This is a genomic window from Butyrivibrio sp. INlla21 (genome assembly GCF_900116875.1).
Classification (GTDB): domain Bacteria; phylum Bacillota; class Clostridia; order Lachnospirales; family Lachnospiraceae; genus Butyrivibrio.
On record NZ_FPCC01000022.1, the window covers coordinates 1 to 47,424 of the forward strand.

The 47,424-nt window shown below is 43.8% G+C and carries 40 protein-coding genes, 1 pseudogene and 1 riboswitch; of the genes and pseudogenes, 35 read left to right on the top strand and 6 right to left on the bottom strand.

The window, feature by feature from the left end:
• The 5 genes and pseudogenes from BM377_RS11960 to BM377_RS11980 all read left to right on the top strand — a co-directional run.
• Positions 1 to 339: pseudogene (locus tag BM377_RS11960) on the top strand (transposase); the annotation flags it as partial.
• A 114-nt stretch (positions 340 to 453) separates the two neighbouring features.
• Positions 454 to 1,509, top strand: a complete 1,056-nt coding sequence (gene hisC / locus BM377_RS11965) for a histidinol-phosphate transaminase (RefSeq protein ID WP_092248629.1) — start codon at positions 454 to 456, stop codon at positions 1,507 to 1,509.
• A 21-nt stretch (positions 1,510 to 1,530) separates the two neighbouring features.
• Positions 1,531 to 2,001 carry a COG2426 family protein gene (locus BM377_RS11970; RefSeq protein WP_092248632.1) on the top strand — a complete coding sequence of 157 codons (471 nt, stop codon included), beginning with the start codon at positions 1,531 to 1,533 and terminating at the stop codon, positions 1,999 to 2,001.
• A gap of 38 nt (positions 2,002 to 2,039) precedes the next feature.
• A complete protein-coding gene (locus tag BM377_RS11975) occupies positions 2,040 to 2,906 on the top strand; it encodes a class I SAM-dependent DNA methyltransferase (RefSeq protein WP_092248635.1) in 867 nt (288 codons plus the stop codon).
• A 57-nt stretch (positions 2,907 to 2,963) separates the two neighbouring features.
• Positions 2,964 to 4,682, top strand: coding sequence for a DUF8201 family protein (locus BM377_RS11980; RefSeq protein ID WP_092248638.1), 1,719 nt, complete (start codon positions 2,964 to 2,966; stop codon positions 4,680 to 4,682).
• A 40-nt stretch (positions 4,683 to 4,722) separates the two neighbouring features.
• Here the strand turns inward: BM377_RS11980 and dapF are convergent, their stop codons facing one another.
• Positions 4,723 to 5,646 (bottom strand): diaminopimelate epimerase, encoded by a 924-nt coding sequence (gene dapF, locus BM377_RS11985; RefSeq protein ID WP_092248641.1) that lies wholly within the window; start codon positions 5,644 to 5,646, stop codon positions 4,723 to 4,725.
• A 183-nt stretch (positions 5,647 to 5,829) separates the two neighbouring features.
• On the opposite strand from dapF, the gene BM377_RS11990 reads away from it, so the two are divergent.
• The 5 genes from BM377_RS11990 to BM377_RS12010 all read left to right on the top strand — a co-directional run bounded on the left by BM377_RS11990 (position 5,830) and on the right by BM377_RS12010 (position 12,053).
• Positions 5,830 to 7,056 (top strand): LL-diaminopimelate aminotransferase, encoded by a 1,227-nt coding sequence (locus tag BM377_RS11990; RefSeq protein WP_092248644.1) that lies wholly within the window; start codon positions 5,830 to 5,832, stop codon positions 7,054 to 7,056.
• 193 nt (positions 7,057 to 7,249) lie between these two features.
• The gene (locus tag BM377_RS11995; RefSeq protein ID WP_092248647.1) at positions 7,250 to 7,756 is read left to right on the top strand and encodes an SEC-C metal-binding domain-containing protein; all 507 of its coding nucleotides are present in this window, start codon (positions 7,250 to 7,252) and stop codon (positions 7,754 to 7,756) included.
• A gap of 65 nt (positions 7,757 to 7,821) precedes the next feature.
• Positions 7,822 to 9,705: a threonine--tRNA ligase gene (locus BM377_RS12000; protein WP_092248650.1), complete on the top strand. Its 1,884-nt coding sequence runs from the start codon at positions 7,822 to 7,824 to the stop codon at positions 9,703 to 9,705.
• Between the two features lie 103 nt (positions 9,706 to 9,808).
• Positions 9,809 to 11,434: a hypothetical protein gene (locus BM377_RS12005; protein ID WP_143104506.1), complete on the top strand. Its 1,626-nt coding sequence runs from the start codon at positions 9,809 to 9,811 to the stop codon at positions 11,432 to 11,434.
• A 16-nt stretch (positions 11,435 to 11,450) separates the two neighbouring features.
• Positions 11,451 to 12,053: a hypothetical protein gene (locus tag BM377_RS12010; RefSeq protein WP_092248655.1), complete on the top strand. Its 603-nt coding sequence runs from the start codon at positions 11,451 to 11,453 to the stop codon at positions 12,051 to 12,053.
• A 178-nt stretch (positions 12,054 to 12,231) separates the two neighbouring features.
• On the opposite strand, the gene BM377_RS16705 is transcribed toward BM377_RS12010, so the two are convergent.
• Both BM377_RS16705 and bilS read right to left on the bottom strand, forming a co-directional pair.
• The gene (locus BM377_RS16705) at positions 12,232 to 15,036 is read right to left on the bottom strand and encodes a carboxylesterase family protein (RefSeq protein ID WP_092248658.1); all 2,805 of its coding nucleotides are present in this window, start codon (positions 15,034 to 15,036) and stop codon (positions 12,232 to 12,234) included.
• Between the two features lie 154 nt (positions 15,037 to 15,190).
• Positions 15,191 to 15,733 (bottom strand): flavodoxin family protein BilS, encoded by a 543-nt coding sequence (gene bilS / locus BM377_RS12020; RefSeq protein WP_092248662.1) that lies wholly within the window; start codon positions 15,731 to 15,733, stop codon positions 15,191 to 15,193.
• A gap of 737 nt (positions 15,734 to 16,470) precedes the next feature.
• Between bilS and trkA the strand changes: the two genes are divergently transcribed.
• The 3 genes from trkA to BM377_RS12040 all read left to right on the top strand — a co-directional run bounded on the left by trkA (position 16,471) and on the right by BM377_RS12040 (position 19,996).
• Complete coding sequence (gene trkA, locus BM377_RS12030) at positions 16,471 to 17,832, top strand: Trk system potassium transporter TrkA (protein ID WP_092248669.1); 1,362 nt, start codon at positions 16,471 to 16,473, stop codon at positions 17,830 to 17,832.
• 2 nt (positions 17,833 to 17,834) lie between these two features.
• Positions 17,835 to 19,280: a TrkH family potassium uptake protein gene (locus BM377_RS12035; RefSeq protein WP_092248672.1), complete on the top strand. Its 1,446-nt coding sequence runs from the start codon at positions 17,835 to 17,837 to the stop codon at positions 19,278 to 19,280.
• Positions 19,281 to 19,429: 149 nt separating this feature from the next.
• Positions 19,430 to 19,996, top strand: a complete 567-nt coding sequence (locus BM377_RS12040; RefSeq protein ID WP_143104507.1) for a hypothetical protein — start codon at positions 19,430 to 19,432, stop codon at positions 19,994 to 19,996.
• 26 nt (positions 19,997 to 20,022) lie between these two features.
• Here the strand turns inward: BM377_RS12040 and BM377_RS12045 are convergent, their stop codons facing one another.
• The 3 genes from BM377_RS12045 to BM377_RS12055 all read right to left on the bottom strand — a co-directional run bounded on the left by BM377_RS12045 (position 20,023) and on the right by BM377_RS12055 (position 23,455).
• Positions 20,023 to 20,790 (bottom strand): TraX family protein, encoded by a 768-nt coding sequence (locus BM377_RS12045; RefSeq protein WP_092248679.1) that lies wholly within the window; start codon positions 20,788 to 20,790, stop codon positions 20,023 to 20,025.
• Between the two features lie 18 nt (positions 20,791 to 20,808).
• A complete protein-coding gene (thyA, locus tag BM377_RS12050; protein ID WP_092248682.1) occupies positions 20,809 to 21,660 on the bottom strand; it encodes a thymidylate synthase in 852 nt (283 codons plus the stop codon).
• Between the two features lie 190 nt (positions 21,661 to 21,850).
• Positions 21,851 to 23,455: an MBL fold metallo-hydrolase RNA specificity domain-containing protein gene (locus BM377_RS12055; RefSeq protein WP_092248685.1), complete on the bottom strand. Its 1,605-nt coding sequence runs from the start codon at positions 23,453 to 23,455 to the stop codon at positions 21,851 to 21,853.
• 136 nt (positions 23,456 to 23,591) lie between these two features.
• On the opposite strand from BM377_RS12055, the gene BM377_RS12060 reads away from it, so the two are divergent.
• From BM377_RS12060 to BM377_RS12165, 22 genes are all read left to right on the top strand, one after another.
• Positions 23,592 to 24,728 carry a DUF3048 domain-containing protein gene (locus BM377_RS12060; RefSeq protein WP_242948166.1) on the top strand — a complete coding sequence of 379 codons (1,137 nt, stop codon included), beginning with the start codon at positions 23,592 to 23,594 and terminating at the stop codon, positions 24,726 to 24,728.
• Between the two features lie 47 nt (positions 24,729 to 24,775).
• Positions 24,776 to 25,909, top strand: a complete 1,134-nt coding sequence (locus BM377_RS12065) for a DUF3048 domain-containing protein (RefSeq protein WP_242948167.1) — start codon at positions 24,776 to 24,778, stop codon at positions 25,907 to 25,909.
• A gap of 149 nt (positions 25,910 to 26,058) precedes the next feature.
• The gene (locus BM377_RS12070; RefSeq protein WP_092248688.1) at positions 26,059 to 26,550 is read left to right on the top strand and encodes a dihydrofolate reductase; all 492 of its coding nucleotides are present in this window, start codon (positions 26,059 to 26,061) and stop codon (positions 26,548 to 26,550) included.
• A gap of 15 nt (positions 26,551 to 26,565) precedes the next feature.
• On the top strand, positions 26,566 to 27,474 hold the full coding sequence (locus BM377_RS12075; RefSeq protein WP_177223876.1) for a diacylglycerol/lipid kinase family protein: 909 nt from the start codon (positions 26,566 to 26,568) through the stop codon (positions 27,472 to 27,474).
• A gap of 13 nt (positions 27,475 to 27,487) precedes the next feature.
• The gene (locus BM377_RS12080) at positions 27,488 to 28,411 is read left to right on the top strand and encodes a leucine-rich repeat protein (RefSeq protein ID WP_092248694.1); all 924 of its coding nucleotides are present in this window, start codon (positions 27,488 to 27,490) and stop codon (positions 28,409 to 28,411) included.
• On the top strand, positions 28,408 to 29,772 hold the full coding sequence (locus BM377_RS12085; protein ID WP_092248697.1) for a vWA domain-containing protein: 1,365 nt from the start codon (positions 28,408 to 28,410) through the stop codon (positions 29,770 to 29,772). The genes BM377_RS12080 and BM377_RS12085 overlap by 4 nt, the downstream gene beginning before the upstream one ends.
• Before the next feature lie 9 nt (positions 29,773 to 29,781).
• Positions 29,782 to 31,353 carry an ATP-binding protein gene (locus BM377_RS12090; RefSeq protein ID WP_092248700.1) on the top strand — a complete coding sequence of 524 codons (1,572 nt, stop codon included), beginning with the start codon at positions 29,782 to 29,784 and terminating at the stop codon, positions 31,351 to 31,353.
• A gap of 162 nt (positions 31,354 to 31,515) precedes the next feature.
• Complete coding sequence (locus tag BM377_RS12095; RefSeq protein ID WP_092248703.1) at positions 31,516 to 32,736, top strand: zinc ribbon domain-containing protein; 1,221 nt, start codon at positions 31,516 to 31,518, stop codon at positions 32,734 to 32,736.
• Between the two features lie 52 nt (positions 32,737 to 32,788).
• Positions 32,789 to 32,891: riboswitch (TPP riboswitch) on the top strand.
• A 118-nt stretch (positions 32,892 to 33,009) separates the two neighbouring features.
• Complete coding sequence (thiW, locus tag BM377_RS12100) at positions 33,010 to 33,582, top strand: energy coupling factor transporter S component ThiW (protein WP_092248706.1); 573 nt, start codon at positions 33,010 to 33,012, stop codon at positions 33,580 to 33,582.
• Between the two features lie 19 nt (positions 33,583 to 33,601).
• Entirely contained in the window at positions 33,602 to 34,387 is a 786-nt protein-coding gene (thiM, locus tag BM377_RS12105) for a hydroxyethylthiazole kinase (protein WP_177223877.1), read from the top strand.
• Positions 34,378 to 35,010: a thiamine phosphate synthase gene (gene thiE / locus BM377_RS12110; RefSeq protein WP_092248711.1), complete on the top strand. Its 633-nt coding sequence runs from the start codon at positions 34,378 to 34,380 to the stop codon at positions 35,008 to 35,010. Before thiM ends, thiE begins: the two co-directional genes overlap by 10 nt.
• Positions 35,011 to 35,084: 74 nt before the next feature.
• Entirely contained in the window at positions 35,085 to 35,882 is a 798-nt protein-coding gene (gene thiD, locus BM377_RS12115) for a bifunctional hydroxymethylpyrimidine kinase/phosphomethylpyrimidine kinase (protein WP_092248714.1), read from the top strand.
• A complete protein-coding gene (gene thiS, locus BM377_RS12120) occupies positions 35,869 to 36,063 on the top strand; it encodes a sulfur carrier protein ThiS (RefSeq protein ID WP_092248717.1) in 195 nt (64 codons plus the stop codon). The genes thiD and thiS overlap by 14 nt, the downstream gene beginning before the upstream one ends.
• A 1-nt stretch (position 36,064) precedes the next feature.
• Positions 36,065 to 36,700 carry a thiamine biosynthesis protein ThiF gene (gene thiF / locus BM377_RS12125; protein ID WP_092248720.1) on the top strand — a complete coding sequence of 212 codons (636 nt, stop codon included), beginning with the start codon at positions 36,065 to 36,067 and terminating at the stop codon, positions 36,698 to 36,700.
• A 27-nt stretch (positions 36,701 to 36,727) separates the two neighbouring features.
• A complete protein-coding gene (locus tag BM377_RS12130) occupies positions 36,728 to 37,495 on the top strand; it encodes a thiazole synthase (RefSeq protein WP_092248722.1) in 768 nt (255 codons plus the stop codon).
• A gap of 10 nt (positions 37,496 to 37,505) precedes the next feature.
• Complete coding sequence (thiH, locus tag BM377_RS12135) at positions 37,506 to 38,759, top strand: 2-iminoacetate synthase ThiH (protein WP_092248725.1); 1,254 nt, start codon at positions 37,506 to 37,508, stop codon at positions 38,757 to 38,759.
• Positions 38,760 to 38,814: 55 nt separating this feature from the next.
• On the top strand, positions 38,815 to 40,122 hold the full coding sequence (thiC, locus tag BM377_RS12140; RefSeq protein WP_092248728.1) for a phosphomethylpyrimidine synthase ThiC: 1,308 nt from the start codon (positions 38,815 to 38,817) through the stop codon (positions 40,120 to 40,122).
• Positions 40,123 to 40,324: 202 nt separating this feature from the next.
• On the top strand, positions 40,325 to 42,316 hold the full coding sequence (locus BM377_RS12145; protein WP_092248730.1) for a 2-isopropylmalate synthase: 1,992 nt from the start codon (positions 40,325 to 40,327) through the stop codon (positions 42,314 to 42,316).
• A 75-nt stretch (positions 42,317 to 42,391) separates the two neighbouring features.
• Positions 42,392 to 43,435 carry a peptidylprolyl isomerase gene (locus BM377_RS12150; protein ID WP_092248733.1) on the top strand — a complete coding sequence of 348 codons (1,044 nt, stop codon included), beginning with the start codon at positions 42,392 to 42,394 and terminating at the stop codon, positions 43,433 to 43,435.
• Positions 43,436 to 43,576: 141 nt separating this feature from the next.
• Positions 43,577 to 45,646 (top strand): molecular chaperone HtpG, encoded by a 2,070-nt coding sequence (gene htpG / locus BM377_RS12155; protein ID WP_092248736.1) that lies wholly within the window; start codon positions 43,577 to 43,579, stop codon positions 45,644 to 45,646.
• Between the two features lie 62 nt (positions 45,647 to 45,708).
• A complete protein-coding gene (locus BM377_RS12160; protein WP_092248739.1) occupies positions 45,709 to 46,890 on the top strand; it encodes an esterase/lipase family protein in 1,182 nt (393 codons plus the stop codon).
• Positions 46,891 to 47,190: 300 nt separating this feature from the next.
• On the top strand, positions 47,191 to 47,424 hold a 234-nt coding region (locus BM377_RS12165), incomplete at its 3' end, for a hypothetical protein (protein ID WP_143104508.1).

The window sequence follows — 47,424 nt, forward strand, 5'->3', positions numbered from 1 at the left end:
GGAAGATTACATGGAAGAATGTGATGACATAAGATACACCGAGGGGATGAAAGATCTCTATTCTCACAGGAAAGAAACAATAGAGAGAATCTTTGGGACAGCCAAAGAGAATCATGGATTTAGATATACACAGATGTATGGAAAGGCGCGGATGGAAATGAAGGTCGCGCTTACCTTTGCGTGTATGAATCTAAAAAAGCTTGCAAGAATCAAGAATGAATGGCGGTTAGAAATGGCCTGATAAGGGCTGTTTTGACCATTTTTATTATGAAAATCCGGCTTAAGAAGAAAAATGGTCTTGAGAGCTATGCTCTCAAGACCACTTTGTCTACAGTCTGAAAGCCACGCTTTATGCGTGGCTTTTTCAATGCATACGCACAGTTTTGTGGTTTTATGATATAATAGCGTTGCTGTGTACATGAAAGAAGTGTACGAGGCAGCGAGGAGAATACAATGAGCTGGGAAGATAACGTCAGGAAGGTTGTTCCGTATACACCGGGAGAGCAGCCCAAAGTTAAGAATATAATCAAGATCAATACCAACGAGAATCCTTATCCGCCTGCGCCTGCAGTTCAGGAAGCGCTTAAAAATATGGATGTGGATCAGTTCAGAAAGTATCCCGATCCAACATGTGATTTGCTGGTTGAGGCACTTGCAGATTTCTACAAGGTTGATAAAGAGAAGATCTTCGTGGGAGTAGGCTCCGACGATGTATTATCAATGGCTTTTCTTACATTTTTTAATTCGGATAAGCCGATTCTTTTCCCTGACATCACCTATTCATTTTATGATGTGTGGGCGGACCTTTACAGGATACCTTACAAGCAGATCCCGCTTATGGATGACTTCTCTGTAAGGACTTCGGATTACTTCGTTCCAAACGGCGGAATAATTCTTGCCAATCCCAATGCGCCTACAGGAGCTCAGCTTCCTCTTGACGCAGTGGAAGAGGTTATCAAGAAGAATCCCGATGTTGTTGTTATCGTAGATGAAGCTTACACCGATTTCGGCGGACAGTCAGTGCTTCCTCTTATTGATAAATATGAGAACCTGCTCGTTGTTCAGACTTTCTCCAAGTCACGTTCCATGGCAGGTATGAGAATAGGCTATGCCTTTGGTTGTAAGAAGATCATCAAGTACCTTCTGGATGCCAAGTTCTCTTTTAACTCATACACAATGAATATGCCCGCACTTGAGCTCGGCGCTCTTGCGGTCAAGGATAAGGCTTATTTTGAAAAGACTGTCAACATGATCATTGACACGAGAGAAAGAGTTAAGGTGCAGCTGCGTGAGCTTGGCTTTGAGTTCGCGGATTCCAAGACCAACTTCATCTTTGCAAAGCACAAAGAGAAGTCAGGCAAAGAGATCTTTGATTTCCTCAGGGAGAACAACATTCTTGTAAGAAGGTGGGATGCGCCCAGGATCAATGACCATCTTAGAATCTCAATCGGTACGGACGAGGAGATGGATATTCTTATATCCAAGTTAAAAGAATTTTTGAATAAGTAAGATTAAGGAGTTTTAGTTTTTATGCTTAAGTATATTTTGGTTTTTTTCATTTCAATGGTTCCGCTTGTGGAGCTTAGAGGAGCTGTCCCTTATGCAATAACTAATGGACTTCCGGTACTTCCAAGTTACATAATTGCAATTATCGGAAATATGCTCCCAATGCCTTTTATTTTCTTCTTTGCAAGAAAAGTTCTTGAGTGGGGAAAAGATAAGCCGGTGATTGGCAGATTCTTTACGTTTTGTCTTGTTAAAGGACATAAGGGTGGAGAGAAGTTAAAAGAAAAAGCCGGAAAAGGTTTATATTGGGCGCTTTTCTTGTTTGTAGGAATTCCAATTCCCGGAACAGGCGCATGGACAGGTACACTTGCTGCTTCAATCCTCGATATGGATTTCAAAAAGAGCGTTAAATCAGTTGTTTGTGGAGTAGTTCTTGCCGGTTTGATAATGGGTCTTGGAACAAAGGTGGTACTTCTTATAGCAAACTTGTTCTGATCACTTATTTATAACAAATGGCTTAAAGGATTAGAAATATGGACGCATACACCGATTTTGCAAATGTATATGACACATTCATGGATGAAACCCCATACGAAGTATGGGGTGATTTTGTCGTGGAATTGATTAACAAGTACGGTGTGACAAAACCTACGAAAAGTGTTGGTAAGGACGCCGGTTCAGGTACTACAGGCGATGAAGCATATAATACTGAGGAGAACACCGAAGAGGCGCTCGAAGAAGAGAAGAATCTTATCGCGGAGCTCGGATGCGGAACAGGCTCTTTTACCATTAATATGGCGAAGCGCGGCTATGATATAATCGGTATAGATATGTCTTCCGATATGCTTGATATTGCAAGGAAGAAAACTCAGGCGGAAGGGCTTGATATCATGTACCTCGAACAGGACATGAGAGAGCTTGATCTTTACTGCACCGCGGGCACGATATTAAGCGTATGCGACAGCATCAATTATCTTCTTGCGGATGATGATGTTATAGAGACATTTAAACTCGTTAATAATTTTCTTTTTCCTAAAGGAGTTTTTATCTTTGATTTCAACACGCTCCACAAATACAGAGACGTTATCGGAGATGTGACGATAGCTGAGAACCGTGAGGATTGCAGTTTTATCTGGGAGAATTACTATAACGAAGATGAGCATATCAATGAATATGACCTTACGATATTTGCAAAGTGTGGTGAGGAAGATGTGTTCAAGCGTTCCGTTGAGACTCATTATCAGAGGGGGTATACGCTTGACGAGATGAAGGCTTTTGTGGAAAAAGCCGGACTTAAATTTCTTGCCTGTTATGATGCTGATACACACGAGACTCCAACAGAGGAAAGTGAAAGAATTTATATAGTTGCAGGTGAGTGTGGCAAAGAAGCGGTGCAGTAAATATGTTGATCGGCGTTTTTTCAGATATCTGCGCTAATTAAATATGAGGAATAGTGTATGGTTGTAGTATTACTCAGCTATGTTTATATATTTTTGATGTGTCTTGTTGCGGGGGTGACTGTCAGAGAAGTTCTTTCAAGATTTATTCCCGTTCCTAAGACGGAGAAGATCGGCACCACCGGTATTATTGTTTCGGGACTTGTCGCTCTCACCGTGTATGCTGAGTTTTTCAGTATCTTTTATAAGATCGGAGCAATTTGCCACATCATCATGCTCATGATATTGTCACTCGGTGCGTACAAGTATCGCAGACAGATTAGCAAGATTCTTATATCAATCAGAAAGAGATTCTATTCAAAAGAAGGTTTCGTGTGCCTTATTATTGTGCTTATATCCGCATACTTTGCATCGCGCGGACAGTTCCATAAGGACACACAGATTTATCACGCCCAGGCAATCCGTATACTTGAAGAGTACGGAGTCTTGAAAGGTCTTGGCAATTTCCAGTTACATTTTGCATACAACAGTTCATATCTTCCGCTCTGCGCACTGTTTACGCTGAGCTTTGTTTTGCCGTTTGCACTTCATACGATGACGGGCTTTTTCATGGCTCTTTTCACCTGCTATGCGGTATGCGGGCTTATGAAAAAGACATCGAAAGACAGTCACATCGGTGACATGGCAAGAATTTCTATTATTATTTACAGCATAACCTCGCTTGAATATTTACAATCGCCCGCGACTGATTACGGAACGATGTACATGGTGCTCTATATCATGTGTGCGTGGATAGCTCATGCGGTCGAGAAGGCGGACGATTCCGATGACATTTCCGTATACGGATACCTTTCGGTTCTTTCAATCTTTACCGTCAGCATGAAACTTTCGGCGGCAGCTATTGTAGTGCTAGCGGTTGTTCCTTTTATTCTTTTGGTAAAAAAGAAAGCGACAAAAGAAATATGGTCTTTTATAGCGATAGGTTTTTTTGCATTCCTTCCGTATCTTATCAGAAACGTGATAATCTCGGGATGGCTCTTTTACCCTGTTGAAGCTATCGATTTCTTTAAGGTTATTTGGAAAATTCCGGCTGAGTATATGAGACATGATTCCGCGCAGATCAAGGTTTGGGGAAGGTGTCTTCAGGATGAGCCCGGAGATATGTTTGAGAAGCTGAGCTACGGTCTTTCAACATGGGTACCCATATGGTGGGATAGGCAGCAGTTTTTTGAAAAGCTTCTTATTCTCTTTCAGGTCGTGGGAGCGGGCGCCGTATTTATCAATCTGATCGTTGTTTTATTTAAAAAGAAAAAGCTTCGCGTCGACGTTTCGATATTCTATATTACCGTACTTATAAATATAGCGATGTGGTTTTTTACCGCACCGTTTATCAGATACGGACTTGCATTTCTCATGCTGCTTCCGCTGTGTGCATGCATGAATCTTGCCGAGAATATTTTCAGAAGAAAAGCATTTCTTAGATTTATGTTTGCTTTGATAGCGATCATTTGCTTCGGAAATTGGACGGTGCACTATCTTAAAGTTGACGCCGCTCGATTTACGGATCATTTGAAAGATAATTACTACGTAGTGCCGATACCTTTTGAAGACGATGATACAGATGAAGTTGAGATGAACGGAGTGATAGTTTATAATTCCGCGCATGAAGATGACGGAGTAAACAGCTACTACCATTGTCCGAGTTCTTGCTACATGGATATGATAAACAGAACAGAACTCATAGGAGATACAATAGAAGAGGGCTTTAAGGCGAAGTGATTCGCTTTAAAGCCCTTTAGCTTACTTAATTATTTTATAATTAAAACTTACTGATATCGATCTCACCGTCAAATACTGTTGTTGCGGGACCTTCCATGATAACCGGTGAATCAGGACGTTTATCCCAAGAGCACTTGATCACGCCTCCGAGAACATGAACGTTTACAGTTGTTGCGGTATAAAGATTTAAGATACATGCAACTGTTGTTGCACAGCATCCTGTTCCGCAAGCAAGAGTTTCGCCTGTTCCTCTTTCCCATACACGCATGCGTACGTTGTTCATATCATCAATTGATACGAATTCAGTGTTTGTGCGGTTGGGGAACATAGGATGATTTTCAAACAAAGGACCTATCGTATTGATATCGAATGTTGAAAGATCGGCATCCTCGGGAAGGAACACTACGCAGTGCGGATTTCCCATTGATACACAGGTTACATTCCATGTCTTTCCGGCAACCTCAACAGGAACGTTTACAGCGAGTCTTCCGTATGTTCCGGAAAGGCTTTCGTATCTTATGTTGTTCTTGCTGAGCTGCTCATCTGTTAATGTTACGGGAACGCTTGCTGCATCGAGAATCGGAGCCCCCATATTGACCTTTACCGATTCAACAAGCTCGTCTTCACCGATCTTAAGATCGATATACTTGTTTTTGCCTGCGCTTACGATAGTAAGCTGCTGTTTGTCCGTGAGCTGTTTGTCATAGACATACTTGGCTACGCATCTGATACCGTTGCCGCACATCTCTGAGCGGGTACCGTCCGCGTTGAACATTTCCATCTCAAAGTCGATCTCTTCGTCATCTACCGGGTTAATGAAAATAACCCCGTCAGAACCTATTCCGAAATGTCTGTCGGAAAGGAAGCGAACGATTGATGGCTTCTTGTTCTGAGGAACAACCTCCTTTGAGCCGTCGACATAGACGTAATCATTGCCGCAGCCCTGCATTTTCGTGAATTTCATACCACTACCTCTTTTATATCTGATTATTATTTTTTTATTATATACGAAAGTTGTTGGATTATGGTGCTATAACTTGAGATAATTTTGTTATTTTTATAATAGCTTGCTTGAAGAAAAATGTATACAATTATACAAAAAAGTAGTAGAATTTTTTAAAAATGGCATGAAAGTGAGGACGATTCAATGTTTAGACCCAACAGTGACTACTTGAAACTTCCCGGAAGCTACCTGTTCAGCACTATTGCCAAGAAGGTTAACGCTTATCAGGCAGCCAATCCGGATAAAAAGATAATAAGACTCGGAATCGGAGATGTTACACAGCCCCTTTGCCCCGCAGTTATCGAGGCACTTCACAAGGCTGTTGACGAGCAGGCCGTTGCCGAGACTTTCAGAGGCTATGCGCCCGATCTCGGATATGATTTCCTTCGCCACGCAATGGCTGAGAATGATTTTAGAAGCAGAGGCTGCGACATCGCAGATGATGAGATTTTTATTTCAGACGGTGCCAAGAGTGATTCCGGAAACATTCAGGAGATCTTTTCAAAAGACGCTAAGATCGCTGTTTGCGATCCCGTATATCCCGTTTATGTTGATTCCAACGTAATGGCCGGAAGAACAGGCGATTATGATGAGAGCACAGGAATCTGGAGCAATGTTATCTACATGCCTTGCACGGCTGAGAACAATTTTGCACCCGAGCTTCCTACAGAGACACCCGATCTCATTTATCTTTGCTTCCCCAACAATCCTACGGGAAGTGCGATCACCAAGGATCAGCTTCAGGTTTGGGTTGACTATGCAAACAAAGTCGACGCGGTTATCATTTACGACGCAGCTTATGAAGCATACATTTCAGAGGACAACGTTCCTCATTCGATCTATGAGTGCGAAGGTGCCAAGACTTGTGCCATCGAGCTCAGATCTTTTTCAAAGAACGCAGGATTCACAGGACTTCGTCTCGGAGCAACAATTATTCCTCATGATCTTACTGTTGACCACGAGGGCAAAAAAGTTCAGATGCACAGCCTCTGGGCAAGAAGACACGGAACCAAGTACAACGGAGCTCCTTACATCGTACAGAGAGCCGGCGAGGCTTGCTACTCTGATGCAGGTAAGGCTCAGATCAAAGATATGGTCGCTCGCTACATGAAGAACGCAACATATATCCTTAACGGACTTAAGGACGCAGGCTATGACGTATCAGGCGGTGTCAACTCACCTTACGTATGGCTTCGCACTCCTAACAACATGACAAGCTGGGAGTTCTTTGATTACCTTCTTGAGAACGCCAACGTTGTCGGAACACCCGGATCCGGATTTGGACCAAGCGGAGAGCACTACTTCAGACTTACCGCTTTCGGAAGCTACGAGAACAGTGTAGAAGCTCTTGAGAGAATCAAGAAGCTCTGATATTATCCGAAATAATATAGAAAGTAAAAGTCGCCTTGAGAGATCGGGGCGACTTTTTTATAGGCATGTTCAAGTATTATCTTACTTTTGACACTCATATCATAATGTATTAGAATGTAATTTACGTATATCAAGAGTATAGGGCGTACTATGCCCTGACGAAGAGACTTTTTAGAAAATAGGAGTAACAGATATGGCATTATTAAAAAAATGGCGTGATATGGCTTATTCTGAGACTACAGACAAGGGTAGCCTTCAGAAATTATGGACTGAGTATTTTCAGAAGGAACGTGACATCTACGCAGAGCTTCTTAAGAATCCCGACGACGTTGTAAAGGGAACAGTTAAAGAGCTCGCTGACAAGTTCGGTGTAGATATCATGACTATGACCGGATTCCTTGACGGTATCAACGATTCCCTCAAGAAGCAGAATCCTATAGATGACATGGAAGAAGACACAGAAGTTAATCTCGGATTCGAGAAAGAGCTTCTTTACAAGAACATGGTAAATGCCGGAGCAGACTGGCTTTACAATCTTCCCGAGTGGGAGGCTATTTTTGATGAGGATAAGAGAAAAGCTCTTTACAAAGAGGAGAAGGCTTCTCATACAGTAGTAAAAGAGCAGAAGGTTTATCCCAACGATCCCTGCCCTTGCGGAAGCGGCAAGAAGTATAAGAAGTGCTGCGGTAAGAACGCGTAAGCAGAACATCATTATTATAAAAAATATGCATGGCTGTACCCGGTTGGTATAGCAGAAGGAGCGTTATGAACAAAGAAGAGTATTTGGAAGTTTATCGTCACTCACTGGCACACATTCTCGCTAAGGCTGTTATTGAGCTTTACGGAAAAGAAGTACAGTACGCTATAGGACCTCAGATCGATGACGGCTGCTATTACGATTTTGTACTTCCCAAGGCAGTAACACAGGATGATTTCAAGACCATCGAAGATAAGATGCGCGAGATCATCAAGAGAAGAGAAGATTTCACACGTAAAGAAGTTTCAAGAGCCGAGGCGCTTGAAATGTTCAAGGATCAGAAGTTCAAGACAGAACTTATTCAGGATCTTCCCGAAGATGAAATTTTGACAGTATATTATACAGGCGATGATTATGTAGATCTTTGCCGCGGACCTCACGTAGGTAACTCTCAGGAGCTTATGAATGCAGCTTATCAGATCAAGGCTGTATCCGGAGCATACTGGAGAGGTGATGAAAAGAGAGACCAGCTCTCAAGAATTTATCTCTATGCTTTTCCGAGTAAGGATGAGCTCAAGAAGCACATCAAGATGATCCAGGAAGCTATGGAGAGAGACCACAAAAAGATTGGTGCACAGCTTGATCTCTTCATGTTTGATGAGACAGCTCCCGGAATGCCTTACTGGCTTCCCAGAGGATGGAAGATGTATCAGGCGCTTCTTAAGTACTCCAGAGAAGTGCAGGAGAGACACGGCTACACAGAGATCGCCGCTCCTCTTGTAAACAACAAGAAGCTTTGGCTTATCAGCGGTCACTGGGCACACTATGTAAACAACATGTTCATGGTACCCGGTGTATCAGGATGGCTCAAGGCTGACGCTGAAGTTCCCGGAATCCTCGAGAACATCAACGAGCCCGCAGAAGAGCCCAAGAACATCAAGATTCAGGCAGGTTCTGTTCTCTATAATCGTGAACAGGATGACACCATGGCCGCTAAGCCCATGAACTGCCCCAATGCCATGATGACATATAAGAGAACCAATCACTCCTACAAGGAGCTTCCTATCCGTTACAGTGAGTACGATGTACTTCACCGTAAGGAGAAGTCCGGACAGATGAACGGTCTTTTCCGTGTACAGGAGTTCCGTCAGGATGATGACCATACATTCGTAATGGAGTCTCAGATAAAAGAGGAGATTGCAGACGTAATCGCTATTGCAGATGAGATCTACTCCACATTCGGTGTTACATACAGAGCAGAGTTCTCAACAAGACCCGAGGACTTCATGGGTGACATCGAAGTTTGGAACAGAGCCGAGGCTGCTCTTAAGGAAATCCTTGATGAGAAGTACGGCGAGGGCGGATACGAGATCAACGAAGGTGACGGTGCTTTCTACGGACCCAAGATTGACCTTCAGATCAAGGACGCGCTCGGAAGAGAGTGGCAGTGCGGAACTGTACAGCTCGACTTCCAGCTTCCTCATAACTTCGGACTTACATATCAGGCTCAGGACGGAACAATGCAGATGCCTGTCGTAATCCACAGAGCTATCTACGGATCACTTGAGAGATTCATCGGTATCATTATCGAGAACTTCAAGGGTGTATTCCCCTTCTGGCTCAGCCCTTATCAGGTAGGTATCGTACCTATCCGTGTGGAGCACAATGAGTATGCCAAGAAGGTAGAAGAAGCTCTTATGAATGCCGGAATCCGTGTTGAGGCTGATTACTCAGACAACAACATGAAAGAGAAGATCAAGAAGTTTAAGAACTACAAAGATCCGTACATCATCGTTGTTGGTGATAAGGAAGCACAGGAGAACACAGTATCCATCAACGTTCGCGGTTCCAACAAGCAGGTTCAGAACGTACCTCTTGAGGCACTTGTTGAGATGTGCAAAAAGATGAATGAGGAGCATACACTTGAACTTATCGACAGCTACGAAGCGTGATAAATTTATAGGCATAGCTTTTTTTGGCCTGACCATATATTTTTTGGTCAGGTCATTTATCTTGTCGTGGTCCATTGATATATGGTACGACGAGCTTTTTTCCATGGAGTTTTCTTCTTGTTCGGTAAAAGAGCTTGTGGCTTATACCGCGCGCGATGTGCACCCTCCGCTTTATTATATGATCGTAAGATTCGTGACTTTGTTATTTAAGGGCTTAGGTCTTACAAACTTCGGAGGCGGCGGTATCGTGCCTGTTGAGACGGTAGCCAAGATCGTATCAATCATACCGTTTATCTTACTTATTATCTATGCGCTTACCAATATAAGAAAAAACTTCGGATGGCTGACCGCAGGACTGTTTTCTTTTGCGGTTGTGACAATGCCGGGGCTTCCCGAGTACACGACCGAGATCAGAATGTACAGCTGGGCAATATTCTTCGTTACGGCTACGCTCCTTCACGGCTTTAATCTGGTAAGGAGTATGGCGCGCGGGATTGCCTCTGCGAAAGAGGATGGCAAGGCCGGAAACGGTGGCAGATTGTGGGATGTCGTAAACGGCGCCGCGATGTTTTTCTACGCGGTCTGTGCTTCATACACACATTACTATGCCGCGGTAGCTATCGGCGCGATCTACTTCATGATCTTTGTGTGGATGCTGAAGGCGTTTGTGATGAACATGAAGGCGCGTAGGAAAGATGCAAAAGAAGATTTGAAAGCCGATGGCACGAGCAGTGCAAAGCGAGGCGTATATAACTTCCGTCCGCTTGCGGTCGTTGTGATAACCGCGAATCTGGTGATCGCGGCATATATTCCGTGGGCGTCGGCTCTTTTGTCCCAGGTAAATGCGGTGAGCAACAACTACTGGATTCAGCCCGTCGGACTTCATACACTTGGAAGCTGTGCCAAGTACATGTTCAGCGGATACTTTGTAAATCCCAAGATTGCTGCTGCAAGTGCAGTGATACTTGTGTTACTTATCGCAATCATATTTGTGACAGTGGTACTTGAGCTTCTTAAGGTTAAGAAGGGACCCACAGCTTATTCATACGTTGCTTTCTGGGTGCTTCCGATGCTGGTATTTGTTGGATTACTTGCTTCAGTTATCATCAGACCCGTGTTCGTAAACAGATATATGGTTCCTGCGTTTGGAGCCTTTTGGCTCGCTGTTTCGATAGCAATCGGAAATATATTCGCCTCAATTTCTTTTAAGGGTGTAAAAGAGAAAATAACGGCAATTACGGCGATATTACTCTCATTAGCCATGCTCGTAGTCGGAATTGTTGATTTTAGGGCTTTCATTGGTAACGAAAAATATCGTATAGTAAATATGGTCAAGACCGCAGAACTTTTTGAAGGACTTGATGAGGATACGATCATAATCAGTAACTTTGATCATGTGCAGGCTCTTTTGTCCTACTATCTTAATGAGAACGGAATCGCCGGTGCATATAGGGGCGATACGCCTGCGCCTTATTCGATCTATCTTTACAAGGCGGAAGCGGAGCCGCTGATAAAAGAGAATGTTCCGGGCCTATATTCTATCGAGGATTCCGCGGACATCTACAATTATCTGGAAGCGGGTAAAAAAGTTCTTTTCCTCGGAAGCTTTAACAGCAGAGAAGTTCTGCTTGAAGAGTGGAAAAACGACTACGGTATAACCTACGAGAACAAGGGAAGTTACCTGATGGAACGCTATTGGTTCGATGTATTCGAACTGGCAATACAATGATGATTCGGAGAAAAATATGCTCAGAATAAAGAAAAGATTATTGGTATCGATTTTAACAATGACATTTATGACGGCGTTCTTAAGTGATGCGAGCGCTGTTTCGGCGCATGCCGAGGAGGAGCTTAAGCCTGCCAAGCAGTGCACTTTTGTGATTCCGTCGCGTTTTAAGCCGAGCAGTGAGAAGAATCTTTTTATCGATAATAGCTATCCCATGGAGTCGGGTTCGATCAAGTACAGCGTTTATTATAACGGCATGGACATCGTAATGACCAACAGGGAGAGAGAAGAGGCTGAGAAGAAGGCCGAAGAAAAGGTGATAGACAGTTCCGGAGAGCTGACCAAGAAGGAATACGAGGAGCTTCTTTCCGCGAATTACAACAAAGAGTACGGAACGGATGTCGGCTACAAGGTTTCTGCATTTGATACCATAGAGATCGACGGTTTCCCCGGTTACAAGATAGAAGCCAGTTACAAGGTCGGAGATGAGGAACCGATATATCAGACTGTTTACATGATACGTTCCAAATTCAGAACCTTTACTATAATTTATCAGCGCGCCGAGGACGATGAGTGCTCGGAAAGCTTTGAAAAGAGCGCTGAGACGATTCATGTTATGTAATAGAAAAAATGTAAAGCCCACGCTATGGATTAACAAAGCGTGGGCTTTTTATATGTCGAATGATCACAGTGGGGGTGGGGGTTAGTGATCATCCGATGTCAGATGGGGAATTATTTTCTTCAATTCTGCCATATTCTTTCATAAGTTTCAATGCTCCGCAGTAACCATCTTTAGTAAATCAGTGTAAAAATTCAATTGATTTAAGACTGCCTTCGCCGGTACCTTTAAATACGAGGTAGAGGGCGTGGGTTCCGCTAAGTTTACCGGCAAAGCGGCACTCGCCGGATGCCCAGATGTTGGTGAAGTCTACCGGGATCTTACCGAGAGGATCGCCTGTCAGAGATGTTCTTACTTCGAAATCACCTTTAAAGTAGCCTCTTGTCTTAATACGAAGTCCCGTTACATCTTTAAGGTCGAAATATTTAAAGCCGATCGTTGTTGTATCAACAATAGCCTTGATATGTCCCGGAGCGCAGTAGTCATCGCCACCTTCCTGGATAACTCTGGGACAGGATGCCTCGACGTACATCTTGTGTTCATCCGTAAAGATGTTGCAGGCAAGGTAAGCGGGATATTCGCCGATATCGGAGAGTGGTCCGCCGTTAAGTCCGCAGGATGTGATCTCAACCTGAGGGATTGATCCGTCTTCTTTTACAGTGAGCTTCTCGGCGCAGCCTTGTCTGCTGTACCATGTTCCGTTCGTATGTCTGTGATAGAAGATGTACCAATCGTCACCGATCTTCTCAATGCTTCCGTGATTGTTGGCACCGTAAGCACTCGGAAGCTCGGCCTCTTTATAAGTTCCGATATGCATGTCGCAGTTACTTACAATAACTCCGCCGTAGGAAAAAGGTCCTTCGGGAGATTTCGAAGTAGCATAACAAAGCTCGTGCATTACTTCGGAAGAGTAGATGAAGTAATAAGTATCTTTTATTTTCCTGATAGAAGGTGCTTCGAAGAAAGCGTGGCCTTCATAGGGAGTTCCCTCGCTGTAGCAGTTACCGGGGGCTACAAATACGGGAGGCTTAATTATCGTGAGCATGTCTCTTCCAAGAACGGTGAGCATGGCGCCGTGTCTTGATCTATCTCCCTGTCCGCAGAAACCTGTGAAAAGATAAGTCAGGTCACCCTCTGTCATTACGCCGGGATCGAACTGAGGCTCATCTGTTTCTTTGTCGCCGAGTTTGGTTCCGTCTTCGTAGTGTACGTAGCCGTAAAACTCATAGTGGCCTGCGGGAGTGTCACTGACTGCAACGGAGACAACGGATACTTTATCAAGCACATAATAAAGATAATATCTTCCGTCGGGACCAACCGTTACATCGGGAGCGTACAGGCACATGTGTCCGTCTTTATTAAGAGGGTCGCTTGTCTTTTCGTATATGACGCCCTCGTATTTCCAATTGCCGAGATCGTTAACGGGAGCGGACCAGCACACGTAATCGCCGAGGCAGAAAGTCTCTCCGCCGTAGAGATCGTGTGAACCGTAGATGTAGATCCTATCACCGAATACGTAAGGCTCTCCGTCGGGAATATATTCCCAAGAAGGAAGGTACGGATTGACCGCCTGCTTTCTTGAGTTTTGTCTGATACCGCCTTCTATGCAAGGAGTCGCACCGCAACCGAGGAACTCCATTTCTGCTTTATTTTCAAGTGTATAAGGTTCCCAAGTGGGAAGGAGTTCGTTGTCGCAGCCCTTGCCGTTGGGATTTCCTGTCTTTACAAAGTTTGCGAAATAGTCGCACATCTGCTTTGCAAGATCGTAGTGTCTTCCTTTGTAGAAGCGGCGGCACTTTGTGATCGAATTAAAGAAGAACCACAGGTCGCATGAATGGAATGTTCCGGGATAGGGCTCTTTTTTATCTCCGTCCGAAGGAATATCGGGATCGAAGCGATAGTAGTAGAAATCCTGCTTGCTGCCTTGCTTCTGAGCGCCGGCGATCACATTCTTTATCGAATGCTCAACCGCGTTGACGCCGCCTATGATAAATTCATCCGAAGTATTTCCGAGAAGAATGGGAACGTTAAGGCTCTTTCCTTCTTTAAGAGCCTGAGTGGGATTGCCCGTAACGAACTTGTCGTCTTTTACGGGGAAGCATCTTCCGATTCCCAGTAGATTATCTCCGTTTTCGGATGTGACATATTCATTATATTTAGACAAAAGATCTTTTGCGGAAAGCTTCTTTGCTTCTTCAAGCCCCGCGATACCTGCGATTTTAAAGAATGCTTCACCCTTCTTTTCCGCTTCCGAAAGAGAAAGAGGAGAGAAGATATCTGCGTCTTTGTCGGGAAGCTCGATAACACCGCTGAAGATCGCTGCTCTTTTTATAAAAGAATTATCTCCTGTGCAGGCAAGCTGATTGAGCACGCTTCCGCCACCTGCGGACTGGCCTGCGATCGTGATCATGTCGGGGTCTCCTCCGAATGCCGCTATATTATCATGAACCCAGTTGATCGCAAGTCTCTGATCAAGGAGACCGAAGTTACTTGGAGCATCAGGTGAATCCGCTGTTATCTCGGGATGAGAAAGGAAACCAAAAACAGCGAGTCTGTAATTAAGAGAAACAACGACGATACCTCTGCTTGCAAGCTGCTCGCCGTCAAATTCCATTTCTGATGAATAGCCCCACTGGAATGCTCCGCCGTGAATCCATACAAGTACGGGAAGCTTTTCGCCGGCTCTTTTGGCGGGTGTCCAGATATTGAGATATAAGCTGTCTTCGCTCATGGGAACATCGGGATCGACGAACCACTCGCGTGATGTTATGTCATCACCGACTCCGGGCTGATCCTGATATGAAATGGGAGCGAATTCAAAGGCTTTAAACACGCCGTCCCAGTTCTTGGCGGGCTGCGGTGCTCTGAATCTGTTCTCGCCTACAGGGGGCAGAGCATAAGGAATTCCTTTGTAAACCGTGATCCTTGGGTCTGTGCCCGGAAGACCCTGTATTTCCCCATTTTTTACCGTTGTATTTCTAAGCATAACCTTCTCCTTAGCTGCGTTTTATTTTAGTCGTAACCATGAGTATATTTTATATTGCAACAAACTTTTTTATCCAGTCATAAAGTGCGATTTGATGGTTAAAGATTGCGGACTTTTTGGAAAAACGGACATAAAAAAAGAAGCAGCTTATGCATTATGCGTACGCTGCTTCCAGTTCTTTTATTTTCTTTTGAACTTCTTCCGCAAAGATGCGGGCTTTTAACAGATCTTGTCTGTCGGGATGTGATGCGGCGTCATCGAACTGACTTAGCATGTAGTCGATCATGCTGTCCTCGCATTTTCCGCGGCAGGACTCATATTTGTTTCTGATCTGATATGGCATTTTTCCCTGGCAGAAAAACGATCCCATATAGTTGTTGTCACTTGGGAGCCAAACCAGGGCGTTCTGCTCAAGATTCTTGTAATAGCTGTCTGTGTTTCCGAGACCACACGTTCCAAAGATGGCAACGTTTTTGTTGTGAAGCGATGAGATGATATCTATTATCTCAAGACTGCATGAGCCTCTGTTGGCCCAAAATCCGATAAACACATTTTCGGCATCAAGTCTTCCGTTCCAGCTGCGAACGTTAACGATCTTTTTCTTACAGCCGGAAACCGGTAGTGCATTATAAAGTTCTTCTGCCAGTAGTTTGGTGTTACCCGTTTCGCTGGCATAAACGATCAAGTATTTTTCCATAGTCACGACTTCTTCTTAAATTCTGTCAAACATTTAGGGCATCTTATTATTATTTGTCCTTTTCCTCGGGGTATACGTATCTTCTGACTGCAGTTAGGACATGTGTATATATGGTATTTACTGCGCATTAAGAAATCCGAACCGGTGCGCTTAAATAGTCCCGTTATCTTTTTTAATACTCTTTCAAAGCGTTCATTCTCTCTGTACCTTGCTGAGATATTGTGTGATAAGAGTCTGTAACAGCTGTACGCCAGAAGGGCTACCGCGATGTAATACAGAAATCCAAACGGCGTACATATCGATACAATAAGATTTACAACTGCCAATATCAAAAGAAACCGAGTGAGCTTATCCGTTCCGTATGAACCGTAGCGGCCTTGGAAAAAGCGAGAGAAAAAGTTTCTCATTTCCTGGTCTCCTTTTATATTTTTTTATGTGGAAGTCAGCTTATATAATGAAAAAACGGTGCCCAACTTCCACCGTTACAATGATTTTATGCTGGCAGAAGCCAAAATACAATGAATATAAGGGGAAATTAGTATTAAAAAACTGTAAAATAGCATAAACACTTATGTTGCAAAAACGGTCGTTTTTAATATGAGCAATTATTGCAAAGTTCTTGTCGGTTGATTATTAGTGCTGAAATAAATATAATGATATAAGCCGTTTCTTTGATTTTTTGATTCGGATTAATGCAAAGAAATAAATATTTTTGAGATAACACCGGGGAGGTCCTTATGCATATTATCGTTGTTGGTTGCGGTAATGTCGGACAGACACTTACACAGCAGCTTAGCAAGGAAGGACACAATATAACAGTTATAGAAGAAAAGAGTAGTGTGGTTCAGAACGTTGTTAATAACTACGATGTCATGGGCATAGTAGGCAACGGAGCCAGCTATTCCATAATGAAGGATGCGGGAATTGAGACAGCCGATCTTATGATCGCGGTCACAGATTCCGACGAGCTCAATCTGTTGTGCTGTCTTATCGCGAAGAAGGCAGGTAACTGTCATACAATAGCCAGAGTGCGTAATCCTGTATATAAGAAAGAGATCAACTTCATCAAAGAGGAGCTTGGCCTTTCGATGGTAATCAATCCTGAGGAGGCAGCGGCTTTCGAGGCGGAGCGACTTTTGAAATTCCCTTCCGCTACCAAGATAGAAACTTTTGCAAGAGGAAGAGCGGAGCTTGTTAAGTTTATTGTTGAAGAAGATTCCAGACTTTGCGACAAGGCGCTCAAGGATATACCTTCGGATCTTAAGAAGCATGTTATTGTATCCGTTGTTTCAAGAGGCACAGATGTTTATATTCCCGACGGTAATTTTATTCTTCGTGCAGGTGATGAGATCACTATTTTCGGATCAAGCAGAAATACACTTTCTTTCTTTAAAAAATTAGGACTTCCTACAGCCAAGGTTCCTTCATCAATTATTGTCGGAGGCGGCGAGACGGGATATTACCTTGCCAAGCAGCTTATAGGCTTTGGCGTCAAGGTTACCATATTTGAAAGAGATGCCGTAAGATGCAAGGAGTTGTCGGATCTTTTACCGCAGGCACTTATCATTAACGGCGACGGAACCGATAAGGATATGCTTATGGAAGAGGGCGTTACGAGCGTGGGTTCTTTTGTTGCGCTCACCAATCTCGACGAAGAGAATATCATGCTCTCGATGTATGTTAAGAGCATTAATCCCAAGGCCAAGCTTATCACTAAGGTTCACAGAGTTAACTACGGCGATATTATCGGATCGCTCGGAATAGGAAGTATCATCTATCCCAAGAACATCACTGCGGATAGGATCGTTCAGTTTGTGCGCGGAATGAACGCATCCAAGGACAGCAATATCGAGACTTTGTACAAGCTCAACGACGAGAGAGTTGAGGCACTTGAATTTATCGTTAGAAGCGGAAGCCCGGTTATCGGCGTTCCTCTTGCGCAGCTCAATCTCAAGAAGGGAATTCTGATCGCATGTATCAATCATTACGGCGAGATCATATCCCCTACGGGTGACAGCGTTATAAGAGACAGAGATTCCGTAATTGTTGTTACCACACTTACAGGCCTTAAAGATATAAGCGATATATTGGAGAAATAATAATGAACTATTCAATGATAAGATATATCCTTTTCAGACTGCTTAGAATAGTGGGACTTCTTTTCTTGCTTCCTCTCTTGGTAGCTCTTATTTACAAGGAATATGACAGTGCGGGAGTATTTTTGGTTCTCTCCGCCGTATCACTTTTGTTCGGATATATCGGATCTTACAAAAAACCTAAGAGCAGAGTTATTTATGCAAAAGAAGGCTTTGCCATTACAGCGGTTGCTTGGTTTGTAATGAGCCTTATGGGCGCGCTTCCGTTCGTTATAACGGGAACAATTCCAAGCTATGTAGACGCTCTTTTTGAGACGGTTTCGGGACTTACAACAACAGGAGGAAGTATTCTTACTTCGCTCGACGGAATTGAATACAGTGTGCAGTTCTGGAGAACATTTACACACTGGATCGGCGGAATGGGAGTGCTTGTGTTCCTTCTTGCTGTCGTACCTCTTGCAGACGGATACAGTATGCATCTTATGCGTGCGGAGAGCCCGGGACCCGTTGTCGGCAAGATTGTTCCCAAGGTAAAAGATACAGCGAAGATCCTTTATCTTATTTATTTGGGAATCACTCTTTCGGAGATCATCTGCCTTATCATCACAGGTGTGCCTGTATATGACGCTATTACGATTTCTTTTTCAACTGTAGGAACCGGAGGTTTTGCGGTTACTCCAAACGGAATAAATGATTATTCTACCGCCAGCCAATCCGTTATTATTCTATTCATGGCGCTTTGCGGAGTTAACTTCACGGTTTACTATTTCCTTCTTCACAAGAAGCCCAAGGAAGCTTTTGCGATAGAAGAGGTTAAGTATTACTTTATCGTTATGTTTGTTGCAGCGGGACTTATCTCGATCAACATCTACAGAGCGGGAGTTTTGGACAGCGGACGCATGTCTTTCCATCATGCGCTGTTTGCGGTTACGTCTGTTATGACGACTACCGGATTCGGAACACTGGACTTTGATAAATGGCCGATGTTCTCTAAGATGATACTTTGTATCTTGTCGCTGGTCGGAGCCTGTGCGGGTTCTACCGGAGGTGGATTTAAGTTTTCAAGAGCACTTATTACGGTCAGAAACGTTAGGAATGAGCTGAATTTCCTTGTTCATCCCAAGGCTATAAAGAGGGTGTACATGGACGGACACACCGTAGAAGGTACCACGGTTAAATCGGTATCTGCGTATCTCGGACTCTATGTACTTACATTTATTTTTTCAACAATAGTAGTTTCACTTGATAATTTTGACTTTCAGACGACTGTTACTTCAGTTGCGGCCACTCTCAACAACATAGGACCGGGACTTGGTATGGTCGGACCGATGGGAAATTATTCACAGTTTTCCGTCTTGTCAAAATTTGTGCTAATGTTTGATATGTTGGCGGGTAGACTCGAGCTTTTGCCTATTTTCATAGTAATTAAGCTTAAAACCTGGAAGAGATAAAAAATTACAATCTAAAAAAAGTACATCTTTTGTAAAAAAAATGTATTGTTAAATGTGTCCAAAGTGTGATAAACTTCAGTTTGAATTGTGAAGTATTTATAAAAAAAGTATAAACTCGGATTGTAATTGAAATTGAATATGAGGTGACTATGATGAAAATGAAGGGAATAGTTGTTACTGTTCTGGTCGTAGCACTGATAGCCATAGGAAGTTTTATCGGATCCCTTTTGTACGCCGGCAGAATTGATGACAGCAATTCATATGGCAAAAAGGAAATCTACCATTCTGCGGAGGAAGCGCTTCTTAGTTTTATGGGTGATGACACCGGAAGCGGCAAGAATTCGCAATCAACTGCTAACAGTAGACTGACTCAGAGAGTAACAGTTATGACGAAGGAAGGGGTTCTTCCTTACAGCGGAACTGTGACCAAACTTCAGGATGCATTTTATCCCGGAACATATGAGATAGAGTTCAGTACACCTGCTTTATTGCCTGAGGAAGCTTCTGTCGAAGTTCAGATGGAGATAAGCGAGGGTGAGGAAGTTTATATCCTTACAGGTGATCAGGATTCCGGATATACCGAGTATGCTGTTGCAACGGTTGGTTCGGGTAATATTGTGAAGTTCAACACGGACAAGCTTCAGACCTATACGATATCTACTACTGATATCCCCGCTGCTCAGAAGGCAATGTCGGGCATGATCGGAGAATCATAATTCGGATAAGCTTACGTGCCATGCGTTTAACCAAGAGTTTGACGCAGATACAATTTGATAAAGTACAAGATAAGAAGATGCGCGGGGTAAAAGGCGTAGAACAGATATTTTAATCTGCCTAGGTTTTTACCTCGCTTTCTGTTGTATAAATACAGAAGTAAAAATCCTACGATGGAATACACCTCATTATTTCTGTAAAAGATGGTAAGATATCCCGCAAACAGATTTAACGGGGTAAAGAATCTTAAAAGATAAAGCACTGTTATAAGCACTATTCCTCTGTAGCTGTAATCGGTATGAAGAAAATGTGCCAAAAGAGCTCCCGCTCCAAATACGCATCCGCTAAGGATGGGCGGTATAAGGTAGTGGAGCTTCTTTTTATCTGCAAAAGAATTGACCTGTTCAATTCCCCATATGACAAGCAGACCCAAGAAGAGAGTAAATAAGACATTGTTGTCCGAAAAATCTAAGGCATCCGACTTGGCGTAGTCATAAGGAAGCTCGGATATTATTCCGAATATGAGAAGACTTATGGCGTATTTTAACTTGCTGTGAGTGTGCAAAAAGCCTTCTATCAAAAGAAAACAAAATATCGGGAAAGCGCTTCTTCCCACGGCGCGAGTTATCTTATAAATGAGCTGAAGCTTTTCAAATGACATAGAAACAGGCAGAATCCCCTCGGCTGTGAGCGGATAAATAAGCATGGCACCTATGTGATCTATCACCATAGAGATGCACGCTATTATCTTAAGTGTGTTGCCGTTTAGCCTGGGTAATTCTGCCTTTAAATTCATGTATCTTTTAACTCCTGTTTAGATTGCGATCGGAATATCTTTAAGCTGTTCTCCCGCAACCTCATAACCTTCAAGAGAAACATCATCTCTTGTGAACTTATAGAAGTCCTTAACATCGGGATTTAAGTGGAACTTAGGTGCCGGAAGAGGTTTCCTTTGAATAAGCTCTTTTATAAGCGGAACATGTCTGTCGTAGATGTGAGCATCTGCGATGACATGTACAAGCTCTCCGACGTTCATATCGCAAACCTGCGCAAGCATATGAACAAGAACCGCATACTGAACCACGTTCCAGTTATTTGCCGCAAGAACGTCCTGTGAACGCTGATTAAGAACAGCGTTGAGAGTAAGCTTATCTTCACCTTTTTTCTGAGTTACGTTATAAGTTACGCTGTATGCGCAAGGATAAAGATTCATCTCATGAAGGTCTGAGAATACGTAAGTGTTGGTCATGATACGTCTGCTGAAAGGATTGTTCTTAAGATCATAGATGACTCTGTCCATCTGATCGAACTCGCCTTCCTTGTAAATGCTTTTTTGACCTATCTGATAGCCGTAGGCTTTTCCGATAGAACCTGTTTCATCAGCCCACTCATCCCAGATATGAGAATGAAGATCGTGAATGTTGTTGCTCTTTTGCTGATAGATCCAAAGAATCTCATCCGTTGCACTCTTAAGTGCCGTCTTTCTGAGAGTCATGATGGGGAATTCTTTTGAAAGATCATATCTGTTTACCACACCGAATTTCTTGATGGTATAAGCGCTTGCACCATCGGGCCAGTGAGGCCTTACTTTTTCTCCCTCGGTTGATGTTCCGTTCTCCAAGATGTCTTTGCACATGGAGATGAAGATTTCATCAGCTTTTCCCATTATAGCTCCTCCTTTATAAATCTAATTATTATGCGATATACGCATGGCTCCACTTCGTTTTCGCCATGCTACGTCCCTTCGGAAATCGATATGCTCATTTTATTCGCATATCTTTTTTCCTCAGGTCCGTTCGGTCACTTCATAAACACAGTATTTTGTGCAAGCACAATACTGTGTTTACTCATTCTCTTTATCGCATCCACTTTTCGCAGAGTGAATTTATCTGATCTGCGAATTTGGCTTTGTCTTTGTTGGTTAAGCCATCGCTCTTTGCAATGATACCCATAAGTCTTGCGCCTGCAGCCTTGAGCCTTGAGTATACATCCGAAACAAGAGTAGACTCTTTTTTCTTGATAGGAATCGGAACACCTTCTTTTATGAAGGTTCCCGAGATAAGATCGTATTCCGTGCCGCTGTAGGGAGCGTAGGTATCAAATCCGTACTCGTCTCTAAGGCAATTGGCAAAAGAAGTACATACGCTGTCTTCGCCGTGAACGATAAATACTTTCTTGGGGCGCTGTTTCTTAAAGCCCTGTATCCATTCTATAAGTCCGTCTTTGTCCGCGTGACCCGATAATCCTTCAAGTCTGCAGATCTCGGCCTTAACTGCGATCGTTTCGCCAAAGAGCTTTATCTCATCCGCGCCGTCAATTATTGTTCTGCCCGTGGTTCCTACTGACTGGTATCCGACAAAGAGGATAGTGCTCTCTTCACGCCACAAGTTGTGCTTTAAGTGATGTCTTATTCTTCCAGCTTCGCACATGCCGGAAGCAGAGATGATAACCTTGGGTTCGGGATCTTCATTGATCGCACGGGACTCATCTGTAGTAATGGAAAGAATGAGTTCTCTGAAAGTGATCGGATTAATATGTCTTTTTACCAGATCCATTGCTTCTTCATCATAGCATTCAAGCTGATTCTGAGAGAAGATCTCGGTTGCCTCAACGGCAAGCGGACTGTCTACGTATACGGGGAAATTCGGATTTGTTTTTACAAGTCCTTCCTTTTTTATCTTACGTATAAAGTAGAGCATTTCCTGAGTACGACCAACTGCAAAAGAGGGAATGACAACATTTCCGCCTCTTGCAAAGGTGCGGTCGAGGATCTCGGTAAGATCTTTTATATAATCGGGTCTTTCTTCCGAGTGAAGTCTGTCACCATAGGTGGACTCCATGACTACGTAATCGGCTTCTTCGGTAAACTGAGGATCTCTTATAAGAGGCTGTTCCTTGTTTCCGATATCGCCGGAGAAAACAATCTTTTTGGTCACGTTCTTTTCGGTGAGCCATACTTCTATGCTGGCTGAACCGAGGAGATGACCTATATCCGTAAATCTGATCTTAACGCCTTCGCAAACATCAATCTCATCACCGTATTTGCAAGGGATGATCATCTTGATGGTCTTCTCTGCATCTTCCATTGTATAGGAAGGCTCCATCTGCTGGATGTCCTTGCTTCGTTTAGCTTTTCTGTTGCGCCATTCCGCTTCCTGCATCTGAATATGCGCGCAGTCTCTGAGCATTATGTTGCACAGGTCTGCCGTTGCGTCTGTTGTGAATATCTTTCCTCTGAAACCTTTTGCATAAAGAAGAGGAAGGTTGCCCGAATGATCGACGTGGGCATGTGTCAGAAAAACATAATCGATCTCGGGAGCAGAAACGGGAAGAGGAACATTTTCAAAATAGTCTTTTCCCTGTTCCATTCCGTAGTCGATAAGAATGTTTTTACCGCAGGCAGATATAAAATGACAACTGCCTGTAACCTCGTGGTCTGCACCAATAAAAGTCAGTTTCATGTAATCACCCCATTAGTTTTCTTAGACTCTTTTTAGCATAACACAATTTCAATGTGGAAAAAATAGGGCATATTTGGTAGAATAGATACAATTAATTGAAAAATTAATTGAAAAAATAAAGGAGACTAGATTAAAAATGCTTTTAAGAAAAAAGGGAAAGAGAACGGCTATTATCATGGCATGTGTCCTTGCTTTTTCTGCATTAACAGCATGCGGATCCGAAGACGGTAATGCCGATTCATCTTTACAGTTGTCTGCTGAGCCTATTACATCCAATGAGGCAGCTACTGAGAGCGCTTCAGATGAGACAACAGAAGAGGTATCTTACGAGATTCCCGAGGGAATGTATTTAAGTGAGATAACAGGTGAGCCTATCAGTGAAGAGATCAAGGATCAGCGTCCTATCGCTGTAATGGTCGACAATGAGAAGATGGCTCTTCCTCACTACGAATTATCCAATGCTGACGTTGTTTATGAGATCATGAACAGTACCAAGAACGATCGTGTAACAAGATTTATGGCTATCGTTAAGGACTGGGGCAAGATCGAGCAGCTTGGTAGTATCAGAAGTACACGTCCTACCAACATTATACTTGCATCAGAGTGGGATGCGGTGCTCTGCCACGACGGAGGACCTCCGGTTCACAACGATCCTTACTTTAAGAATCCTTGGGCTGAGCATTTCTCAGGTACTTTCTCACGTGTAAACAACGGTAAGAAGAGAGAGTTCACAGAGTATATTGTATCGGGCGATCTTGAGAAGAATTTCAAGAACTCAGGTTATTCGACAACATACAACGAGTATGCCAACGAAGGAAGTCACTTCAATTTTGCTCCTTACGGCAAGGAGATCAATCTTGATGAGAAGTATTCAAGATCATATTCTGCCAAGAGCGTATCACTTCCTTTCAAGCACACCGGATCTCAGCTTAAGTACAACGATGAGACCAAGGAATACGAGCAGTATGAGTATGGCAAGCGCCATGAGGATGCCGAGACAGATGCACCTCTTTCATTCAAGAACGTAATCCTTCAGAACTGCTCATTCAACGAGCTTGATAAGAACGGATACCTTATCTACAACTGCATCGGAAGCGGTAACGGATGGTACCTTACAAACGGTGTTGCCAAGGATATCTCATGGGTCAAGGACAGCATGACAGGTGTTACCAAGTTCTATGATGAGAACGGCGATGAGCTTGAGATCAACACAGGTAAGACTTACATCAGCCTTATCCCCGAAGATAGTTGGAGCAACGTTGCCTTTGAATAATCGGGTTAAATAAACTTATAATTGAAAAAATAAGGAGATTAAATATAATGCTATTAAGAACAAACGGAAAGAAAATGGCAGCCATCATGGCATGTATCCTTGCTTTTTCAGCGCTTACTGCATGCGGTTCTAAGGGTGACGGTGCCGAATCATCATTACAGTTGTCCGCTGAACCCATTACATCTAATGATGCAGCTACAGAGAGCACTTCAGAGGAGACAACAGAAGAGGTATCTTACGAGATTCCCGAGGGAATGTATTTAAGTGAGATAACAGGTGAGCCTATCAGTGAAGAGATCAAGGATCAGCGTCCTATCGCTGTAATGGTCGACAACGAGAAGACGGCTCTTGCTCATTTTGAAACAGCCGATGCGGATGTTGTTTATGAGATCATGAACAGTACCAAGAACGATCGTATTACAAGATTTATGTGCATCGTCAAGGATTGGGGTAAGATCAAGCAGTTCGGAAGTATCAGAAGTACACGTCCCACAAATATTCTGCTTGCAGCGGAGTGGAACGCAGTGCTTTGTCATGACGGTGGTCCTTACCACAACGATGCTTACTTTAAAAATCCTTGGGCTGAGCATTTCTCAGGTACTTTCTCACGTGTAGACAACGGTAAGAAGAGAGAGTTCACAGAGTATATTGTATCGGGCGATCTTGAGAAGAATTTCAAGAACTCAGGATATTCGACAACATACAACGAGTATGCCAACGAGGGAAGCCACTTCAATTTTGCTCCTTACGGCAAAGAGATCAATCTTGATGAGAAGTATTCAAGATCATATCCCGCCAAGAGCGTATCACTTCCTTTCAAGCACACCGGAACTCAGCTTAAGTACAACGAGGATACCAAGGAATACGAGCAGTATGAGTATGACGCACGCCATGAGGATGCCGAGACAAATGCACCTCTTTCATTCAAAAACGTAATCCTTCAGAACTGCTCATTTAACCAGCTTGATGAGAACGGATATCTTATCTACAACTGTATCGGTAACGGAAACGGTTGGTACCTCACAAACGGTGTTGCCAAGGATATCACATGGGTTAAGGACAGCATGACAGGTGTTACAAAGTTCTTTGATGAGAACGGCGATGAGCTTCAGATCAACACAGGTAAGACTTACATCAGCCTTATCCCCGAAGATACTTGGGGCAATGTTGTTTTCGAATGATGTGAATGATATAGGTGTCAAAAGTCATAAATGCGTATATCATTCATCATTGAATAATTCAAATATGTAAATGTATAATAAAGGGTGTCACCGACACAGTGTGTCGGGACGCCTTTTATTTGATTAATTTGAACTTGGGAGGAGAATTTATGAAAGCTATCGTTGCGGTTGACAGCAATTGGGCAATAGGAAATAAGGGACAGCTCCTTGTGAGCATTCCTGCGGATCAGAAGGATAACTTCAGACGCAGAACTTCAGGTAATACCATCGTTTACGGAAGAAAAACTCTTGAGACATTTCCTCAGAAGATAGTTCTTCCGAACAGAAGAAATATCATTCTTTCGACAAGAAAAGATTATACGGTTAAGAATGCTGAAGTAGCACATAACAGAGATGAGCTTATGGAGCTTGTTAAGAACGAGAATTCGGATGATGTTTATATCATCGGCGGAGAGACAGTATACAAGCAGTTCATCGATGACTGCGATACTGCGATCGTTACCTTTATAGATAAGGCATACGAGGCTGATGCATACTTCCCCAACCTTGATAAGGATCCCAACTGGGAACTCGTTGAGGAAAGTGATGAGCAGGTATACTTTGACATCACATATACTTACAGAATTTATAAAAAGAAATAAATGAGGCAAATGTTTATGGGAAAGAGAGCACTGGTACTTATAAATAAATCAGCGGGAACGGGAAAAGCCGGAAACAATACCTTTGCGATAGCGACAGGTCTGGCCGAGAGGGGCTATGAGCCTATCGTCTATCCGATAATTCCCGGTTCCGGACTTACTTCCGAGACAATAATAGGAAGGTATGACGGACAGGTTGATGAAATAGTTTGCAGTGGCGGCGACGGTACGCTTAATCATGTTGTCGGCGCAGTTATGGATATAAAGGACAAACCTGTTATTTCATATATTCCCGCAGGAAGTACCAATGATTTTGCCAAGGGACTGGGAATCCCGAGTGTTCACGCATCTGCGCTTGAGGTGGCTTTGGACGGCTATCCTTTTTCGTACGACGTAGGCAAGATGAATAACCGATATTTTAACTACGTTGCTGCTTTCGGTGCTTTCTCCAAGGTCAGCTATGCTACCGATCAGGATCTTAAAAATATCCTTGGATATGCTGCGTACGTTATCAGTGCTATTTCAGAACTTCCGCAGAGCCTTGGCTACAACTCTCATATGAAGATAGATATAGACGGCGAAATTATAGAGGATGACTATGTCTTCGGAGCGGTATGTAATTCGGGTTCCATCGGAGGCATGAATATATTCGGAAAGACCGACGTTAAACTCGATGACGGTGAGATGGAGCTTTTACTTATTCATGCGCCCAAGAATATCGTGGAGTTTAATGAAATCCTCGGGGCTCTTGCGACCAATATTGAGAGCAGCAATCTGATAACGATCAAGCAGGTTAAAAAAGTAAAGTTTATGTCAGAGACAGAGTGCGAATGGACAGTTGACGGCGAGTTTGGCGGTGCATACAAGGAAACGGATATAAGCGTTATAAACAAGGCGATAACCATAAAGGTTAAGCATAAGAAATAAGAACGGTTAAACGATGGCTTTTTTATACGAGAAAAAGAAAAGTAAAAAAGACGGTCATGAATATATTGAGATAACGGGCTATGAAGGAAACGGAGAGAAGCTTGTTATACCCAAAACAATAGAGGGGCTTTCTGTCGAGGCGATAGGAAACCACTCTTTTTCGGGAAGAGAAGATATAGTAAGTGTGGAGATTCCCGAGAGCGTTAAGACGTTATACGGATTTGCTTTTCATAATTGCAAGAATCTTGAGAAGATAAGTATCTTCGACAGTCTCGATGATTATTATGACGGAGTGTGCAGGCAGTGCGACAAACTTAAGATAATCGATATTACCGTTAATTCGGGATGGTACGAGGTTATCAGAAATTTTCTTGCTGACAGCGACAGAACGCTTGAGTTCAGGATACATATTAAGACGGATGCCGGCTATGATGAGGCGAGGCTTACGTTCCCTGAGTTTGTCTATGATTTTAATGAGAATACCATGGCACGAACCATACAGTTTTCAATCGCGGGCTCCGGCTATGCATACAGAGAGTGCGTCGACAGAAGGAGCATTGATTACAGAGAATACGACAGGCTTTTTGACAAAGCGGTCATCGACGGAAATGCGCTGTCGGAGAGTATAGCTATGGGAAGACTTCTTTTTCCCAAAGAGCTTCTTGAAGGCTACAGAGCCGTTTATGAGAAGTATGTAAGAAAGAACGGCGCGGGGATTCTTTGTCGTCTGATAGATGACGTTAATGAAGATGAAAGTTTGGAGCTTATGAAGGCTCTTTTGACATACAGATGCGCGGATGCGCAGAAAGTCCTTGAAGATGCCGATATCGACAAGGCTATTGAATATGCTGCGGGCAAGGAGAAGACTCTTTTTTCCGCGGCACTTATGGATGCGGGTGCAGAGACTGCGGGAATGGCGACGGAGTTTATTTTATGATGGCTGAGGGAAGTAAGAAAAAGAGAGAGCTTAGCGAGATGGGCTGCAGGGTCTTGGATGCGTCGAGAACCGAGCTCTATATTGCCATGAGATTTATGAGCGCGGCGCTTTCAAGTCTTTCTTACGAGATGGATCTTTCGACGACGAGTGTCGGAACGGACGCGGTCAGCATAAGATTCAATCCGTCATATTTATTTAAGTTGTTTACCGAGGAGCCGGCAAGGCTTAACAGGACTTATATGCACATGCTTATGCATTGCATTTTCAGGCATATGTACACATCGGGAAGATACGAGGAGGAGCGGCTTTATGATCTGTGCGCGGATATAGTCGTCGAGTCGATCCTCGATGACATGGATTATAAGTGCATTTACAGGATCTCATCCGATTATCGGGACGGCTGGTATGAGAGGCTTTCTCGGGATGTGAAGGTTCTTACGGTGGAGAAGCTTTATCGCTATTTTTCCGAGGAGCATCCTTTTGAAGATTATGACGAATTCGAGAAACTGGAAAAAGAGTTTTGGGCGGATGATCACGGCTTTTGGAAAAGGCTTCCCAAGGATGATCCGAATGCTGATGAAGACGAAAAGAAAAATGACAACGTGCATTTCATTTCGCCGAATCGCATGAAGCTTATCGAAGATAAGGAAAAAGACTGGGAGAAGGAAAGTAAGCGCCTTCAGACCGAGATAGAAACCGTTGGCAAAAAGGCAAGTGACAGGATCGGAAAGCTTTCTTATATTTTGAAATATGAGAATACCGGAAGGACTGACTACCGCGATTTTCTGGATGATTTCATGGTTGTTCGAGAAGAGACTATCATAGATCCCGACTCTTTTGACTACGGAATGTATACGTTTGGAATTGAGATGTATGGGAACATGCCTCTTATTGAAGAGAACGAGCATCGCGAAGTTAAAAAGATTCAGGAGCTTGTGATAGCGATCGATACTTCCGCATCCTGCGAGGATGGGCTGGTTCAACGTTTCCTTAACGAGACTGCATCGATTCTTTTGTCCGGAGAAAATTTCTTTAGGAAGATCAAGATACATGTGATCCAATGTGATGATGAGGTCAAAAGAGATGACGTGATTCTTTCTGTTGATGATATGAAAAAGTATTCGGACGGAGTGCATGTCGAAGGTGGCTACGGAACGGATTTTAGGCCTGTCTTTTCACATGTTGAGAAACTTATCGAGAAGGAAGAACTTAAGAATCTTAAGGGGCTTATTTATTTTACGGACGGATACGGAGTTTATCCGAAGGAAGCAACTAAGTACGAGACGGCTTTTGTTTTTGCCAAAGACGAAGACTATAATGACAGCGAAGTGCCTGATTGGGCGCAGAAGTTGTATATATAAGGGGTAGCTATGAATATCAGAGAAGCGAAGGATGAAATAAAGAACGCGGTACGTGCGTACCTTGAAAAAGATGAAGCGGGGCAGTATGAGATACCTGTTGAGAGGCAGCGTCCCGTGCTGCTTATGGGACCTCCCGGAATCGGTAAAACTGCGATCATGGAGCAGATAGCACACGAGCTCGGAATCGGGCTTGTTTCTTATACGATCACGCATCATACAAGGCAGAGTGCGATCGGACTTCCGATGATATCTGAAAAAGAGTACGGTGATAAAAAATATTCCGTGACCGAATATACGATGAGTGAGATTGTGGGCTCGGTTTATGACAAGATTGAGAAGACCGGAATTAAGGAGGGAATTCTTTTTCTTGATGAGATCAACTGCGTTTCCGAGACGCTTGCTCCCACAATGCTTCAGTTTCTTCAGTACAAGACTTTTGGAAGTCACAAGGTTCCTGATGGCTTTATCATAGTTACTGCGGGCAATCCCGCCAGATACAACAAATCAGTCAGGGAGTTTGATATTGTTACGCTCGACCGCGTGCGCAAGATCACGATAGAAGAGGACTTTGATGCGTGGAAAGAGTATGCATACAAAGAGGGCGTTCACGGCGCCATCATGGCATACCTGGAAATCAAGAAGGATAATTTCTACAGTATCAAGAGCGATGTCGATGGAAAGAGTTTTGTCACAGCCAGAGGCTGGGAGGATCTTTCGCGTGTCATAAAGGTTCATGAAAAGCTTGGCATTCCCGTTGATAACAAGCTTACGGACCAGTACTTACAGGATAAAGAGATTGCAAGAGACTTTGCGGATTACTACGAGCTTTATCACAGATACAACGAGCTATATAAGATTCCCGATATTCTTGAAGGCAAGTTCCCCGAAGATCTTGCGGCGATCAAGAACGGAGCATTTGATGAAAAGCTCAGCATCATCGGGCTTCTCACAGATAAGCTTATGGACGAGTTCAGAGATTATTCCAAGAACGCCGCCGTGCAGAAGCTTGTGTATGAGGTGGTGAAGAAGTATGTGGATGGCGCAGGCGACGCAGACGGAAGCGAGGAAAAACGGAGCGGCGAAAAAGGAAGTCTTTCCGACATGATTGCCGCGTTGGAAGAGAAGACCGCGCATGACGCGGAAGCAGGACTTCTAAATCGCGAGGAAGAAAGCGAGAGAAGACTTGCTGTGGCTGCGATTAGAGAGTGTTTGAAGGAAGCCACGGCAGCAGGCGCAAATGCGCAGAACGACGCGGGCGTTTCTTCAAACGCAGTCGACGCCGCAAAGAAGTGGTTCACTTCTCGTGAGACCGACAGACAGGCGCAGATCAAGGCGACAGGCGAGCACCTTACCAACTCTTTTGAGTTTATGGAAAAAGCTTTCGGCAATCCCGAATCCCTTACGGGAAGCCAGGAGATGGTAATCTTCTTAACCGAACTTTCCAATGCTTATCACAGTTTGAAATTCGTAAGAGAAACCGGTAACGAAGCATATTATAAATACAATAAGCTGCTTCTTTTAAATGACAGAAAGCAGGAATTAAACCGCGAGATTTTGGAATTTGCATCCGAGTGGAAATGAAGCTCTGTGTAACGCTTTGAACCTCCGATTGCTGCTGCGATTATCGCCAAACATTGACGAATCGATACGATATGTTGTAATATGTTAAAGGATTTTAAACTTGTTTTAATAAAACAAATCCAATGACGGAAGTCTAAAACAACGTATCGGAGGAAAGAGACAATGAAAGAAATCACAAGGAAACCTGTGATTACAGCAGAGAATATAATAAGAGTTCTTTCTGTAATTGTTACTATTATTTTCTTTTGCCCGACGTTTGCGATGTCATTTTCAGAGCAGAAGGTCGGTGTTTCGACAATGAATTTGGTAGGCGGTATTAAGTACAACGGAGAGGCTCTGGTAAAGCCTCAGTTTATACTGTTACTTTGCCTTTTATTACCTATCGCTATTTTTGTAGTTCTTTTTATCAGACAGATCACTGAGGAGAGAGTGACTCAGATTGTAGTTGCCTGCGCGGCGGCAGATCTGTTTTTTACAGTCATCAGTAGAGCTATAGCAAGTAATGCGGCAGCAAAGAATGATTTTGCTTTTAAATCAAAAGCTTGGTTTGTTTTTGATATTATTGTCTTGCTTATGATCATTACATTATCTGTTTTGGTGCTGCTTAGATTTGTTTATCTTGAGGATGACTTATTGGCGCGCTTTGCAGGTCCGGATGTCAAGGATACATTAACTCAGGTGGCATCATCTGTAGGAAAGCTTGCGGAGAATGTTTCCGGAAGCGTAGGAAAGAATAAGATTCCCAAAGAGGATATTATGGGATACTGCTTTAAGTGCGGAGCCCCTATTGTCTTTGAGGATGAGATCTGTACATCTTGCGGATGGCCTGTTCCCGAAGATCTGATCGCTGAGGCGGAAGAAGAAAGAAGAGCCGCAGAGGAAGCCAGAAGGGCTGCAGAAGAAGCTGCCCGTAAGGAAGCGGAAGAAAGAGCGAGAAGAGAAGCCGAAGAGAAGGCCAGAAGAGAAGCCGAGGAAAGAGCAAGAAGAGAGGCTGAAGAAAAGGCAAGAAGAGAGGCCGAGGAAAAGAGACGCGCCGAAGAGGAGAAGAGACGCGCTGAGGCAGAGAGAAGACGTGCTGAGGAAGAGGCTTGGCGTGAGGAAGAAGAGGAAAGACGCAGAAGAGCCGAAGCAAGACGAAGAGATGAAGCCGGAAGACGTCGCGTAGCACCTCCCAGACGTGGTGAAGAAGACGGTTATCTGGATGATGACTACGTAGATGAGCGTACGGATAAAGAACTTGCTAAGCTTGCTTACGGACCCGGTTCGGATTCAAAACGCGGATCCGGATCAAGAGCTAAGTCCAGAGTGGCATTTTGCACAAGGTGCGGAGAGAAGCTTCCAAGCGATGCTGTATTCTGTCCATACTGCGGCAAAAGATTATAATTGCTATTGTAATTACTTTCGCTATGGTGTATAAACATAGTTGAATAAAAATTTTATAGACGGGAGCTTGTATTACAGGCTGAGAGGAAGGTGTGACCTTCGACCGAGAACCTGATTTGGATAATGCCAACGTAGGGATGCCTTAAATATAGGAAACTAATGCGGAAGCTTACCGGACGGGAGCCTCCGCTTTTTTTGTTACAAAAAAGGAAAGCTCCTTGATGCGGCTTGCGTACCGGTGTGCATTTACAGGCCCGTCAAAAGGAGACTCTTATGAAGAATTCAAAAGTACTACTCAAAATGGTAACACTGGCAATGTTTGTAGCGCTCGGAGTTGTTATTTCTCCGATCCTCAGAGTTGAGGGAATGTGCCCGATGGCGCATCTTATCAACATCACGTGCGCTGTGTTTATGGGGCCTGTTTACGCGCTTACATGCGCGGTTCTCATCGGTATCATCAGAATGATGACAATGGGAATTCCACCGCTTGCGCTTACGGGAGCTGTGTTTGGAGCAACGCTTTCCGGAATCCTATACAAGGTTTCCAAAGGAAAGATAATCGCAGCTGTTCTTGGTGAGATCATCGGAACGGGAATCATCGGCGCGATCGTTTCATATCCTGTTATGACATATCTTTGGGGTAAAGAAGGCTTGACACTTTTCTTTTATGTTCCTTCTTTTATCATGGGAACACTCATCGGAGGCAGCATCGCGTACCTCCTTCTTAAAAGACTTGCTGCGACAGGAATGCTCAGAAAAATTCAGGACAGCTTAAACGGCTCTGATGAAGTCAGGGACATCCACACTGAAAAAGAAAACAAAACTACTGAAGAAAAAGCAGTTTGATGATCAAAAGGTTGATGAGATGAATTTAGATATCTGTAAAAAAATAAAAGAACGATCACCGCTCATACACTGCATCACGAATCCGATTTCGATAATGCAGTGTGCGAACGCTGTGCTCCTTTTGGGCGCGCGCCCCATTATGGCGGAGCACCCGGATGAGGTTCGTGATATAACGGCGAGTGCGAAAGCTCTTTTACTCAACTTCGGAAACATAACGAGAGACAGGCTTGAAGCAATTAAGACTTCGTACGACGAAGCTATGAAAAAAGAAATTCCGATCGTGATAGATGCGGTTGGCGCTGCGTGTTCGGAGCTTAGAAGAGCGACTGTAAATGAACTGCTCGGAAAAAGAAATCCAAAAGTACCGCTGCTTATTAAGGGCAACTATTCGGAGATACGAGCTCTTTTGGATGAGTCTTACAAATCATCCGGAGTTGATGCAGATAAAAAACTTACATTTGAAGAGATACTTGATATGGCAAAAGAGCTTGCAAAAAGGCACGGGGTTACAGTCCTTGCAAGCGGTGAAAAAGATATCGTGACTGACGGGAATAAAATAGCTGTGATCGAGAACGGTACAAAAAAGCTGGGCAGCATTACGGGAACGGGATGCATGCTGGGAGCCGTGTGCGCAGCTTTCTTTTCAATACAAACAGATATTGATTCGATCGTATGGGCGACGGCCGGCTTTGGAATAAGCGGCGAAAACGCCAAGGGAGACATGTTCCTGATGCGTTTGTTTGACGCCATTGCGGAAATAGATGACGACATCATTGAAGAGAGGAAGAAGGTTACATGGGTTTAGACAGAAAACAGCTAAGGCTTTACCTTGTCACAAACAGCGACGGAAAGAGCGAAGAAGAGTTTCTTAAGGCTCTTGAAGAAGCAATCGGGGGCGGTGTTTCTTTTGTGCAGATAAGAGAAAAGAACAAGACAACAGCCGAGTACATAGACCTGGTGAGCAAGGCACTTGAAATAACAAGGAAGCATAATGTTCCTCTTGTTGTAGATGACAGAGTCGATGTAGTTCTTGCGACGGGGGCCGACGGAGTGCATGTCGGAAGAGACGATATGCCTGTCGAGACGGCAAGAAAGATTCTTGGAAAAGACAAGATAGTAGGCGCAACAACAAAGACTGTAGAGCAGGCGCTTGCGGCGTACAAAGCAGGTGCGGATTATCTGGGAGTCGGTGCAATCTATCCGACAACGACCAAGGTTAAGACCGTGCTTACTTCAACGGATACTCTTAATGATATATGCAATGCGGTTCCGATTCCTGCCAATGCGATCGGCGGACTTAACAAGGACAATCTCGGAGTTTTGAAAGGAATTCCGATCGCGGGAGTTTGCGTGGTCTCCGCGATCATGAAAGCAGATGATCCAAGGAAGGCCGCGGCAGAACTGGTTAAAGCGATAGAAGAACTGTGACAGATGAATATGATTCAGTAATAATTTACTGCTTAAGCTTTGTAATACGAAGTATTTGATTTGAGAGGTGTTTTATGAAAGTGGTTTTATCGATAGCGGGAAGTGACAGTAGCGGCGGCGCAGGAATACAGGCGGATCTTAAGACTATGACCGCACACAAGGTATATGGAATGACTGCGATAACTGCACTGACGGCACAGAATACAACAGGGGTTACGGCAATCATGGAATCTACGCCGGAATTTCTCGGGCAGCAGATAGAGGCTTGTCTGAGCGACATTCCGTGCGATGCGGCGAAGATCGGAATGCTTCCTTCTGCGGAGCAGGTGAAAGTAGTCTATGACAAACTCACCAAGTATAAGGTAAAAAATCTTGTAGTCGATCCCGTAATGGTTGCTACAAGCGGGAGCAGTCTGATGAAAGATACGACAGCCGATGTTATGGCAAGACTTCTTTTTCCGATAAGCAGAGTCATAACGCCCAATATACCTGAGGCGCAGACACTTACAGGTTTAACAATAACATCTAGAAAAGACATGGAAAAAGCGGCGGAAGAGCTTGGAAATGAAAGCGGATGCGCGGTTCTTCTAAAGGGTGGTCACAGCATTGAAGATGCCAGTGATGTACTTTATGAGAACGGGAAGATCACATGGTTCGAGGGAAAAAGAATTGAGAGCAGCAACACTCACGGAACGGGATGCACACTCTCAAGCGCGATAGCTTCAAACCTTGCACTTGGTTTGAATCTCGAAGATGCTATACGAAATGCAAAAGCATATATCTCTGATGCGATCGCGTCGGGACTTAATCTGGGCAAGGGTTCGGGACCGCTGGATCATATGGTATGGAGGAATGAACATGGTCAAAATTAACGGAAAAGAATACCAATATGAAAATAAGCAGCTTTCTGCGATTCTTTCAGAACTCAACTACGACAGGGAGAGAGTCGCTGTTGAGATAAATGAAGAAATAGTACCTAAGGTATGCTACGACATAACTATTCTTAAGGACGGAGATATCGTAGAAGTTGTGAGCTTTGTAGGAGGCGGCTGATATGATACCGACAAGAGATGAGTTCTACAATGCGCTTATAGAGCGGCACGGTGCAGAGAATCAAAAGAAATTCGACAGGGCAACCGTGGCAATATGCGGACTTGGCGGGCTCGGATCCAACATTGCGATATGTCTTGCAAGAGCCGGTGTTGGGAAGCTGATTCTTATCGACTTTGACAAGGTTGATATATCCAACCTTCACAGGCAGCAGTACAAGGCGGATCAGGTCGGTATGCCTAAGCCTGAAGCGCTTTCAAATAATTTAAAAGAAATAAATCCATATATAATCATCGAGACGCACAACGTAAAAGTTACGGAAGAAAACGTCATCGAACTTACGAAAGAAGCGGATATAGTATGCGAGGCATTTGATAAGGCAGAAAACAAAGCAATGCTTGTAAATGCGATACTTGAAAATGCTCCCGATAAGTATCTTGTATCAAGTTCGGGAATGGCGGGCTTTGGAAGTTCCAATCTTATTAAGACAAAAAAGATCTCAAAAAGATTCTTTTTATCGGGGGATTCCGTAAGTGACGTAAACGACGGCATCGGGCTGATCTCTTCGAGAGTGATGGTGTGTGCCGCGCACGAAGCGCACATGGCACTGCGTATATTGATGGGAGAGGCTACGGTTTAACTAAAGATTTTAGGTAGGAGAAGGAAAATGGCAGAAGACAAACTTATTATCGGAGGAAAAGAATTTAATTCCCGATTCATTCTCGGTTCGGGAAAGTACTCGATGAAACTTATCGAGGCTGCAACACGTGATGCGGGCGCTGAGATAATCACGCTTGCGGTAAGAAGAACAAATACGAAGGATGAGGAGAACATTCTGGATTTTATTCCCAAGAATGTTACGCTCCTTCCGAATACAAGCGGGGCAAGGGATGCAAAAGAGGCGGTGAGAATAGCCAGACTTGCAAGAGAGCTTGGCTGCGGTGATTTTGTAAAGATCGAGATCATGCGCGATACAAAATATCTTTTGCCCGACAATTATGAAACGATCAGAGCAACGGAGATACTTGCAAAAGAAGGATTTGTGGTAATGCCTTATATGTACCCGGACCTCAATGTTGCAAGAGAACTTAAGGAAGTCGGAGCAGCATCGATCATGCCGCTTGCTTCACCGATAGGCTCCAACAAAGGTCTTTCAACAAAGGATTTCATTCAGATTCTTATTGACGAGATTGATCTTCCTATAATCGTGGATGCCGGAATCGGCAGACCATCGCAGGCTTGTGAAGCAATGGAGATGGGAGCTGCGGCTATCATGGCAAACACAGCGCTTGCAACAGCAGGAAATCTGACACTTATGGCGTCTGCGTTTAAAGATGCCATTGAAGCAGGAAGAAAAGCATATCTTGCGGGAGTCGGAAGAGTTCTGACACGCGGAGCAAGTGCATCGGATCCTCTGACAGGGTTCTTACACTAAGGAGGACGGTATGGAAAATCATTTTTTGATTGATTCGGATGAATTGTCCGAGGCGGGGCTTGAGCGCAAGCACAGAATTGAAAACGATCCTTCTTTCAGAACGGACCACATGGCGTATCTGCCAAAAATGGACGTGATCGAATCCGATGTTTGCAAGAATGTAATGGAGCACTTTGAGTCTTACGATTACAGCAAGTATACGGCGAAAGATGTAAGAAGAGCTCTTGATAGCGAGAGATGTTCGATTGAAGATTTCAAGGCACTTCTTTCGCCTGCGGCGGAGCCTTTTCTTGAGCAGATGGCAGAGAAGGCTCAGCGCGAGACGAGTAAGCACTTTGGAAATACGGTATATCTTTTTACCCCGATATATATCGCAAATTATTGCGAGAACTACTGCGTTTACTGCGGATTTAACTGCTATAACAGGATAAAGAGAATGAAGCTTTCGTATGAGCAGATTGAGCACGAGATGAAGGTTATCGCAGACAGCGGGATGGAGGAGATCCTGATACTTACAGGCGAAAGTCCCGTCAACTCGGATATTGAGTACATAGGAGAAGCGTGCAAGATTGCGAGAAAGTACTTCCGAATGGTCGGAGTTGAGATTTATCCCGTGAATGTCAAAGACTATAAGTATCTTCATGAGTGCGGTGTCGATTATGTCACGGTGTTCCAGGAAACGTACGACACGGACAGATATGAACAGCTTCATCTTATGGGAAATAAAAGAGTTTGGCCTTATAGATTTGATGCACAGGAGAGGGCGCTTATGGGCGGCATGCGAGGCGTAGCTTTTTCGGCGCTTTTGGGACTTTCGGATTTTAGGAAAGATGCACTTGCTTCGGCGCTTCACGTATATTTTTTGCAAAGGAAATATCCTTACGCAGAGATGTCTTTGTCCTGTCCGAGACTACGACCGATCATAAACAACGAGACTATCAATCCGCTTGATGTGGGTGAGAAGCAACTTTGTCAGATACTGTGCGCATACAGGATATTCCTGCCTTTCTGCGGAATAACGGTTTCGTCCAGGGAAACGGCTGAGTTTAGAAACGGCATCGTGAAGATCGCGGCAACCAAGGTATCTGCGGGAGTATCGACAGGAATCGGAGACCACGAACAGAAGTATTCGGGAAAAGAAAAAAGTGAACAATCCGGAGATGAACAGTTTGAAATATCTGACGGACGAAGTCTTGACAGAATGTATGAAGATATTGAAAGCGAAGGACTTCAGCCGGTTTACAACGACTACGTATACCTATGATATATGGAAAAACGGTAGTTAAAAAAATAAAAAAGCAGAATAGGAGAAGTATTTAATGGGAGAGTATTCAACACAGATGGAAGCAGCCCGCAAGGGTATTGTGACAAAGGAAATGGAGGCAGTTGCGAAAAAAGAGTATCGTGACACGGAGTTCATAAGAGCACTTGTTGCCGAGGGGAAAATTGCAATTCCCGCAAACAAGAACCACAAATGTATTGATCCCGAAGGCGTCGGATCGATGCTCAGAACAAAGATCAACGTAAATCTCGGAGTATCAAGGGATTGCAAGGATTATGACATCGAGATGGAGAAGGTTATGGCTGCGGTCAACATGGGAGCTGAAGCTATCATGGACCTTTCAAGTCACGGAAATACACAGCCTTTCAGAAAGAAGCTCACGGAGTCGTGTCCCGCGATGATAGGCACGGTTCCGGTATATGACAGTGTTATTCATTATCAGAGGGATCTTGCGGAGCTCACAGCCAAGGACTTTATTGATGTGGTAAGACTTCATGCCGAGGACGGAGTTGACTTTGTCACACTTCACTGCGGAATTACAAGAAAGACAATAGAGCAGATCAAGAAGCACAAGAGAAAGATGAACATTGTTTCAAGAGGCGGATCACTCGTATTTGCCTGGATGTGCATGACCGGAAACGAGAATCCTTTTTATGAATACTATGATGATATTCTTGAGATCTGCAGAGAGTACGACGTTACCATATCACTCGGAGATGCGTGCAGACCCGGCTGTCTTGCCGATGCCAGCGATGTTTGCCAGATAGAAGAGCTTGTAAGACTCGGAGAGCTCACTAAGAGAGCCTGGGAAAAAGACGTACAGGTTATGGTAGAAGGTCCCGGACACGTTCCTATGGATCAGATCGAAGCCAACATGAAGATTCAGAACACGATCTGCATGGGTGCGCCTTTCTATGTACTCGGACCCCTTGTTACCGATATCGCACCCGGATACGATCACATCACTTCTGCTATCGGAGGCGCCATCGCAGCAGCTTCCGGAGCAGCCTTCCTTTGCTACGTTACACCCGCCGAGCATCTTGCACTTCCCAATGTCGATGACGTTAAGCAGGGAATCATAGCGTCCAAGATCGCAGCTCACGCCGCTGATATCGCCAAGAAGATCCCTCACGCTATGGATAGAGACAATGCAATGGGAGATGCGAGAAGAGTTCTCGATTGGGATAAGCAGTGGGAGTGTGCACTCGATCCCGAGACGGCCAAGAAGATCCGTGACGACAGGTCTCCCGAGTACGATGACACATGTTCTATGTGTGGCAAATTCTGCGCCGTACGCAGCATGAATAAGGCTCTGGAGGGAGAATATGTAGATATTCTGGGATGATCTGAATACTGATTTTTAAAGACCCGCATGGTTGACCGCTATGCGGGTTTTAATATTAAATTAGGTCAAGAAAAGACATTAATTTTGGTATGTTTTATTTGTGCAAAATTGTGATATGATAATATACATCAACAAAAATGAACTATTTTAATGTTGATAGTTTAAAAATCATCAAATTTCAACCCGGAGGGATAAGAATATTATGAAAAATTTCGAGAAATATCAGCGTCAGTATTTTATGCCGCCCAAATGCACATACGATTGGGTTAAAAAGGATTATTTAGATCATCCCCCCATCTGGTGCAGCGTTGACCTTAGAGACGGCAATCAGGCACTTATCGAGCCCATGAGCCTTGATGAGAAGCTAGAGTTCTTTACTATGCTGGTTGATCTTGGATTTAAAGAGATAGAGATCGGATTCCCCGCAGCATCGGAGACAGAGTTTGAGTTTGCAAGAACTCTTATCGAGAAGAAGATGATCCCCGATGATGTTACGGTTCAGGTACTTACACAGGCAAGAGAGCACATTATCAAAAGAACTTTCGAAGCCGTTAAGGGAGCACCCAGAGCCATCATTCATCTCTACAACTCAACTTCCGTTGCTCAGAGAGAGCAGGTTTTCAAAAAGAGCAAGGAAGAAGTTAAGCAGATCGCTATTGACGGAGCTAAGCTCCTTGATAAATTAGCCAAAGAGACTACGGGTAATTTCTCTTTTGAGTATTCACCCGAGAGTTTCCCCGGAACTGAGGTTGATTATGCCGTAGAAGTATGTAACGCCGTTCTCGATGTTTGGAAGCCCACCAAGGAGAACAAGGTTGTTATCAACATCCCTACAACGGTAGAGATTGCAATGCCTCATGTGTTTGCAACACAGGTTGAATATATCAGCAAGAATCTTAAGTATCGTGATGCGGTAAGTCTTTCACTTCATCCTCACAACGACAGAGGAACAGGCGTAAGTGATGCCGAGCTCGGATGCCTTGCGGGAGCTGACAGAATTGAGGGAACTCTTTTCGGAAACGGTGAGAGAACAGGTAACGTTGATATCGTTACACTTGCTCTCAATATGTATTCACACGGAGTTAATCCCGGACTTGACTTCAGCAAGATCATGAAGATCGCAGAGACTTACGAGAGACTTACAAGAATGCGCATCTACGAGAGACAGCCTTATGCGGGACAGCTCGTGTTCACAGCGTTCTCAGGCTCACATCAGGATGCTATTTCCAAGGGATTCTCATGGCACGAGCAGAAGAAAGACAACGGAATCTGGTCCGTACCTTATCTCCCCATCGATCCCAAGGATCTCGGAAGAGAGTACGACGGAGACGTTATCCGTATCAACAGCCAGTCCGGTAAGGGCGGCGTAAGCTACATACTTAAGACCAACTACGGCATGATGGTTCCCAAGGAGATGCAGTCCGATATCAGCTATACCATCAAGGATATCTCTGACAGAGAGCATGCGGAGCTTTCACCTGCAAGAATCTATCAGATCTTTGAAGATAAATACGTTCACAACAATTACGTGTTCAGAATTCCCGATTGTACCTTTAAGAAGGTAGACGGAATCCTTGCGGAAGTTAAGATAATGCATTTTGATAATGAGCATACTGTAGAGGCCAACGGAAACGGACGTCTCGATGCCGTAAGTAACGCCATCAAGCAGTACTTCAACATCAGCTATGAACTTTCAACATACGAAGAGCACGCTCTTTCAAGAGGTTCATCTTCCAAGGCTTGCACTTATGTCGGAATTACTTGCAAGGGTAAGAAATACTGGGGCGTAGGTATAGACGAAGACGTTATCATGTCATCCGTAAATGCTCTTGTTATCGCAGTCAACCAGATTGATGCCGTAAGAAACAGTAAGGAAGCCAAGGATGAGCGCATTAACACAATAATGAACTACATTCAGGAGAACTACCTTACAGTTACTTTGGATGATCTCTCAAGACAGTTCTATTTATCAAAGCCTTATCTTTCCAAGTTCATCAAGGAAAAATCAGGTATGACATTCGGAGACAACGTTAAGAGGATCAGACTTAACAAGGCGAGCACGCTCCTTAGAAACGGCAACATGAAGATAGAGAAAGTTGCTGAAGCTGCAGGTTATCAGAACGTTGAGCACTTCAACAGACTCTTTAAGAAAAAGTACGGAATGACACCTGTTCAGTACAGAAGTACCAGGTAAGATTCGGGATATGATATACTAAGGGAGCAAAGTTAATTCTTTGCTCCCTTAATTATTATTATACGGAGATTTATAATGAGAAAATTTTGTGCGGTGCTGCTCCTTGCGGTTATGCTACTTACGGGATGCGGCGACTTGTCGGAGCAGAGGGTTGTTTTTACGACCGGCTTTACCGACAATCAGGTATTTAGAATAGAAACGGCTGTGTGTACTCTAACCGAGGCTATGGCATATCTTGTCAATATGCAGGAGGGTTATGAGAGCACTTTCGGTACAGATATCTGGAATTCCGAGACGGACAGCGGAACGGTCGAAGACAGGTTAAAAGACTCTGTGCTTGCCAAGATCGCTCAGATCAAGGCGATGAATCTTTTGGCAAAAGAGATGGATATAGAACTCGAAGAGTCCGAAGAAAAGCTTGCGGCGGAAGCTGCAAAAGAATATTTTGACACGCTTTCCGATGCCGATAAAAAGGCGATGAACGACATAACCGTAGAGGACATCACTGCGATATATGCAGAACATGCGCTTGCCGATAAGCTCTACGACTACATAATCAGAGACATCAATCCCGAGATAAGTGATGATGAAGCAAGAACGATCACAGTCGAGCAGATACTTATAAAGACTTATAATCTTGACGCGGCGGGCAAAAAAGAGAGCTTTGATGATGCAGCTAAGGAAAATGCGTTAAACAGAGCAAAAGAGGTCAAAAGCAAGCTTGCCGAAGGGGCCAGCTTTGAGGAAACCATGGCTGAATACAACGAAGCTGACGAAGGAACTATTTCTTTTGGTAAGGGCGACATGGACGCGGCCTATGAAGAAGCGGCGTTTTCACTTGGAACAGAGGAAGTCAGCGACATTGTCGATGCTGAGGATGGCTACGTGATCATCAAGTGCATCAGTACCTTCAACAGAGAAGAGACGGAAGCCAATAAGGTCAAGATTGTTGCTGAGCGTAAAAGAGAAGTCTTCGGGCAGCAGTATGACACCTTCGTTGCAGGACTTTCCAAACAGCTCAACGAAAAGCTTTGGGATTCGATAAAGCTTGTGAGTGATGAAAATGTTACGACAACGGGACTTATGGATGTATACGGGAAATATTTCAAAAAAGATTAAAAAGATTTTTTGTTAGCACTCATTCTTGATGAGTGCTAATTTTTTATTGACTTTTATTCACGCGAGAATTAAACTTTATTTTGTACGATAAGCGCAGGCTTATGCGTATATATAATGTAATGATACAAAGGAGTGAGAGTTATGGCTTCAAAAAAGGGTAATCTTTCAATTAACAGCGAGAACATGTTTCCAATCATAAAGAAATGGCTTTATTCGGATCATGATATTTTTTACAGAGAAGTAATTTCGAATGCGTGCGATGCGATCACCAAGATCCGCAAGATGGATATGATGGGTGAGTACGAGCTGCCCGTAGATTTTAAGCCTCGTGTGGATGTGATCCTTAATGATAAAGATAAGACCATCAAGATTGTAGATAACGGTATCGGAATGACTGCGGAAGAGGTCGAGGAGTACATCAACCAGGTAGCTTTTTCCGGTGCTACCGACTTCCTTAAAAAGTACAAAGACAAGGCTAATGCAGATCAGATCATCGGTCATTTCGGACTTGGTTTCTATTCAACATTTATGGTTTCGGATTCCGTTGATATCGATACACTTTCATATAAGTCAGATGCTGCTTCCGTTCACTGGACATGCGACGGCGGCTCGGATTTTGAGATGTCTGACGGAGATAAGAAGGAAGTGGGAACAACAATCACACTTCATCTTTCAGACGACTGTCTTGAATTCTGCAACGAGTACAAGGCAAGAGAAGTAGTGCAGAAGTACTGTTCATTCATGCCATATGAGATTTATCTTTCAAGGGAAAACGAGCAGGACACAGAGACAATCAAGGCAAGTGAGAAGCTTGATTCCGATATTGTAATTGAAGAAGTTCATCCCGAGAAAAAAGAGGGTGAGGATAAAGAGCCAGAGCTCGAATATAAGATCAAGAGAAGACCTCAGCTTCTCAACGACACACATCCTCTTTGGGGCAAAACACCCAAGGATTGTACGGATGAAGAATATCTTGAGTTCTACAGAAAAGTGTTCCGCGATTACAAGGAGCCTCTTTTCTGGATTCACCTTAACATGGATTATCCCTTCAACTTAAAGGGTATCCTTTACTTCCCTAAGATCAACATGGAGTTTGAATCCATCGAGGGAACGATCAAGCTTTACAACAACCAGGTATTTATTGCCGACAACATCAAGGAAGTAATCCCTGAGTATCTGATGCTCCTTAAGGGTGTTATCGATTGTCCCGATCTTCCTCTTAACGTTTCAAGAAGTGCGCTTCAGAACGACGGTTTCGTTAAGAAGATTTCCGAGTACATCAGTAAGAAGGTAGCGGAGAAGCTTGCAGGCCTTTGCAAGACCGACAAAGAGAACTATGACAAGTACTGGGATGATATCAGTCCCTTCATCAAATACGGTTGCCTTCGTGACGACAAGTTCTGTGAGAAGATGAATGATTACATTCTTTTCAAGAACCTTGACGGTAAGTATCTCACACTTCCCGATGCGCTTCAGATCAACAAAGAGGCAGAGGCGGAAGCGGCTAAGGCTGTCGACGAAGACGGAAATGCGGTAGAGGCTGAGGTGGTTGATGACGGAGCCAAAGCCGGCGATTCCAAGGATTCCGAAGAAAAGGAGCCTCGAACCATCTATTATGTAACCGACGAGCAGCAGCAGAGTCAGTACATCAAGATGTTCAAGGCACAGAAGATGGAAGCGTTCATTATGAACCACAACATCGATACTCCTTTCATGCAGCAACTTGAGTCTAAGAACGAGGGTATCAGATTCCGGAGAATCGACGCAGACCTTACAGATACATTCAAGTCCAGAACATCCAAGAAGGTTGCCGCGGAGCTTGAGGAAAAAGAAAAAGAGCTTGGCGAGAAGATCAAGAAGGCTCTTAAGAACGATAAGCTTAATATCAAGCTTGAGAAGCTCAAGGATAAGAAGATGGCTTCAATGCTTACTGTATCCGAGGATTCAAGACGTATGGCCGACATGATGAAGATGTATGCCATGAACGGAATGGCAATGGGAGACTTCGGAAATGAAGGACAGACACTTGTGCTCAATGCCAACCATCCTCTTGTTCAGTACGTAATGGATAACAAGGACGCTGAGAACACAACGATGATCTGTGAGCAGCTTTACGATCTTGCCCGTATCCAGAATGCACCTCTCGAAGGTGATGCAATGGCCGCTTTCGTAGCAAGAAGCAACGAGATCATGATGGCACTTGCAAAATGATACAAAATCTGTAATAATAGATTAACAAAAATTTATTATTAAGATTTTGTCGGGGAAAAATAATGAACAGAATAAACGCGATAAAAAGAGGAAATACGCTGCTAAAGATCTTTTTGATAAGCACCGCGATGTTTGCATGTTATTACATATGGGATCTTTTTAGCAATCCATTCGGATTTTCGGGATTTCGCGATAGTCCGGTGTGGTTTGTGGTCAAGATATTATTGATAATACTTGCGGAAGCCATACTGTTTTGGATAGGAATAATCCTTGTATACATTAACTGTAACCAGCTTGGGATCAAGTGGAGAGTGCTCGGCGCCGTTTTTGGAATGGTACCGATCGCTCATCTTATCCTGCTTGGAAAGATCATAAAGACTGCAGACGAAGAGGTCAAAGTTGAAACAGAGAAGATCAATCTTAATGCCTCACGAAAAGAGCAGCAGATATGCAAGACCAAGTATCCCATATTGATGGTTCACGGCGTGTTCTTCAGAGACTTTGAGCACCTTAATTACTGGGGAAGAATACCTCAGGAACTTATAGATAACGGTGCAACGATATTCTACGGAGAACATAACAGTGCTTCGCCTGTTGCTGCCAGTGGCGAGGAACTTGCTAAGAGGATAAAAGATATCAAGGCGCAGACAGGATGTGAGAAAGTAAATGTCATTGCTCATTCAAAGGGCGGACTTGATATGAGATATGCGATCTCAAAGTGCGGAGCGTATGAGGATGTTGCTTCTCTTACAACAATAAATACTCCTCACAGAGGCTGTGAATTTGCGGATTTTCTTCTCGAGAAGATTCCCACTGCACAGAAAGAAGCTGTTGCGCGTGCCTATAATGCGGGCGCTGCGAAACTTGGAGATATCAATCCCGATTTTATCGGTGCCGTTACAGACCTAACACATTCTGCGTGTCATAAGCGCAATGAAGAGGTTCCGGACAGAGAAGAAGTATATTACCAGTCTGTCGGCTCAATACAGACAATGCCGGCAGCAGGCAGATTTCCTCTTAACATGTCCTACAATCTGGTGAAGTTCTTTGACGGACGAAACGACGGACTTGTCGGAGAAGAATCATTCCCTTGGGGAAGCGATTTTAAAATGCTTATACCCTACGGAAAAAGAGGAATATCTCACGGAGATATGATCGATCTGAACCGTGAGAATATCAAGAATTTTGATGTCAGAGAATTTTATGTGCAGCTTGTGAGTGATCTGAGACAAAAAGGATTTTGATTCCCCGGATTCACGGTATTTTTGCTGAGATGCTTGTTTTCGCCGCATAGCGATTTACTTATAATTCAAAAACAGGAAAATGTCTCATTTCGTGTTACTCATAGAAATCGACATTTTCCTGTTTTTTTCATTTAGCAAATCAGCCATGCGTACAAGAACAGCGCATCTCAGAAAATAATACTGTGAATCCGGGGGGATTCCTGCACTAGGCAAAAAAAGATGTATGTGATATTATGTTAATTAGTTATTTACAAATACGCTTATAAGATAAAAGAAAGCAGTATAAATGGGGAAAACAAAATGGGAAAGAGCTACGATTCGGAAGAATCAATCAGATTCATAGAAAATCTTTATGATCAGATAGAAAGCTATCTGACAAAAGCAGCTCCGCTCGAATCGGATTATCATAGATATGTCAATAATGAGACATTCGTAGGTAAGGCAGCGGAAGCATCTAAGAGATTCATCAGAGATAAACAATTACAATTTCACTATGAACAACAAAATATCCAGAACAAGCTTTATCAGATGTAT

What these genes read in the sequence shown, in the direction of transcription:
- hisC (WP_092248629.1), top strand. Translation starts at nt 454, where the DNA reads ATGAGCTGGGAAGATAACGTCAGGAAGGTTGTTCCGTATACACCGGGA.
- BM377_RS11970 (WP_092248632.1), top strand. Translation starts at nt 1,531, where the DNA reads ATGCTTAAGTATATTTTGGTTTTTTTCATTTCAATGGTTCCGCTTGTG.
- BM377_RS11975 (WP_092248635.1), top strand. Translation starts at nt 2,040, where the DNA reads ATGGACGCATACACCGATTTTGCAAATGTATATGACACATTCATGGAT.
- BM377_RS11980 (WP_092248638.1), top strand. Translation starts at nt 2,964, where the DNA reads ATGGTTGTAGTATTACTCAGCTATGTTTATATATTTTTGATGTGTCTT.
- dapF (WP_092248641.1), bottom strand. Translation starts at nt 5,646, where the DNA reads ATGAAATTCACGAAAATGCAGGGCTGCGGCAATGATTACGTCTATGTC.
- BM377_RS11990 (WP_092248644.1), top strand. Translation starts at nt 5,830, where the DNA reads ATGTTTAGACCCAACAGTGACTACTTGAAACTTCCCGGAAGCTACCTG.
- BM377_RS11995 (WP_092248647.1), top strand. Translation starts at nt 7,250, where the DNA reads ATGGCATTATTAAAAAAATGGCGTGATATGGCTTATTCTGAGACTACA.
- BM377_RS12000 (WP_092248650.1), top strand. Translation starts at nt 7,822, where the DNA reads ATGAACAAAGAAGAGTATTTGGAAGTTTATCGTCACTCACTGGCACAC.
- BM377_RS12005 (WP_143104506.1), top strand. Translation starts at nt 9,809, where the DNA reads ATGGAGTTTTCTTCTTGTTCGGTAAAAGAGCTTGTGGCTTATACCGCG.
- BM377_RS12010 (WP_092248655.1), top strand. Translation starts at nt 11,451, where the DNA reads ATGCTCAGAATAAAGAAAAGATTATTGGTATCGATTTTAACAATGACA.
- BM377_RS16705 (WP_092248658.1), bottom strand. Translation starts at nt 15,036, where the DNA reads ATGCTTAGAAATACAACGGTAAAAAATGGGGAAATACAGGGTCTTCCG.
- bilS (WP_092248662.1), bottom strand. Translation starts at nt 15,733, where the DNA reads ATGGAAAAATACTTGATCGTTTATGCCAGCGAAACGGGTAACACCAAA.
- trkA (WP_092248669.1), top strand. Translation starts at nt 16,471, where the DNA reads ATGCATATTATCGTTGTTGGTTGCGGTAATGTCGGACAGACACTTACA.
- BM377_RS12035 (WP_092248672.1), top strand. Translation starts at nt 17,835, where the DNA reads ATGAACTATTCAATGATAAGATATATCCTTTTCAGACTGCTTAGAATA.
- BM377_RS12040 (WP_143104507.1), top strand. Translation starts at nt 19,430, where the DNA reads ATGATGAAAATGAAGGGAATAGTTGTTACTGTTCTGGTCGTAGCACTG.
- BM377_RS12045 (WP_092248679.1), bottom strand. Translation starts at nt 20,790, where the DNA reads ATGAATTTAAAGGCAGAATTACCCAGGCTAAACGGCAACACACTTAAG.
- thyA (WP_092248682.1), bottom strand. Translation starts at nt 21,660, where the DNA reads ATGGGAAAAGCTGATGAAATCTTCATCTCCATGTGCAAAGACATCTTG.
- BM377_RS12055 (WP_092248685.1), bottom strand. Translation starts at nt 23,455, where the DNA reads ATGAAACTGACTTTTATTGGTGCAGACCACGAGGTTACAGGCAGTTGT.
- BM377_RS12060 (WP_242948166.1), top strand. Translation starts at nt 23,592, where the DNA reads ATGCTTTTAAGAAAAAAGGGAAAGAGAACGGCTATTATCATGGCATGT.
- BM377_RS12065 (WP_242948167.1), top strand. Translation starts at nt 24,776, where the DNA reads ATGCTATTAAGAACAAACGGAAAGAAAATGGCAGCCATCATGGCATGT.
- BM377_RS12070 (WP_092248688.1), top strand. Translation starts at nt 26,059, where the DNA reads ATGAAAGCTATCGTTGCGGTTGACAGCAATTGGGCAATAGGAAATAAG.
- BM377_RS12075 (WP_177223876.1), top strand. Translation starts at nt 26,566, where the DNA reads ATGGGAAAGAGAGCACTGGTACTTATAAATAAATCAGCGGGAACGGGA.
- BM377_RS12080 (WP_092248694.1), top strand. Translation starts at nt 27,488, where the DNA reads ATGGCTTTTTTATACGAGAAAAAGAAAAGTAAAAAAGACGGTCATGAA.
- BM377_RS12085 (WP_092248697.1), top strand. Translation starts at nt 28,408, where the DNA reads ATGATGGCTGAGGGAAGTAAGAAAAAGAGAGAGCTTAGCGAGATGGGC.
- BM377_RS12090 (WP_092248700.1), top strand. Translation starts at nt 29,782, where the DNA reads ATGAATATCAGAGAAGCGAAGGATGAAATAAAGAACGCGGTACGTGCG.
- BM377_RS12095 (WP_092248703.1), top strand. Translation starts at nt 31,516, where the DNA reads ATGAAAGAAATCACAAGGAAACCTGTGATTACAGCAGAGAATATAATA.
- thiW (WP_092248706.1), top strand. Translation starts at nt 33,010, where the DNA reads ATGAAGAATTCAAAAGTACTACTCAAAATGGTAACACTGGCAATGTTT.
- thiM (WP_177223877.1), top strand. Translation starts at nt 33,602, where the DNA reads ATGAATTTAGATATCTGTAAAAAAATAAAAGAACGATCACCGCTCATA.
- thiE (WP_092248711.1), top strand. Translation starts at nt 34,378, where the DNA reads ATGGGTTTAGACAGAAAACAGCTAAGGCTTTACCTTGTCACAAACAGC.
- thiD (WP_092248714.1), top strand. Translation starts at nt 35,085, where the DNA reads ATGAAAGTGGTTTTATCGATAGCGGGAAGTGACAGTAGCGGCGGCGCA.
- thiS (WP_092248717.1), top strand. Translation starts at nt 35,869, where the DNA reads ATGGTCAAAATTAACGGAAAAGAATACCAATATGAAAATAAGCAGCTT.
- thiF (WP_092248720.1), top strand. Translation starts at nt 36,065, where the DNA reads ATGATACCGACAAGAGATGAGTTCTACAATGCGCTTATAGAGCGGCAC.
- BM377_RS12130 (WP_092248722.1), top strand. Translation starts at nt 36,728, where the DNA reads ATGGCAGAAGACAAACTTATTATCGGAGGAAAAGAATTTAATTCCCGA.
- thiH (WP_092248725.1), top strand. Translation starts at nt 37,506, where the DNA reads ATGGAAAATCATTTTTTGATTGATTCGGATGAATTGTCCGAGGCGGGG.
- thiC (WP_092248728.1), top strand. Translation starts at nt 38,815, where the DNA reads ATGGGAGAGTATTCAACACAGATGGAAGCAGCCCGCAAGGGTATTGTG.
- BM377_RS12145 (WP_092248730.1), top strand. Translation starts at nt 40,325, where the DNA reads ATGAAAAATTTCGAGAAATATCAGCGTCAGTATTTTATGCCGCCCAAA.
- BM377_RS12150 (WP_092248733.1), top strand. Translation starts at nt 42,392, where the DNA reads ATGAGAAAATTTTGTGCGGTGCTGCTCCTTGCGGTTATGCTACTTACG.
- htpG (WP_092248736.1), top strand. Translation starts at nt 43,577, where the DNA reads ATGGCTTCAAAAAAGGGTAATCTTTCAATTAACAGCGAGAACATGTTT.
- BM377_RS12160 (WP_092248739.1), top strand. Translation starts at nt 45,709, where the DNA reads ATGAACAGAATAAACGCGATAAAAAGAGGAAATACGCTGCTAAAGATC.